Annotated in this window: 57 protein-coding genes and 1 pseudogene; 33 read left to right on the top strand and 25 right to left on the bottom strand. The window is 50.5% G+C overall.

What is annotated here, in order from left to right; translation table 11 throughout:
- Window positions 1-74: 74 nt before the first annotated feature.
- From Q5741_RS20005 to Q5741_RS19985, 5 genes and pseudogenes are all read left to right on the top strand, one after another.
- A pseudogene (locus Q5741_RS20005) lies at window positions 75-233 on the top strand (VOC family protein); the annotation flags it as partial.
- Between the two features lie 285 nt (window positions 234-518).
- Window positions 519-2210, top strand: a complete 1692-nt coding sequence (locus Q5741_RS20000) for a methyl-accepting chemotaxis protein (protein WP_305025878.1) — start codon at window positions 519-521, stop codon at window positions 2208-2210.
- A 27-nt stretch (window positions 2211-2237) separates the two neighbouring features.
- The gene (locus Q5741_RS19995; protein ID WP_305025877.1) at window positions 2238-3473 is read left to right on the top strand and encodes an extracellular solute-binding protein; all 1236 of its coding nucleotides are present in this window, start codon (window positions 2238-2240) and stop codon (window positions 3471-3473) included.
- Window positions 3474-3626: 153 nt separating this feature from the next.
- Window positions 3627-4268, top strand: a complete 642-nt coding sequence (locus tag Q5741_RS19990) for a hypothetical protein (protein WP_305025876.1) — start codon at window positions 3627-3629, stop codon at window positions 4266-4268.
- 7 nt (window positions 4269-4275) lie between these two features.
- Entirely contained in the window at window positions 4276-4782 is a 507-nt protein-coding gene (locus Q5741_RS19985; protein ID WP_305025875.1) for a P-loop NTPase family protein, read from the top strand.
- Here Q5741_RS19985 and Q5741_RS19980 read toward each other — a convergent pair.
- Window positions 4751-5464 (bottom strand): gamma-glutamyl-gamma-aminobutyrate hydrolase family protein, encoded by a 714-nt coding sequence (locus Q5741_RS19980; RefSeq protein ID WP_305025874.1) that lies wholly within the window; start codon window positions 5462-5464, stop codon window positions 4751-4753. The two genes, Q5741_RS19985 and Q5741_RS19980, sit on opposite strands and share 32 nt — an antisense overlap.
- A gap of 73 nt (window positions 5465-5537) precedes the next feature.
- Window positions 5538-5756, bottom strand: a complete 219-nt coding sequence (locus tag Q5741_RS19975; RefSeq protein WP_305025873.1) for a hypothetical protein — start codon at window positions 5754-5756, stop codon at window positions 5538-5540.
- Between the two features lie 210 nt (window positions 5757-5966).
- Between Q5741_RS19975 and Q5741_RS19970 the strand changes: the two genes are divergently transcribed.
- On the top strand, window positions 5967-6275 hold the full coding sequence (locus Q5741_RS19970) for a YtxH domain-containing protein (RefSeq protein WP_305025872.1): 309 nt from the start codon (window positions 5967-5969) through the stop codon (window positions 6273-6275).
- Window positions 6276-6344: 69 nt separating this feature from the next.
- On the opposite strand, the gene Q5741_RS19965 is transcribed toward Q5741_RS19970, so the two are convergent.
- On the bottom strand, window positions 6345-7097 hold the full coding sequence (locus Q5741_RS19965; RefSeq protein ID WP_305025871.1) for a GNAT family N-acetyltransferase: 753 nt from the start codon (window positions 7095-7097) through the stop codon (window positions 6345-6347).
- A gap of 202 nt (window positions 7098-7299) precedes the next feature.
- Here Q5741_RS19965 and Q5741_RS19960 point away from each other — a divergent pair, with 202 nt between their 5' ends.
- Together Q5741_RS19960 and Q5741_RS19955 are read left to right on the top strand one after the other, a co-directional pair.
- Window positions 7300-8196 (top strand): SDR family oxidoreductase, encoded by an 897-nt coding sequence (locus Q5741_RS19960; RefSeq protein WP_305025870.1) that lies wholly within the window; start codon window positions 7300-7302, stop codon window positions 8194-8196.
- A 122-nt stretch (window positions 8197-8318) separates the two neighbouring features.
- Window positions 8319-8852, top strand: coding sequence for a hypothetical protein (locus tag Q5741_RS19955; RefSeq protein WP_305025869.1), 534 nt, complete (start codon window positions 8319-8321; stop codon window positions 8850-8852).
- A gap of 46 nt (window positions 8853-8898) precedes the next feature.
- Here the strand turns inward: Q5741_RS19955 and Q5741_RS19950 are convergent, their stop codons facing one another.
- Window positions 8899-9066 carry a ClpP family protease gene (locus Q5741_RS19950; protein WP_305025868.1) on the bottom strand — a complete coding sequence of 56 codons (168 nt, stop codon included), beginning with the start codon at window positions 9064-9066 and terminating at the stop codon, window positions 8899-8901.
- Between the two features lie 45 nt (window positions 9067-9111).
- On the opposite strand from Q5741_RS19950, the gene Q5741_RS19945 reads away from it, so the two are divergent.
- The 4 genes from Q5741_RS19945 to Q5741_RS19930 all read left to right on the top strand — a co-directional run bounded on the left by Q5741_RS19945 (window position 9112) and on the right by Q5741_RS19930 (window position 11368).
- Complete coding sequence (locus Q5741_RS19945; RefSeq protein ID WP_305025867.1) at window positions 9112-9633, top strand: DUF402 domain-containing protein; 522 nt, start codon at window positions 9112-9114, stop codon at window positions 9631-9633.
- Window positions 9597-9992: a DUF3221 domain-containing protein gene (locus Q5741_RS19940; protein WP_305025866.1), complete on the top strand. Its 396-nt coding sequence runs from the start codon at window positions 9597-9599 to the stop codon at window positions 9990-9992. The genes Q5741_RS19945 and Q5741_RS19940 overlap by 37 nt, the downstream gene beginning before the upstream one ends.
- Before the next feature lie 17 nt (window positions 9993-10009).
- The gene (locus Q5741_RS19935; RefSeq protein WP_305025865.1) at window positions 10010-10564 is read left to right on the top strand and encodes a dihydrofolate reductase family protein; all 555 of its coding nucleotides are present in this window, start codon (window positions 10010-10012) and stop codon (window positions 10562-10564) included.
- 195 nt (window positions 10565-10759) lie between these two features.
- The gene (locus tag Q5741_RS19930) at window positions 10760-11368 is read left to right on the top strand and encodes an esterase/lipase family protein (RefSeq protein ID WP_407074394.1); all 609 of its coding nucleotides are present in this window, start codon (window positions 10760-10762) and stop codon (window positions 11366-11368) included.
- Between the two features lie 54 nt (window positions 11369-11422).
- Here the strand turns inward: Q5741_RS19930 and Q5741_RS19925 are convergent, their stop codons facing one another.
- Window positions 11423-11839: a carboxymuconolactone decarboxylase family protein gene (locus tag Q5741_RS19925; RefSeq protein WP_305025863.1), complete on the bottom strand. Its 417-nt coding sequence runs from the start codon at window positions 11837-11839 to the stop codon at window positions 11423-11425.
- A gap of 108 nt (window positions 11840-11947) precedes the next feature.
- Here Q5741_RS19925 and Q5741_RS19920 point away from each other — a divergent pair, with 108 nt between their 5' ends.
- Together Q5741_RS19920 and Q5741_RS19915 are read left to right on the top strand one after the other, a co-directional pair.
- The gene (locus Q5741_RS19920; RefSeq protein ID WP_305025862.1) at window positions 11948-12334 is read left to right on the top strand and encodes a MerR family transcriptional regulator; all 387 of its coding nucleotides are present in this window, start codon (window positions 11948-11950) and stop codon (window positions 12332-12334) included.
- Between the two features lie 203 nt (window positions 12335-12537).
- Complete coding sequence (locus Q5741_RS19915; RefSeq protein ID WP_305025861.1) at window positions 12538-13110, top strand: GNAT family N-acetyltransferase; 573 nt, start codon at window positions 12538-12540, stop codon at window positions 13108-13110.
- A 72-nt stretch (window positions 13111-13182) separates the two neighbouring features.
- On the opposite strand, the gene Q5741_RS19910 is transcribed toward Q5741_RS19915, so the two are convergent.
- Window positions 13183-17625: an S-layer homology domain-containing protein gene (locus tag Q5741_RS19910; RefSeq protein WP_305025860.1), complete on the bottom strand. Its 4443-nt coding sequence runs from the start codon at window positions 17623-17625 to the stop codon at window positions 13183-13185.
- Window positions 17626-17773: 148 nt separating this feature from the next.
- On the opposite strand from Q5741_RS19910, the gene Q5741_RS19905 reads away from it, so the two are divergent.
- Window positions 17774-18001: a hypothetical protein gene (locus Q5741_RS19905; RefSeq protein WP_305025859.1), complete on the top strand. Its 228-nt coding sequence runs from the start codon at window positions 17774-17776 to the stop codon at window positions 17999-18001.
- Here the strand turns inward: Q5741_RS19905 and Q5741_RS19900 are convergent, their stop codons facing one another.
- From Q5741_RS19900 to Q5741_RS19890, 3 genes are all read right to left on the bottom strand, one after another.
- Window positions 18002-18460 (bottom strand): GNAT family N-acetyltransferase, encoded by a 459-nt coding sequence (locus Q5741_RS19900; RefSeq protein ID WP_305025858.1) that lies wholly within the window; start codon window positions 18458-18460, stop codon window positions 18002-18004.
- 11 nt (window positions 18461-18471) lie between these two features.
- Window positions 18472-19062 (bottom strand): phage tail protein, encoded by a 591-nt coding sequence (locus Q5741_RS19895; RefSeq protein WP_305025857.1) that lies wholly within the window; start codon window positions 19060-19062, stop codon window positions 18472-18474.
- A gap of 176 nt (window positions 19063-19238) precedes the next feature.
- Window positions 19239-19652, bottom strand: coding sequence for a YjdF family protein (locus tag Q5741_RS19890; protein WP_305025856.1), 414 nt, complete (start codon window positions 19650-19652; stop codon window positions 19239-19241).
- A gap of 239 nt (window positions 19653-19891) precedes the next feature.
- On the opposite strand from Q5741_RS19890, the gene Q5741_RS19885 reads away from it, so the two are divergent.
- Genes Q5741_RS19885 through Q5741_RS19865 form a run of 5 tightly spaced genes read left to right on the top strand, consistent with a single transcriptional unit; the run spans window position 19892 to window position 22673 of the window.
- Window positions 19892-20761 (top strand): aminoglycoside 6-adenylyltransferase, encoded by an 870-nt coding sequence (locus tag Q5741_RS19885; RefSeq protein ID WP_305025855.1) that lies wholly within the window; start codon window positions 19892-19894, stop codon window positions 20759-20761.
- 57 nt (window positions 20762-20818) lie between these two features.
- A complete protein-coding gene (locus tag Q5741_RS19880) occupies window positions 20819-21766 on the top strand; it encodes a copper amine oxidase N-terminal domain-containing protein (protein WP_305025854.1) in 948 nt (315 codons plus the stop codon).
- 21 nt (window positions 21767-21787) lie between these two features.
- Window positions 21788-21928, top strand: coding sequence for a hypothetical protein (locus Q5741_RS19875; protein ID WP_305025853.1), 141 nt, complete (start codon window positions 21788-21790; stop codon window positions 21926-21928).
- Window positions 21900-22175, top strand: coding sequence for a hypothetical protein (locus tag Q5741_RS19870; protein WP_305025852.1), 276 nt, complete (start codon window positions 21900-21902; stop codon window positions 22173-22175). The genes Q5741_RS19875 and Q5741_RS19870 overlap by 29 nt, the downstream gene beginning before the upstream one ends.
- A 42-nt stretch (window positions 22176-22217) precedes the next feature.
- On the top strand, window positions 22218-22673 hold the full coding sequence (locus Q5741_RS19865; RefSeq protein ID WP_305025851.1) for an NUDIX hydrolase: 456 nt from the start codon (window positions 22218-22220) through the stop codon (window positions 22671-22673).
- A gap of 125 nt (window positions 22674-22798) precedes the next feature.
- Here Q5741_RS19865 and Q5741_RS19860 read toward each other — a convergent pair whose 3' ends face one another.
- From Q5741_RS19860 to Q5741_RS19825, 8 genes are all read right to left on the bottom strand, one after another.
- Complete coding sequence (locus Q5741_RS19860) at window positions 22799-24517, bottom strand: adenine deaminase (RefSeq protein ID WP_305025850.1); 1719 nt, start codon at window positions 24515-24517, stop codon at window positions 22799-22801.
- A 67-nt stretch (window positions 24518-24584) separates the two neighbouring features.
- Window positions 24585-25646, bottom strand: a complete 1062-nt coding sequence (locus tag Q5741_RS19855; RefSeq protein WP_305025849.1) for an ABC transporter ATP-binding protein — start codon at window positions 25644-25646, stop codon at window positions 24585-24587.
- A 24-nt stretch (window positions 25647-25670) separates the two neighbouring features.
- The gene (locus tag Q5741_RS19850) at window positions 25671-26459 is read right to left on the bottom strand and encodes an ABC transporter permease (RefSeq protein WP_305025848.1); all 789 of its coding nucleotides are present in this window, start codon (window positions 26457-26459) and stop codon (window positions 25671-25673) included.
- A gap of 4 nt (window positions 26460-26463) precedes the next feature.
- On the bottom strand, window positions 26464-27285 hold the full coding sequence (locus Q5741_RS19845) for an ABC transporter permease (protein WP_305025847.1): 822 nt from the start codon (window positions 27283-27285) through the stop codon (window positions 26464-26466).
- 68 nt (window positions 27286-27353) lie between these two features.
- Entirely contained in the window at window positions 27354-28283 is a 930-nt protein-coding gene (locus Q5741_RS19840) for a nucleoside hydrolase (protein ID WP_305025846.1), read from the bottom strand.
- Between the two features lie 48 nt (window positions 28284-28331).
- The gene (locus Q5741_RS19835) at window positions 28332-29417 is read right to left on the bottom strand and encodes an ABC transporter substrate-binding protein (RefSeq protein ID WP_305025845.1); all 1086 of its coding nucleotides are present in this window, start codon (window positions 29415-29417) and stop codon (window positions 28332-28334) included.
- A 173-nt stretch (window positions 29418-29590) separates the two neighbouring features.
- Window positions 29591-29941 (bottom strand): Na-translocating system protein MpsC family protein, encoded by a 351-nt coding sequence (locus tag Q5741_RS19830; RefSeq protein WP_305025844.1) that lies wholly within the window; start codon window positions 29939-29941, stop codon window positions 29591-29593.
- Between the two features lie 284 nt (window positions 29942-30225).
- Entirely contained in the window at window positions 30226-31119 is an 894-nt protein-coding gene (locus Q5741_RS19825) for an aldo/keto reductase (protein WP_305025843.1), read from the bottom strand.
- Window positions 31120-31395: 276 nt separating this feature from the next.
- Here Q5741_RS19825 and Q5741_RS19820 point away from each other — a divergent pair, with 276 nt between their 5' ends.
- The 5 genes from Q5741_RS19820 (at window position 31396) to Q5741_RS19800 (ending at window position 36592) form a co-directional block, all read left to right on the top strand.
- Window positions 31396-32130: a sensor histidine kinase gene (locus Q5741_RS19820; RefSeq protein WP_305025842.1), complete on the top strand. Its 735-nt coding sequence runs from the start codon at window positions 31396-31398 to the stop codon at window positions 32128-32130.
- Window positions 32127-32828, top strand: coding sequence for a response regulator transcription factor (locus Q5741_RS19815; protein WP_305025841.1), 702 nt, complete (start codon window positions 32127-32129; stop codon window positions 32826-32828). Before Q5741_RS19820 ends, Q5741_RS19815 begins: the two co-directional genes overlap by 4 nt.
- Entirely contained in the window at window positions 32828-34165 is a 1338-nt protein-coding gene (locus tag Q5741_RS19810) for a hypothetical protein (RefSeq protein ID WP_305025840.1), read from the top strand. The genes Q5741_RS19815 and Q5741_RS19810 overlap by 1 nt, the downstream gene beginning before the upstream one ends.
- Before the next feature lie 97 nt (window positions 34166-34262).
- Window positions 34263-35189 carry an acetamidase/formamidase family protein gene (locus Q5741_RS19805; RefSeq protein WP_305025839.1) on the top strand — a complete coding sequence of 309 codons (927 nt, stop codon included), beginning with the start codon at window positions 34263-34265 and terminating at the stop codon, window positions 35187-35189.
- Between the two features lie 14 nt (window positions 35190-35203).
- Window positions 35204-36592 carry an APC family permease gene (locus tag Q5741_RS19800; RefSeq protein ID WP_305025838.1) on the top strand — a complete coding sequence of 463 codons (1389 nt, stop codon included), beginning with the start codon at window positions 35204-35206 and terminating at the stop codon, window positions 36590-36592.
- Between the two features lie 94 nt (window positions 36593-36686).
- On the opposite strand, the gene Q5741_RS19795 is transcribed toward Q5741_RS19800, so the two are convergent.
- Window positions 36687-37403, bottom strand: coding sequence for a DsbA family oxidoreductase (locus Q5741_RS19795; RefSeq protein ID WP_305025837.1), 717 nt, complete (start codon window positions 37401-37403; stop codon window positions 36687-36689).
- Window positions 37404-37614: 211 nt separating this feature from the next.
- On the opposite strand from Q5741_RS19795, the gene Q5741_RS19790 reads away from it, so the two are divergent.
- The gene (locus Q5741_RS19790; protein WP_305025836.1) at window positions 37615-38370 is read left to right on the top strand and encodes a ZIP family metal transporter; all 756 of its coding nucleotides are present in this window, start codon (window positions 37615-37617) and stop codon (window positions 38368-38370) included.
- Between the two features lie 80 nt (window positions 38371-38450).
- Here the strand turns inward: Q5741_RS19790 and add are convergent, their stop codons facing one another.
- Both add and Q5741_RS19780 read right to left on the bottom strand, forming a co-directional pair.
- Window positions 38451-39500: an adenosine deaminase gene (gene add / locus Q5741_RS19785; RefSeq protein ID WP_305025835.1), complete on the bottom strand. Its 1050-nt coding sequence runs from the start codon at window positions 39498-39500 to the stop codon at window positions 38451-38453.
- Window positions 39501-39824: 324 nt separating this feature from the next.
- The gene (locus Q5741_RS19780) at window positions 39825-40568 is read right to left on the bottom strand and encodes an HAD family hydrolase (RefSeq protein WP_305025834.1); all 744 of its coding nucleotides are present in this window, start codon (window positions 40566-40568) and stop codon (window positions 39825-39827) included.
- A 349-nt stretch (window positions 40569-40917) separates the two neighbouring features.
- On the opposite strand from Q5741_RS19780, the gene Q5741_RS19775 reads away from it, so the two are divergent.
- From Q5741_RS19775 to Q5741_RS19760, 4 genes are all read left to right on the top strand, one after another.
- Window positions 40918-41793, top strand: coding sequence for a hypothetical protein (locus tag Q5741_RS19775; RefSeq protein WP_305025833.1), 876 nt, complete (start codon window positions 40918-40920; stop codon window positions 41791-41793).
- Window positions 41794-41868: 75 nt separating this feature from the next.
- Window positions 41869-42618: a threonine/serine exporter family protein gene (locus Q5741_RS19770; RefSeq protein ID WP_305025883.1), complete on the top strand. Its 750-nt coding sequence runs from the start codon at window positions 41869-41871 to the stop codon at window positions 42616-42618.
- A 68-nt stretch (window positions 42619-42686) separates the two neighbouring features.
- Window positions 42687-43133, top strand: coding sequence for a threonine/serine exporter family protein (locus Q5741_RS19765; RefSeq protein WP_305025882.1), 447 nt, complete (start codon window positions 42687-42689; stop codon window positions 43131-43133).
- A gap of 231 nt (window positions 43134-43364) precedes the next feature.
- Window positions 43365-44231: an FG-GAP repeat domain-containing protein gene (locus tag Q5741_RS19760; protein WP_305025832.1), complete on the top strand. Its 867-nt coding sequence runs from the start codon at window positions 43365-43367 to the stop codon at window positions 44229-44231.
- Window positions 44232-44259: 28 nt separating this feature from the next.
- On the opposite strand, the gene Q5741_RS19755 is transcribed toward Q5741_RS19760, so the two are convergent.
- Both Q5741_RS19755 and Q5741_RS19750 read right to left on the bottom strand, forming a co-directional pair.
- On the bottom strand, window positions 44260-44772 hold the full coding sequence (locus Q5741_RS19755; RefSeq protein WP_407074392.1) for a GNAT family N-acetyltransferase: 513 nt from the start codon (window positions 44770-44772) through the stop codon (window positions 44260-44262).
- 107 nt (window positions 44773-44879) lie between these two features.
- The gene (locus Q5741_RS19750) at window positions 44880-45014 is read right to left on the bottom strand and encodes a hypothetical protein (protein WP_305025830.1); all 135 of its coding nucleotides are present in this window, start codon (window positions 45012-45014) and stop codon (window positions 44880-44882) included.
- 183 nt (window positions 45015-45197) lie between these two features.
- Here Q5741_RS19750 and Q5741_RS19745 point away from each other — a divergent pair, with 183 nt between their 5' ends.
- Both Q5741_RS19745 and Q5741_RS19740 read left to right on the top strand, forming a co-directional pair.
- Window positions 45198-45920, top strand: coding sequence for an MBL fold metallo-hydrolase (locus Q5741_RS19745; RefSeq protein ID WP_305025829.1), 723 nt, complete (start codon window positions 45198-45200; stop codon window positions 45918-45920).
- 118 nt (window positions 45921-46038) lie between these two features.
- Window positions 46039-47133: a M24 family metallopeptidase gene (locus Q5741_RS19740; RefSeq protein WP_305025828.1), complete on the top strand. Its 1095-nt coding sequence runs from the start codon at window positions 46039-46041 to the stop codon at window positions 47131-47133.
- A gap of 39 nt (window positions 47134-47172) precedes the next feature.
- On the opposite strand, the gene Q5741_RS19735 is transcribed toward Q5741_RS19740, so the two are convergent.
- Window positions 47173-47886: a queuosine precursor transporter gene (locus tag Q5741_RS19735; RefSeq protein ID WP_305025881.1), complete on the bottom strand. Its 714-nt coding sequence runs from the start codon at window positions 47884-47886 to the stop codon at window positions 47173-47175.
- 196 nt (window positions 47887-48082) lie between these two features.
- Entirely contained in the window at window positions 48083-49444 is a 1362-nt protein-coding gene (locus Q5741_RS19730; protein ID WP_305025880.1) for an L-cystine transporter, read from the bottom strand.
- Window positions 49445-49941: 497 nt separating this feature from the next.
- Here Q5741_RS19730 and Q5741_RS19725 point away from each other — a divergent pair, with 497 nt between their 5' ends.
- Window positions 49942-51783, top strand: a complete 1842-nt coding sequence (locus Q5741_RS19725) for a methyl-accepting chemotaxis protein (protein ID WP_345784175.1) — start codon at window positions 49942-49944, stop codon at window positions 51781-51783.
- Between the two features lie 137 nt (window positions 51784-51920).
- Here Q5741_RS19725 and Q5741_RS19720 read toward each other — a convergent pair.
- On the bottom strand, window positions 51921-52121 hold a 201-nt coding region (locus Q5741_RS19720; RefSeq protein WP_305023320.1), incomplete at its 5' end, for an IS3 family transposase.

Raw genomic sequence — 52121 nt, 5'->3', positions numbered from 1 at the left:
CGTCTTTGACTCATGTTTGCTACTCCATTCGTTTTTCTCAAATCTTACCATAATATTTAGTTTTCAGACACATCCTAGAAGAGATTGAGAAATTCTACAACAGTCTGCTGACAGATCATCGCGTCAAGGTCATTGTACCGCTGGCCGGCAACGTGTTCAGCAAAGCTTATGGAATTGTTGAAGACCCGTTTGGTGTGCAGCTTCAACTGATGTACGATGAGCGATTGAAGTAAGTAACCGTCCGAAATTCAAGCACATCTGCAAGACAGGCCGCTTCCCTGAGGAGCGGTCTGCTTGTGATGAGCTTATCTGGAACAAATCATTTTATAGAAATAGTTCTAAGGTAATGAACTCGTTCTTCCTTTATCGTGAAGTTTACGATTAATATGTCGAAAAAAGCAATATTTTGTATGTTATATTAGTCTCTTTCATACAACATATAGGAATCAATACCTAATTCAGGATATGATAACTTAAAATTTTCCAATAGATATGAAGACATTCAGGGGGGACACTTTTTGAGATTTCATTTATCACTTCGCATGAAAATTCTATTCAGTTTCTTATCCATCATTTTGCTGTTTGTGGCGACCGTTGTCTCCACAACGGTGATGAACCGGCAGATCATCCAGAAAACGAGCCTTATTATGGAGTCACAGCAGCGTATGAGCGTCATTCAAAGACTGAATCTGTACGCGCGAATGACCGATGATGACGGTGCCGCTTATATGCTGGCTTCGCCGGGCACCCGGGATTCTTACAGAACGCGCTACGATGCAGACATCAAGTTTGTCGAGACGGAGCTTTCCAATCTTAAAGCAATGACTGCAAATGCACAGGATCTTCAACAGATTGCTAAATTTACTGAACGGTGGCGCAGCAGTCTGGAGAACAAACAGGCCATTATGGATGCCCTTCTCACGGATTTCAGCAATGCCCAAAACAACTATACCAGGGATTCGTATGATCCCATCGCCTTCTCCCTGCTTTCTTTAGTAAAAGGAGAGGAAGCTAAAATGGAAGCTTACAGGCAGGATATCAAGAATACCAATCAGCTCGTTCAATATTTGAGCTATGGTCTTGCTGCGGCAGCTATCATTCTCTCTCTCGGCATTGCATTCATGCTGTCCCAGTATATGATCCGCCGCATCAGCCAGTTGAAAAACAGCGCCGAATCTGTTGCACAAGGAGATCTAAACCTTGCTGAGCTTAAATTCAAGGGGAATGATGAGCTATCCAAGCTCTCGGACGCATTCAACAGTATGACCTCCTCACTGCGGGATATTATCGGAAACGCCGAAGAAGTGTCCATTCATACTGCAGCCTCTTCCGTTCAATTGAAATCCAGTGCGGAACAGACCGGACAAGCCACTTTACATATCTCTGATGCCATGCAGCAAATTACAGAAGGGATTGAGCAGCAGGTACAGCATTTGATGGAGAATGCCAGCACCATGGAAGAACTGTCCAGCAAGGTTACCCATATCGCAGAGCATGGACAGTCGGTATTGGGTTCTGTCAGCACTACCTCTGCCACTGCCTTGCAAGGTAAAGAAGAATTAAGCCGTGCTATACAGCAGATCCGCATCATCGAGGGAAGCAACAGCGGACTTACCCAAGTGATCCTCGGGTTGAATGACCAGATTGACCAAATTTCAAGTGCAGTCCGCCTCATTACGGAGATCAGTTCGCAGACAGACCTGCTTGCTTTGAATGCCAGCATTGAAGCTGCCCGGGCAGGCGAACAAGGTCGGGGGTTCTCGGTCGTGGCCCAAGAAGTACGCAAGCTCGCCGAACAGTCCAAAACATCAGCCGATCAGATATCCCGGCTGGTGTCAGGTATCCAGCAGGTAGCGGAGAAAGCTGTGGATGAAATGAATCAGGGAACGATCGAAATTCAGAAAGGCATTCAACTTGTCGATCTGGCAGGAGTGTCCTTTGAAGGGATATTGGAGCTCATTCGCCAGGCTGAACGTGATGTGGAAGAAGTCAGCCAGGAAGCAATGCTGATTCTGGACGATTCCGTCCGCGTGAATTCAGGAATGGACGCGGTCACCCGGATTGCGAAACAGAACGCGGCCAATACCCAAACGATATCTGCCTCTACACAGGAGCAGCTAGCCTCCATGGAGGAAATTACTGCCTCTTCCGGTTCGCTCTCCGAATTGGCCGGCACCCTGAAGACATTGATTGGCAAATTCAAATTATAATACCGGATAGAAAGGAATGCTCAGCACATGAAGGCACTCAAAGTTTTAATTATTGCGGCAGTAATGGGGTTGACGGCCTGCTCCAGCTCTGCCGGATCTGACAGCCCTGTCACCCTGAAGGTATGGACAACGACTGTTGATCAGGCAACTACGGTATTAAAGGAACGAATTAAACGGTTTGAAAGTGAACATCCGAATATCAAGGTCCAAGTCGAAGAGCTGTCGATGGGAGCGGCCTCCAGCCAATTCAAAACCTCCATGCTGGGCAGCGATGCCCCGGATCTGTTCCGGTCAGACAATGCGTGGGTATCCGAACTTGGAGAACTGGGTCTCCTCCATCCTCTCGATGACTATATTACCGAGTCGGACCGGAAGGATTTTATCGACTCTGCCATTCAATCTGTAGAACATAATCATCAGTTAATGGGTTTGCCTATAGTTATGGAGGCTCCCGCCCTGCTGTATAACAAAAAAATGCTGCAGTCCGCAGGGTTGAACAGCCCGCCCGCTACGATGAATGAGCTGCTCGAAGATGCCAAAAAATTAACCGATGAGAATCACTATGGAATCTACCTGTCCAATGACTCTTATATTGCTCAATCCTACTTATGGGCTTTTGGTGGAGGAACGGTAACGAATGACAAAGAAATCCGGATTACTTCCCCGGAATCCAAAGCTGCCATTGAATTCATGCTTACATTAAAAAAAGAACAGGTAATTCAGCCCTATTCGGATTACCAGGACGGTTATGAGAAAATGATGAATGATTTCAAGGAAGGTAGAGCAGCTATGACTATTAATGGTCCGTGGGCCGTTAACGATATCCTGAGCGGACAAGCGTTTAAGGATCCCGCAAACCTGGGGATCACCGCTGTACCGAAGGGACCCGGAGGCCAGGGCTCTCCTGCAGGCGGCCACAGCTGGGTCATGGGCAAATACTCCCAGCATCCCGAAGAAGCTTATGAACTCGCCCATTTTCTGACAGACACCAGCACGCAGCTCGAGCTTACCAAGCAGTTGAAAACCCTGCCGACAAGAAAAAGCACGTATGAAAATGCAGAGCTTCAGTCTGACCTGGTCGTACAGGGCTTCAAAACCCAGCTTGAAGCGGCAAAATCACGTCCATTGTTCCCCGAGGAGGGTCAGCTTTACAGCGATTTCACCGGTAATCTAAGCGACATTCTGCTCGGCAGCCAGTCCATAGATGAAGGTCTGAACAACATCCAGAATGCATGGAAGACTTTGCTGAACATCAAAGATTAACCCCTCGCCGCATGCGAGACACTGAAAGCCCCTTAAGTTAGACAGGAAGAAGTCCGATGAATCCTGCTAATGAAGGGGCTTTTCTATTTTTTCATTTTACAAATTATCCCTTCTGATATAGCATTTCATTATAACTTAAGAGGAGGGTACTGGATGACGACAGTAGGTATATTAGGAGTTGTTCACGATGATGAACTCAGGCAAAAATACGGGCTGTCCCTGAATGTAATTGAAGAGCTGATTCTTGAATTTGAACCCGATGTTATCTGCGGAGAAGTGCTCCCAGCAAGCTGGGCGAAATATCAGGAGGACCCGGCGGTGCGGGGATATTGGGGAGAGCCAGCCAGTGAATATTGGGAGCTGATTTTCCCTTTATGCGAGGAGAGGCAGATCGAATTTGTACCGATAGACTGGGTGGAGCTGGATGTCTGGCTGGATTTTGACCCGTTCTTAAATTATGAAGAAGAACAACAGCAGCAGCTCAATAACGAATTGGAGCAATGGTTCGAGAAGCAGCTGACAGCCTGCCGTTCAGGTCTGCTGCCTTTCAACTCCGCCGATTTTGACAAGGTAACGACGCAAAAATATGAATGGCTGGAACAGATGAACCCCCGTGCTCAAATCCTTCGGTGGGAATGCAGGCATCTGATCATGATTCAGCGAATTCGCAATGCCATCAGACAGCATAAGGGGAAACGGGTATTGTGTATCGTTGGTGCGGATCATAATCATGTTTTGTACAAAGAACTGTCCGGAGAACAGGACCTTCATGTTGTGTATCCTCTCCGGACCTAAACAGATTATGAACAAAGTTTTGATTATTGGCATCGTAGCGAGCGGCAAAACCACTTTAGCCCAACATTTATCACTGAGCACAGGCATCCCCTGGTTTGAATTGGATTCCATCGTACATCATCAGATCGAATCGATCCGGATTAAACGTACCGCAGACGAGCAGGCAGAAGTAATCTCACACATTGACCGGCAGGGTGCCTGGATTATGGAAGGCACGGACCGGGCCTCCTATCAATTTCTGTATGATATGGCAGACATCATCATTTTTTTGGATCCGCTTTTGTGGAAGCGGAAACTTCGAATTTTCACACGTTATCTCAAGCAAAAGCTTGGCATAGAACCTTGTCATTATAAACCTGATTTGAAGATGCTGCGATTGATGTACCAATGGACCAGAGACTTTGAACAAAACAGACCGGCTTTTGAATACAAGCTGCGATCCTACGGCCTTAAGGTGATTCGACTTACAGATAACAGACCGTCTAGGTCTGACAAGCTTCTACGAAGGCCTTGAACAGCTTCATGCTGCTGTCATCGGATGTATAACTAAGCTCAGGGTGCCACTGCACAGCCACCATAAACTTGTGATCCGGCATCACTACCGCCTCAACCAGTCCGTCCTCTGCGAGTGCCGCAGCAAGCAATTGGCTGGATAATTTCCGGATCCCCTGATGGTGCAGGCTGTTGACGGACAAGGAATCCTTTTGCACAATCTGATGCAGCAGTGATCCTTCCTCTATGTATACCTCATGCACGGGCTCGCTGTAAGACGCATGCTGCCGGTGTATAACCTTATGTTCGCTGTAGCGCTGACTGGGAAGATCCTGGTACAGGGTCCCTCCTAACAGCGCATTAAACAGCTGCAGTCCACGACAGATGCCGAACACCGGTAGCCCCACCTCCCTCACCCGCTCAAACAATAACTTCTCCATAAGGTCCCGTTCACCGCATATTTCACCGCACGCCTCTGTTTTCACTTCACCATAAATATGAGGATCAAGATCCTGCCCACCCGTGAACAGAAATCCGTCCAATAGGTCTGTCATGGAATGGATGGCATCAGCATTCGAGGTTAACGGCACCATGAACGGAATTCCTCCCGCCTGCTCAATGGCCTTCATATAACCCGGAAGCATCCAGTAGCTGTCCTTATCCTTATCATATAAAGGCAGGACGCCTATTCTTGGTTTACTCAATGTTCTATTCCCCCATCTGCAGCAAGCTGGCTAAAGTTTCTTTTCTTGCATTATACAATAATAAAAAGACTGCCTATCTCTCAAGGGAAAGCCGTAGCGCTCTACTTATACGCAGAAAGCCATTGACGCAGAAGCCGACGATCTGCAGTGCTCTGTAATCTGTATCTATACTCCGGTAATTTTTGTACACCGTACCGCCGAGCCACTCCTGCTTCCGGAAGCCTTTGCTAAAATAATCATCCACGACCCCATTCGTTCTCGTCCCGGACGGCTGCAGGGTAGACGTAATCACCGGATGCTCTACCGAGATCCGGTATACGTCATTTCTCCGCCTCCTGTATCCTTGCCTTAATTAACGAAACACCTTGTAATCGATTTCTCTCATCGCTATATTTCCTTTCTCGTCATTGAGAATTGCGCTTGACCTCGAAATAATTGGGTAATTATAAATTACATTCTTACTTACTACGAACTATATCGATAATGAAAGGGGTTTGAACACATGGATACGCAATCGAGGAATTCTCTTATTTATGGTGCAGTAGCCGGAGCGATCATCGGAGGTGCTGTCGGTATTCTTCTCTCCCCGCAGCAGCGGCCAAAAGTGATGGCCAAAATTGAAGACACTGCTGATTTTATTAAAGAGGCCGGTAACGTTCTTAATGAACAAGGGATGATGCTGGCTGACAAAAGCCAGGAAGTGGCAGGTGTAATCAAGGATTCGATCAGCGTCGCCAAAGACATCAAGGACGAGACACAAACCGCGGCGCAGGGTGTGAAATCCGAAATTTCAAATTTCAAACAGTCCTGATATCTTCATAAGCCCGCCTGAACATAAAGAGAGCTTCCGCTCTCTTTTTTGGCGTTTTATTGCAGGTAATTATCGATTAGAACCGATCTCTTTCACCCTGTACCAATAATTGTAGCTATGTTCGTATCCCAGCTTTTCATACAGCCTGAGCGCCGGCTTGTTATGGTCAATGACCGCCAAGTAACTGGCTTCGGCGCCGCGGGCTTTTCCCCAGTGCAGCAGATGAAGTATCATCTGTTCTGCCAATCCCTGATTCCGGTACTTCGGGTCCGTGACGATGTCGTACAGGCCGATATATCCCCGTTCGCAGACCCCCAACCCGCAGGCCACCACCTTATCTTCGTGATACAGTGAAATAAATCCTTTTGCAAGGATAATGCCGTTCAACATAGAGATCATCGTTGCCCTGTGCTGCTCCTTGACTTCATTGATCCGGATCAATGCCTCAAGCCACTCTTCCGTCAACTGTTCCTGGATCGTGTAAGCGGTCCAATAAGGACGACGCAGGGCATCAAGAGTCATTGTCTGCACCTGGGTAACATCCTCAACCCTATAATCCTGCCCTTCCAACAGCTGATCAAGATCTGCCGGCTTCACGAACGGCGTTATTTTGAAAATGGTCCGCTGACCGCATGCTGTATAGAATTGCTCACATGTCTTAATTTTCTCTTCCACATCCACGGTTGATCCGAAGATCGGACTAATGGAGTTGGCACGTTTGGTGTAGCCGTTAGCTAGACGCAGCATCCAGCCATCTGTCATAAGAGTTGACAGCGACGGCCAGTGGTTTAATGAGAGCTCCTCAAGATGATACTTCAGCATTTCATCCCTCCTCAATAATGAATTATAATACAAATTTATGAATTTAAATACAGACTCACATCCTATCTCTTACTCTTTCAATCCAGCCTTCTTTGTTTAAGTTGGCGCTATGACGGTTACATACTTGTGAGTTCGCATGAACATTTTGCAGACTGTATTTAAAAGTTAGGTACTAAAAAATAGTATTCAAGGAGGAACCATCATGGCAGACCAATATACTCTGCAAGACCCAAGCACCCAGTACCCCAAGGCTGGACCAGAATTTCAGCAGCAGCAGGAAGGACCTGGACTTCAGAAGGACATGACTCCTGTACCGGATTCCGGTGAGGAATTGTATCGTGGTACCGGCCGCCTGACAGGCCGCAAAGCAATTGTAACCGGTGCGGACAGCGGGATCGGACGCGCAGTGGCCATTGCTTTTGCCCGTGAAGGCGCTGACGTCCTCCTCTCTTATATGCCGGAGGAAGAAGAAGATGCGAAGCAGGTTGTGAAGCTGGTGGAAGAAGCCGGACGTAAAGCCGTTGCGATCCCTGGTGACATCAAGGACAAGCAGTATTGTGAACAGCTCGTATCCGCAGCAGTGCAGGAGTTTGGCGGCCTGGATATTCTGGCCAACGTAGCCGGCAAGCAGCAGTATGTCGAAGACATTGCTGACTTGACGGACGAACAGTTCGACGAGACGTTCAAGACGAATGTGTATTCCATGTTCTGGCTGAGCAAAGCTGCGCTGAAGCATATGAAGCCAGGCAGCAGCATCATTAATACGACATCGATTCAGGCCTACAGCCCTGCACCGATTCTGCTGGACTATGCAACTACCAAGTCCGCGATTAACACGTTCACGAAAGCCCTGGCTCAGCAGGTTGGCAGCAAGGGAATTCGTGTTAATGCGGTGGCACCGGGACCGGTATGGACTCCGCTGCAGATCGTAGGCGGACAGCCGGAAGACGCGCTGAAGGAGTTCGGCAACCAGACACCACTGGGCCGTCCAGGTCAGCCGATCGAGATGGCACCGGCCTATGTATTCCTGGCAAGCCAGGAATCAAGCTATGTCAGCGGTGAGACGCTGAATGCCAACGGCGGTATGCCAACACCATAAGCATTCGCTCACAAAGGGCACCTTTCCGGAATGGAAGGGTGCTTTTTTTGTGCCCACCCCTGGCAATCGTTTAAACTGGTTTTGACGCAAAAAGGTTTACTTAGATAAAAGAGGTGATTGGCTTGAAAAGTGAGGTTCTTTATGAGGAGTTCCTCCGTATTACTGCAGAACTCCAACAGCAGTTGAAGATAACGCCTGTCCTGTACGGATCCCTGGGACTGGAGCGGGCAACCGAAATGTGGTTTGCTCCGCAGGATATCGATATTCTTGTGCCTGAACGGTATATCCGGGAAGATTGGACTATGCTGCAGGAGGTAATGGAAGGAGTAGGTTATGTCTTAACCGATCTGCATGAACACAAGTTTAAGAAAAGCGACCTGTCTGAGTCTGAGAAAAGCAGCTTATCCCAACATGATTATTATGAGGTCGGGTTTGCCTACGAAGAGGATCTTCTTCCTTTTGCCGGTATCTCCCCTGAGGAATTGAAGGTCATTGCAGATGGCCCTGCACCCTATCGCCTTTTGTCCGCCCAGCAGTATCTGGAGGTATACAACCGCTCCTCGCAGGACAGCTATCGAAGAGACAAAAATAATGATAAAGATTTGGATAAGATCGAACGGATACAAAGCTGGATTCATGAAAATAACCATAACTAAAAAATTCCGGACAGGATGATCCTGTCCGGGATTTTTGGGATAGGGTTCAGCACTTTGATATAATCTTGTCGATCAGGCCGTAAGCCACGGCTTCAGCTGCATCCAGGAAATAATCGCGGTCCGAATCCTTATCGATCCGCTTCAGAGTCTGACCGGTATGGTCGGCCAGCAGCTGGTTTAGACGCTGGCGATGCTGCAGCCGCCTTTCATCCATGCTAGACTCAGGAAACAGCACTTTTTTACAAAGGGGATCTAATCAATGAAGCCATTAATCCATATTTCTGCTCTGAAATATCCGAATCATGCTCATTATGACTGGCAGGGAACCCTGCTGGAGCAGACCGAGGACTTTATCATCGTGTGGTGTGAGGCTGGCCGTCCGCTGGCCCATCATACGAAGCAAAAGGTATTCACTATTGAACATGCTTCTCTGGAATTCTTTTTCCTCAAGGAGTGGTTTACCGCTGCCATTGAATTCAAGCAGGGACAAAACACATCCTACTATTGTAACATCGCTATGCCATCCGTCCTGGACGGAGACCGGCTTTCCTTTGTGGATCTGGATCTCGACCTGCTTCGCTCCCCGCAGGGGGAATGGATGGTCGTGGATGAAGATGAATTCGTAGAGAACAGTGTGAAGTATGACTATCCGGAAGCGTTGAAGGAACAGGCCGTTCAGGCCTTACAGCGGCTGCAGGCGCGTGCCGAAAAGAAAACCTTCCCTTTCGATGAGGCTGCCCTGAAATGGGCTTCTCCCTTCCTGCCTTGTTCTCACTCATAACCAAAGAAAACATCGGAGCAGCTATTCGATTTTTATGTTACTGCAACCATTTGCTGCTGAATGATGTCAATAGGATCAAGAGACCGGCTGTGCAACATGACCGTACCAACCTCTATTTGAAAGGGGTGCTACATTGGATCCGACAACGAATAGGATATGCCCTCGTGCTGCTGGCCGATACCAGCAAAGAAAAATTAATCGAGTTAGCGGTGCAGCAAAAGGACAGCTCCTACTATCTTACCGATAAGCAAACTTATGAATCTCTAAAGGAAGGACAGAAGGTCAGGATTACCACCACGAATGAACAAATGGACTCCCTTCCTCCGATCCGTATTGCCAAAAATATCGAGATTTTATAATGGAGGCGGTCAAGCTGATGAATCAGCAGCGTAATGTTGTCTTTTATGGGGCGATGAGTCTGGATGGTTATATTGCACGGAAGAATCATTCCCTGGACTGGCTGATTGGGACAGAAGGTGAGGAAGAGAGCGGTTATGCCGAATTCTATGATACCGTAGATACTCTTCTGATGGGCCGTACCACCTATGAGCAGATTCAGGTGCTCTCGCCGGAGGCTTTTCCGTATGAAGGTAAAACCTGTTATGTATTCTCCCGGACTACGACCGGATCCGATGAACATGTCACCTTCGTGGACGAAGACGCTGAGGTCCTGGTCGGTCGGCTGAAGCAGCAGCCGGGACAGCGCATTTGGGTCGTCGGCGGTGGTGCGCTTCTGCGGCCTCTGATCCAGAAGCAGCTTATCGATGAATGGATCGTCCAGATTGCACCCGTGATCCTGGGTCAGGGCATTCCGCTGTTCATTCCCGGCGAGCAGGAGAATCAGCTAAAGCTGCTGGATGTACGGCGTTTCGGTCAGTTTGCAGAATTGCATTATGAACGGCGTTCAGAAATCATTTCAAAAAATCAATAGCGATCAGGAGGCGGCCGCCAAGCCGCTTCTTTGCTTTCTCGGAGATTAATATATAGATATTTGCACATTCGAGGAAATTCCTCCCCTCTTGAATGGGTACAGAGTCTCTGTAATAAATATGAAATTAGTACCTTATTTTGTCATTTATTACGTTTTATGATTGAACTTGTCAATCCATGATGAACAGGAGGAATAATGATGAAAAAAAAGAATTGGCGTCTTTTCCTGGCGGGTACCTTCATTGCGGCACTCCTTGTGCTTATTATCAGCCCCCCGTCCAAAGCTCAGGCAGCAGCTTCGCATACCCCGGTCGTATTTGTACACGGGCTGGGAGGATCAGACAGTAATTTTCTGTATATTCAAAGCTATCTCCGCTCTCAAGGCTGGTCCAGCGACGAGATGTTCGCTATCGATCTTCCAAGCAAGCAGGGGGATCAACGGCTGAATTCAGCGGCAATTGCAAGCCTGGTAGACCAGGTCATCCAGAATACAGGCAGCTCCAAAGTGAATATTGTTGCCCACAGCATGGGCGGTGCTAACAGTCTGTATTACATATTGAACCGGAATGGAGGAGACAAGGTCGGTAAACTGATTACACTAGGCGGCGCGAACCGGCTCACTACCAGCACCGCTCCAGAAGGTGTTCAGGTGATTTCGATTTATTCCACCAGCGATACCATTGTGTCACCCTATCTGTCCATACTTAACGGAGCCCATAACATTCGAGTTACCGGTGTGTCCCACATTGGCCTGATCTTCAACTCGGGCGTGAACCGTCTGATTAGCGAAACACTTGCAGAGTAGGCGCTGCCGCAGAGAAGAGCCTTTCCAGAGGAATGGCTCTTCTTCATTTTGTCCCTATACTAAATTTCGTTCTTCAAATACCCGTTTGGCTGTCTGTATCGCATTCAGTACTCTCGGAAAACCCGTATACGGTGCACAATGCATAATAGCTTCTACAATCTCTCGGGTCGACAGCCCTACATTAAGCGCAGCATTCAGATGAACGGTCAACTGGGGCTCGCATCCTCCCTGGGTTGTCAATGAAGACAGGGTTACCAGCTGTCGCTGCTGCAGGCTTAATCCTTCCCGCGAATAGATGTCCCCAAAAGCAAACTCAATCACATATCTCCCCAAATCCGGAGCAACTTCCTGAAGGGATTGAATCACCCGCTCGCCCGCCTCTCCGTCGATCTTTTTCAGTTGTTCCCAGCCCCGTTCATAGCGCTCTGTCTGCGGGTCAACGGATTTACTTTTGTTCTCTTTTACGTTCATGTTCTAACCTCCCAAAGTATTGTTTCATATTTTTCTATTAGCTCATTACGTATGTTACACCTTAGAGCGCGCTCTAAAGCAAGCCTGCCGTATGCTATAATCTGGAATATGAAGAATACTTATAGCATTCAGCAAGTAACCCAAATAACCGGGCTGTCCACCCACACCCTTCGTTATTACGAGAAAATAGGCTTGCTTTCCGGTATCCACCGCAATGAGCAGGGATATCGGCTATCTACCGAACAGGACCTGTCATGGATTGACTTTTTGCTGCGGCTGCGTGAGACCGGAATGCCTATTCATGGCATGATCCGCTTCTCCGAACTGCGGAGTCTGGGTGATGCAACCGTCACGGAACGCAGGCAGATGCTGGAGCATCATGAAGCGATCATCGAGCAGCAAATCCGCAAGCTTAGAGAGAACAAGAGGAGGATCCGGGATAAAATTCATTTTTATCAAAATCTGGAGGAAAGGATGAACGAAGCAGGGCTTTAAAGCTTTGCCTGCGCCCCCGCTCTGCTGCCCGCCCTCGTAGAAGGAGCCCTCAAAGGCCATGATGTAAATGACCTGGTAAAAAAGCTGGGACTGTTCGAGTAGGATGACTTTATCTGCGTTATCCAATCATTTGGCAGTCAGCACATGCACGATGAGGTAAGATTAATAGAGCCTTTACTATATTGATAATGAGAGGAATGCCTATGCAGATCAATCAAGCATTTGGGAAATTTCCCGATCTGGCCTCAGAGCAGCTGCTGCTTCGTCAGATCACGGCCGAGCATCTGGATGATGTCTACCGGATTTACAGTGATGATACCGTATTTGAATACTGCGGAATTATTCCGAAGCATAACCAGGCAACAGTAAAGTCGATGATCGGACATTTTGAACGGGATTATCTTAAAAAGACGAGGATTAAATGGGGAATCTTTACCCAGGATGAGCCTGACCGACTGGTCGGCATCGCTGAAGCCATGGAGTGGAACAGTAAAGTGAATATGGTAACGATTGGGTATTTTCTCGCAAGGGATCACTGGGGCCGTGGCATTGCTACGGAAGCTGTGCAAGTCTTGGTGAAGTACCTGTTCGAAGTCGTAGAGGTGAACCGCATTCAGGCCGAGGTCATGCCAGCCAATGAAGCATCCAAGCAGGTACTGCTGAAGAACGGATTTATCCGGGAAGGACTTCTTCGCCAAGCCTCTGTCTGGTCGGGCAAGGGCATTGTCGATCTGGAGATTTATGGTCTGCTGCGTGCGGACGTACAGGAAGCTTAATGTCTATTCCGATAAAAAGAGGGATGAGCTGCAGTTAGAACTGCAGCTCATCCCCTTTTTGTATTGTTTACGTTAGATCAGCCCTGATTTCTGTAAAAGACGCTGAATCAGCACGGCAACCTCTGCACGTGTGATGTTATCTTTTGGCGCTAGTTTCCCCTCATTTCGACCGGATACCAAGCCTCCTTGCAGGCTGTTCACCAGACCGCTCTTCGCCCATGCTGATACCTGCTCTGCATCAGTGAAAGCATTCAACAAGAGCTTGGTGTCAACGGTGGAAAGCTTCGATGAAAGACCTGTCACTTCCATGGCTTGGGCGATCATCTTCATAGCTTGTTCACGAGTGATTTTGTCATTGGGACGGAATGTTCCATCTTCAAATCCCTGGATAAGATGATATTGATATGCCGTTTCCACTGCCCCAGCATACCAGCTTGAAGATGAAATATCTGCAAACGATGTGGAGCCGCTCTCCAGCTTGACACCCAAACCACGAACCATAATGGCTGCAAATTCCGCACGCGTTATATCCTGATCAGGCATAAATATACCCTCAGTCGTGCCCGTCACGATCATACGTGAGCCCATATCGTTTACCGCGCTTTTGGCCCAATGCGTCTCTACATCTTCAAATTCCAGCGGGTGCCATACAACGGTATACGTACTGTTCGTCAAACTATTGATCTGGGCAAAGTACTTCCCATTCTCCAGAATGACCTTGGTCGGCACATGACGGACCGTTCCGTCTGGTTCAACAACGACACCGGTTGTAATTTTACCAGGATCTACACCATCCGGAATGACGATGTTTCTCTGCACATACACGTTAAACTTGGAGACATCGATGCTCTGATCCCTGTACGTTCCAGTGACCTTAAAGTTTAATGGTGAAGCCATCATCGAAAACCCACCTTGCGAAGCCGCAGTTTCTGCGATTTTCAAGGTATCCGCCGTTGGAGCGGAAATTTCGATTTTCACTTTAATATCCTGTAGATTTACATTTTTGCCTAATTGCGAGGAAACGGCTTCGATGTTGATCTGCTGTGCAGGTAATGTATAGATCGCACTATCAGTCTTGATCTGAACAACGGCCTGCTTTTCCTCCATGTTTTTGATCGATTGTCCGTTGAGCTCACCAATGAGAATATCTGAGTTGGTCTTCACCGGAATGGTGATAACTGCATGTTCTCCTTCTGCTGCTAACTTGTCTTCCAACTTGACCGGATCAACAGAAATGGTCGTCATGGTCTGGTCCTTAAGTTTACCTGTAGTCGACGTTCCTGCATACTCAACCTTCCCGTTGACAAGAACCTCAACCCCTTTCTCAGGTGCTGCAGAGTTTCCTGGCGCTGCAGGTACTGCAGGTACTACAGGCTGAGCAGGAGAACTGCTGCCACCACCCCCACTTCCACCGGAGACAGGCGTGTTCACCACTTGGACCAGCGCATTAGACAAGCTGCCTGCAAAGCGGCCGTCACCTTGGTATACAGCAGTGATTGTATGACTTCCTGCTGCCAGCGCGCTCGTTAAGTGTACCGCTGTCCCAGCTGCGTTTAGTGGGGCGGTGCCTAATGTCGTGTTCCCATCCTTGAAGGTAATTGAACCGGTTGGTGTTCGGTCTTGCGTAAGAGCTGTAACGGCTGTTACAACTGCTGTTAATGTGACTGCTTGACCTTGTACAGAAGGGTTTAAACTGCTTTTCAGTGTAATCAAGCTGTCCAGCACATTTACGGATACCTTTGCCGCACTGCTAGTCGTTGGAGCTGTCTTTTGTCCGGTTGCATTGCTGTTGGTGTTGGTTACGACCACGTAGTAATAGGTCGTGACCGCTGCCATGGTTGGAGCCTGATACGAAGCGTTTGTTGCTCCCGGAATCAAGGTACCGCCGCTCGTGCTGTTTGTTGTATTGCTGTACCATTGGTAGCTCAAAGTGCCGTTATCTCTCACACTTGCCGCAACTTCCAGGGTAGCAGCGTCTTCAATGTTGACGGTCTTATCCGCTGGCTGGGTGGTGATGCTCGGTGCTTCTGCGTTCGTTAACGCATTCACCACCACCTTTGCCACGCGGCTTGTTGTTGAAGCTGACTGTTCTCCGGTTGCGCTGCTGTTTGTGTTCATTACGACAACGTAGTAGTAGGTCGTGACCGCTGCCATGGTTGGAGCCTGATACGAAGCGTTTGTTGCTCCCGGAATCAAGGTACCGCCGCTCGTGCTGTTCAATGAATTGCTGTACCACTGGTAGCTCAGCTCGCCGCCATCTATTACACCTGCCGCAACTTCCAGGATAGCAACGTCTCCAATGTTGACGGTCTTATCCGCTGGCTGGATGGAGATGCTCGGTGCTTCTGCGTTCGTTAACGCGTTCGCCACGACCTTCGCCACGCGGCTTGTTGTTGAAGCTGACTGTTCTCCGGTTGCGCTGCTGTTCGTGTTGGTTACGACCACGTAGTAATAGGTCGTACCCGCTGTACCCGTTGGTGCTGTGTACGAAGCGTTTGTTGCTCCCGGAATCAAGGTACCGCCGCTCGTGCTGTTCATTGAATTGCTGTACCATTGGTAGCTCAGAGTTCCGCCGTCGGTCACATTTGCCGCTACATTCAGTGTGGCGGAACCACCCATATTCACCGTTTTGTCCGCTGGCTGGGTGGTGATGCCTGGGGCTTCCGCGTTGGTTAACGCGTTCACCACGACCTTCGCCACGCGGCTTGTTGTTGAAGCTGACTGTTCTCCGGTTGCGCTGCTGTTCGTGTTGGTTACAACCACATAGTAATAGGTCGTACCTGCTGTACCGGTTGGTGCTGTGTACGATGCACCTGTCCCACCTGGAATCAAGGTACCGCCGCTTGTGCTGTTCGTCGTAGTACTGTACCACTGGTAGCTCAGAGTTCCGCCGTCGGTCACACTTGCCGCAACTTCCAGGGTAGCAGCGTCTCCAATGTTGACGGTCTTATCCGCTGGCTGGATGGAGATGCTCGGTGCTTCTGCGTTCGTTAACGCGTTCACCACGACCTTCGCCACGCGGCTTGTTGTTGAGTCTGACTGTTCTCCGGTTGCGCTGCTGTTCGTGTTGGTTACGACCACGTAGTAGTAGGTCGTACTCGCTGCACCAGTTGGTGGCGCATACGATGAAGCTGTCGCACCCAGAATCAAGGTGCCACCGCTTGTGCTGTTCGTCGTGCTGCTGTACCACTGGTAGCTCAGAGTTCCGCCGTCGGTCACATTTGCCGCTACGTTCAACGGAGCAGGCTCATTCACATTCACCGTTTTGTCCACGGGCTGGGTGGTGATGCTTGGGGCTTCCGCGTTGGTTAACGCGTTCACCACCACCTTCGCCACGCGGCTTGTTGTTGAAGCTGACTGTTCTCCGGTTGCGCTGCTGTTCGTGTTCGTCACGACAACGTAGTAATAGGTCGCGCCTGCTGCACCGGTTGGTGCTGTGTATGATACACCTGTCGCACCCGGAATCAAGGTACCGCCGCTTGTGCTGTTCGTCGTGCTGCTGTACCACTGGTAGCTCAGAGTTCCGCCGTCGGTCACATTTGCCGCTACGTTCAGCGGAGCAGGCTCATTCACATTCACCGCTTTGTCCGCGGGCTGCGTGGAGATGCTTGGAGCTTCCGCGTTGGTTAACGCGTTCACCACGACCTTCGCCACGCGGCTTGTCGTTGATTCTGACTGTTCTCCGGTTGCGCTGCTGTTCGTGTTGGTTACGACGACATAGTAGTAGGTCGTACCCGCTGTACCGGTTGGTGCTGTGTACGAAGCGTTTGTTGCTCCCGGAATCAAGGTACCGCCGCTTGTGCTGTTCGTCGTATTACTGTACCACTGGTAGCTCAGAGTTCCGCTGTCGGTCACATTTGCCGCTACGTTCAACGGAGCAGGCTCATTCACATTCACCGTTTTGTCCGCGGGCTGGGTGGTGATGCTTGGGGCTTCCGCGTTGGTTAACGCGTTCACCACGACCTTCGCCACGCGGCTTGTCACTGAAGCTGTCTGTTGCCCGGTTGTACTACTGTTCGTGTTGGTTACGACAACATAGTAGTAGGTCGTACCTGCTGTACCCGTTGGTGCTGTATACGAAGCATTCGTTTCACCTGGAATCAAGGTACCGCCGCTTGTGCTGTTCGTCGTATTACTGTACCACTGGTAGCTCAGAGTTCCGCTGTCGGTCACATTTGCCGCTACGTTCAGCGGAGCAGGCTCATTCACATTCACCGTTTGATCTGCTGGCTGGGTGGAGATGATTGGTGCTTCAGCGTCCACAGGCGAAGCCGCAGTCACCGGGGTCGACACCGTCAGATCATCAATACCCAGTTTTATTGTAGTAGTTGCGATTATTCGGAGCTCGTCAATGTTCTGCCATGCGGTGCTATCGGAGAAATCTACAGTCTGAAAAGAACCATTAACAGGGTTAATAGGCAACTCTGCTCCGGGGACCGGACTTCCTCCCAAATATCCAATGACTTTGTATGGATTGGCCGTACTATTAATCTCTGTTACTTTCAATGATAACAACTTAAAAGCTCCACTTTTCGATTCAACTCTGCCATATTCGTACGGCCCTTTACCAGCAGTACCGATATAATACATATAATTAGTACCGAGATTGTTTTTCACTTGAGTTCTAGGCGGTGTTGAAGGAGGGGTGCTTTCTGTATTAACCATGCTGAAAACCCAGTCATTAATGTTCTGGGAAACTACAGCTGTCGACTGTGCTGCTGTACTCTCAAAATTCTCATTATTAGGTGTCGTCGCGGCATACGCCATGCCCGGTTGCAACAGAGTCATCATCGGAGTTACCAAAAATAAAACCATTCCCAACAACGCTAGCCACGTCATCCCTTTATGTAAAGGTGACTTTGGTTTGTTCATTCTCTTCTCCCCAATCTAATCAGGGAGTCCATTCCATTTCGTAACAAACTCCCTTATCTTCTACAATCTTAAAACCTAGATTCTCATACCATCTGCGAGCGGAAACATTATGCCAGGCCGCCTGCAATCTCACTGCTTTATAATTATCCTTTGCTTCTTGCAAAATGTCCCCCAGCAATTTCGTTCCGATCCCCCGGTTTCGATACGCAGGACACAATGCTATGGCGAGTACCCGGTATCCATTTGGGCCACGATGTACATTCAGTCTCCCTATCGGCTGTCCTTCATCAAAAATCACACCCACATCCGCATCCGGATAATGGGTCTGCACAAAGTGCCGCTCGGCCAGAAACTGCTGCTGAACGAGCTGAACTTTCAATTCATCCGGAAATGGCACATGCTGCAGATCCGGAGTGCACTCAGAGTAAAGCTTCAATAACGTAGCTTCATCCATTTCCTTGGCCGACCGGAGCACCATATTGCTTAACATTATGGACGCTGTGGATAAATACCGTTGACACAAATAATATAGTTAATAACCTGATAAGGCTGCATGTTGTTGAATGCTTGTCCCGCACCTGTAGTTCCTGTATTGCCGCTGACGCTGGCAGTTGTAGACATTGCAGCTGTCATCATCGTTGGAGCGCTCGTATTGTAAATATTGGCTACGTCCCCGGATGAATCTTTAGCTACAGACAGCGTCGTATTCGCAGCAGGCGTGTTCGTCGTCGGCGCACTTGTATTCGCAGGTGCCCCTACATTGATATTGGCTGTTCCGGCAAAAGTATGATTATGAACAGGAAGCTGATTTGCTGTCAGCGTTGTGTTCTCTGTACCGCCGACAGTACCTATAACGTAGTTGGTGGTTATATTCGGCTGCTGACCTTGACCGACCGGCACTCTTGCGCGCAGGTCCGGAAGATTGAAGTACGTTGTGGCATCTCCGCCATATGTGACACCGATTAGGGAATATAGAGCCTGATACTGTTGTATCTTCAGTTGTCGACCATCACACGGCAGCCAGTCCACAGGCGCCCAGTTTAATGCCCAAGGCAAAATCGTTCCAGTAAATGCTTCCATTTCTCAACATCTCCTCATCAAATGATTTGCCTCACAACCATATCAAATGCCTCTGAACCAATTCTGAACAATTTGAGTTAAATCCAAATAAAGATAACTAGATTTCATATAAATTAGCCTGCACAACCAAAAAGGCAGCCTTCATAACGAAGACTGCCTTCCTGGTTGTACCGTTCTTATTTACCACGATGTTTGGCTTTGGCTTTCTGCAAGCGGAGCTCGCGCTTCCGTTCCTTGTAGGCCTCCCGCTGTTCCCTGAACGTGGTCTGCTTCTCCTTCTTCCGATGAGCATACTCCAGCTTCAAAGCCTCCTGAGCCAATGAAGTGATTCCCATCTGCTCAAGTTCACGGGCCACCTGCCTGGCCAGACGTTTGGGATTGATCCTGCGGTGCATCTCAGATCCAGCGGAATCTACATGCTCTGACATGTTATCCATGACCTCGCCGAGTCGAAAAGCAATGAAATCCAGAATCTCCTGATCCCTGGGTTCACTCCCGAATAAAAATCGCCCCGCTCTCAGCCTGCCTTGGTCTTCAATCTCTACAATTCCTACCCAATATTGCCCATCATGATATACAGTTAATTTCATAGGTACAGCCCCCTCTTGTTATACAAGCGGCGATGGACATCCCGAGGGGGAAGGCTACGAACATGGAGCATCCATGCATCCGGACTACCAACCGGATTGTGATTTTACGCTGCTTTTGATACGATGATTCACCATCACTTTATCATTTCTTCAGCTTCTCATCCACTTGGACTTTCCAATGGCTGTCTTTCTCTTTTACACTAGATAGATACAAATTTCCAACAGGAGGGCCGCCGACTATGCGTTCCGAACAAGAAATGATGAACCTGATTATATCCGTGGCCCAGCAGGATCAACGCATCCGGGCTGCAGCCATGAACGGATCACGTACGAATGTCCGGGCACCCCGCGACCCTTTCCAGGACTACGATATCGTTTACCTTGTCACGGATGTGAGATCCTTCGTCCGGACACCGACTTGGATTGATGTATTCGGGGAGCGAGTTATCCTGCAGACACCGGAAGATTCAGTGATTTTTCCCGCAGACGGCAGCAGCCGCTATCCGTATCTGATGCTGTTCCAGGATGGCAACCGGGTTGACCTGACCCTTCTTCCAATTACTGAACGTGAGACCTACTGCCGGGAAGACCGGCTTACCGTTATTCTGTTAGACAAAGACGGCATTATGCCGCAGCTGCCATCTCCATCAGATCTGGATTACCAGGTACAGCGTCCCTCCGCCAAAGCCTTTGCTGATTGCTGTAATGAATTCTGGTGGGTATCTACCTATGTGGCCAAAGGGCTGTGGCGGCAGGAAATATTATACGCTATGGATTCACTTCGCTATGTGCGTGACATGCTGATTCGAATGATGGAATGGCGGGTTGGCGTAGAACAGCATTTTAATGTCAGTACAGGGAAAGCGGGAAAATACCTGAAGCAGTATCTTACCGAGAACGACTGGCATGACCTGCTTGCCAGCTATCCCCCAGCCGAAGAAGAAACGATATGGGAATCACTTATTACGATGGCCGGTCTGTTCCGCAGAACCTCCTTATGGGTAGGAGAACAGCTTGGGTTTGATTACAACTTGGATGAAGACAACCAGGTCACCGGGTATTTGCGGCACATCCGGCAGCTCCCTCGCGATGCAAAGGAGATCTTTTAAACTTATATGGAACAAAATGGTGCCTGCTGACGTCTTGTTAGCGAGGAGATGATACGAATGATCACCAAACGCCTGATAACGATCATTGCCGCGATGAGTCTCAGCCTTACAACGGTAAATGCCGCAGCGCAGGCCGATACCCAAACGCCCATCCAGATGAATATTCTGGGTAAGCCCGTCTCATCCGAAGCCCGTCCTTTCGTGGAGCACGGAACGACCTGGGTTCCGCTCAATCCGACAGTCCAAGCGCTTGGCGGTACCGTAATTTGGGATGCGCCTACCCGTACAGCCCGCCTCCAGCTGTGGTCTCACAATGCAGGGTTCACCGTTGGACGAAATACAGTGCTCTATGAAAGGAATGGGAACAAGCAGGTCATGAAGCTGGCGGCTCCGATTCCCATGAAGAACAACCGGGTATACATACCGCTCCGGGTTCTCACCCAATGGTACGGCTATACTGTGCAGGAAGAGGGCTATAGCCTGTCCATCCAATCCCCTCTCTCCTCTAACGAAGCGCTGCTGCTGCAAGGCGATTTGGCGAAGGCCCGTCAGTGGGTCATGTCCAAGGGGCTGAAGTATGCCCATTTCGCACACAAGCCGCTGCCTTATCAGAAGGAGATGGAAGGATCTGAGACCATTTATCTGTTTCCCACAGGCCGGGCCGCCCCGTTTTTCCTGATCTCCGATGGCACCGCTACCTTTTATGAATGGAAAAATGGCTTCATAATTGCAACCTGGCAGGGTTTTGTCCCTGTGGGCAGTAAGGACACACTGCATCTTTTCCTGGATGGACACATCGTTGATGCAACCGGCGTGCAGCCGTCCTTCAAGGCGTATTTTTACTATCGCATCGGGGAGCTCGTGACCAGCAGACATGTTACAGCAGGACACGTTGATACTACTGGTAATGTGAAAATACTGGGGGATAAGTGGTCGGTCAACGGCGAGGTCTCAAGCCAAACCGGTTCCTTCACGCTTAAGCTGCCAGATGAAGCCAGACTTTGATCGACAGGAGGACTCTATTCCATGAAAAAATGGTTCACAACCGGAATTCTGACGGCAGCGCTGTTCTCCCTGCTGCTTCCTGTCTGGATCACACCGGCGGCAGCTGCAGCTGCTGAAGACAACGCAGACTTTTATGAATATCCGGGAATTCGCAAGGGCTAATATTCATATCCAGGACGCTTGTACACCGGTCTCTTATACTCTGGTTACCAAAAAAGAAAAAAACGCCTATAGGACGTCGCTGACCATCATCGCCAGGAACCGCACAGGTGCCGTTATTCCGGCTGGCGAAGTATATATCCGTCCCATCTATCTGTACGACGGTGCGGTATCCTATGAACGCAAGCCCTTGAAGTATATTTCATTAGAAACCATGACAGGTCAGGATCTGACCATTGATCTGCCTTAACGCAGTGTAAATTGCTTATTTTACTAGAAGGAGACACAGCCAATGACCCAGCCCACCTTCATACTCGTAGCAAGTGTCAGCGTGATGCAAGACCAGCAGGTTCTGATAATTCAGGAGAACAAGCCGGGCGCCGAGGGCAAGTGGAACTTTCCCTCCGGCCGTCTGGAGCAGGGCGAAGATATTGTAAAGGCCGCCAGGCGTGAAGCCAGGGAAGAGACCGGTCTGGAAGTGGAGATCACCGCTACAACCGGAGTGTACAATTTTATTAGCGATACCGGTCAGCAGGTGATTCTGTTTCACTTCCTCGGGAATGTCACGGGAGGCATGCTGGATCTTGCTGAAGAAGAGATTGTAGACAGCCGCTGGATACATAGAGATGATCTTCAGCAGCTTCAAGATAAAGAGCTTCGAAACCCTGGCGTGATCCGGCAAATTGCTGGTCGATTGACCGATGACACTCGTTATCCATTGGAGATTTTTAATACTCAGCTGATATAGCAGGGAAATAGACTTATGCACAGCAAACAATCACTAATGCTCAGGGCTCAGAGCCCCACCAAATATACGTTTGTTAAAACAACAGAAATCCTTCTTATAGAAGGATTTCTGTTGTAATGATAGAATTATTCCTCCGCTCCCACAATCAGCGGTACAAGCTTTCCAGCATTCACGTCCACGTACCCCAAATCCGTAATTTTCAATGCCGGACTGACCGCCAGCGAGTGCGTGCTGATCGACATGATCGGGTTATAGTGCACGTACCCGAGATGGTGCATCGCTGCACGAAGCTCCTTCACCTTGGATGCCACCTCCTCCAGCGGCTCCTCCGTCAGAATTCCGCCGACAGGCAGCTCCAGATGGCTTAACACCTTGCCATCCTCCACTACACAGAAACCACCTTGTGATGCAATAACCGTGTTAGCTGCAAGAGCCATATCCGCATGATTGCGGCCCACCACCAGCAGATTATGATTGTCATGCGAATAGGTCGTCGCAATGGCACCACGTTTAATCGTGTCGCCGCCGATCAGGCCGCGCGCCTGATTTCCGTTCACACCATACCGCTCAAACACGGCAATCTGCCCGAATTCACTGCTTTCCCATTCCAGCCGGCCTTCGGACACTTCAACTTTTGCCTGATGCTCCTCCACGAATGTAGAGCCATCCTTGACCATCATCACCCGGCAGGTATGTGTTCCGTTCTCAACCTCTGTCCGGATCAGGAAATCCTCCTCACGTAATGAACCCAGTTTCACGCTCTCGTAGAAATGCTCCGGGAACGCCTTTGGCGCGGCAGGCTGAATGTATTCCTCCGACCGGTCGAACTGCTTCACACCGCTCTTGTATACCTGGCTGATGTGCAGACTCTCCAGATCAGACAGCAGCACGAAGTCGGCGATTTTGCCAGGCGCTATGCTGCCGCGGTCGCTCATCTTCATCCGCTGTGCCGGTGTATAGGTCGCGGCATAGACAGCCGCCTCCGGGCTCATTCCCATCGTGATCGCCTTGCGGACGATATGATCCAGATGTCCATTCGCGATAAACGTATCCGGCATAACGTCATCGGTCACGAAGCAAAAACGTTCAGCCACATCATGGTGCATCAGATAATCCATGACTTCCGGGATCATGGACTTCTCTTGAATCTCAATGAACATACCTGCCGCAATCCTTGCCTTCAGACCTTCCACGCTCTGATGGGTATGATCCGAGTCAATACCGGCTGCGATCAGCTGATGAAGATCAAGCCCCATCAGCTTGGGCGTATGCCCCTCGATAATGAGCTGCGGGTAATGCTTGCGGATATGCCGCAAAATCTGATTGGTCTTGCAGTCCGGGTCGCGAATGACGTCTACGTAGTTCATTATTTCCCCTAGACAGATCATCTCACCGGTGGCAAGCAGCTGATCCATATCTTCAATCTCAATGGAACCGCCCGTCGTCTCCATGGGGGTAGCTGGCACCGAGCTTGGAATGGAATAGAACATATCGGCCGCGCACGCCCGGCTCGCCTTCATCATTTCCAGCACACCCTCAACCCCAAATACATTCGCCATTTCATGCGGTTCCGGTACAATCGAAGTGACGCCGCTGCGGATCAGACCAAAAGAGAACGAAGCCGGTGTGACCATCGAGCTCTCAATATGGAGGTGAATGTCGATCAGGCCGGGAATCATATATTGTCCTTGACCGTCCAGCGTCTCGCCGGCTGTGAAGGCATCCGCCTCCTCCTGCCCGATATACAGAAAACGTCCTTCCAGCACGGCCACATGACCGTCTTCAAACCTCTTGTAATAGCTGTTATACACCTTGACATTGCGTATCAATAAGTCTGCATTCATTCGTTGTCTCTCCTGTCTTCAGCGAAAAAACAGCATCCTGCTGCAGTGCTCGTGCTGTTCCATCCTGCTAGTCCACAAGCACAATTTTGTCCGGCGGGAAAATCAGACTTACCCGCTGGCCGCTGTGGAACGGCGTATCCATCTCCTGGTTGGCGGTAAACGTTCCATAAGCGGTCTCTACGACATACTGATAGCTGCGGCCGAGATAGGTCGTCACCTTGATGATGCCTGGCACGGCGTTAATGGACTCGGAATCCTCCTTGTCGAGAACGATCAGATCATCGGGACGGATAGCTCCCTTCAGGGCGGTGGTGCTGCTGGTTCCCGGGTTATGCATGACGGCAAATTCCTGTCCGCCGCCCAGACTCAGCTGAGTCATACTCTGCCGTTCGGTACGTTCCGTAAAATTCAGGAAGTTATGAAATCCGATAAAGCGGGCTACAAATTCGGTTGATGGATATTTAAAAATAGCTTCCGGTGCATCCAGCTGTTCAATGCTTCCTTTGTTCATGACGGCAACACGATCCGAAATAGAGAAGCATTCTTCCTGATCATGGGATACATACAGCGTCGTGATCCCCAGCTCCTGCTGGATACGGCGGATCTCCACACGCATATCCACCCGCAGGTTCGCATCCAGGTTGCTGAGCGGTTCGTCGAACAGCAGCAGATCCGGCTCGATGACGAGCGCGCGCGCAATAGCCACCCGTTGGCGCTGACCGCCGGAGAGCTCCTGCGGCAGACGCTTCTCGAATCCGCCCAGGCTGACTGTCTCCAGAATCCGCATCACCCGCTGGCGAACCTCGCTATCCTTCATCTTGCGCATGCGCAGGCCAAAGGCCACGTTGTCGTAGACCGATAAATGCGGGAATAGGGCATAGCTCTGGAATACAATCCCGAAGTTGCGTTTGTTAACCGGGCGGCGTGTATAATCCTGATCTCCAAACAGGAATTTCCCCTGATTCGCTTCCAGGAAGCCGGCGATGAGGCGCAGCGTTGTTGTTTTGCCGCAGCCGCTCGGTCCGAGCAGGGACAGCAGCTGGCCTTTTTCAAGCGTAAGATCGAAATCCTTCAATATATTCTGGCTGCCGTAGGCGACCGAGATATTCTCCAACGTTAATAGTGCCACGTTGCGGCACCCCCTTCATCCAGACTATTTTTTCGTAAAATATGCCAGTCCCATGAATCGCTCGATCAGGAACATCAGCAGGCCGGTCAGGACCATAAGCAGTACCGATATCGCCGCAATGGTCGGGTCAAAGTTGTTCTCTACGTAAGTCAGCATCTGAATCGGCAGTGTACTGACACCCGGCGAGGTCATGTAGACCGAGATGTCCACATTGTTAAAGGACTCCAGGAATGCGATCAGCACGGAAGCGATAATGCCTGACTTGATATTGGGCAGCACAACCTTGAAGAAAGCCTCCAGCCGGCCCGCCCCCAGCGACATGGCCGCTTCTTCTACCGCAAAGTCAAAGCTGCTCAGGCTCGAGGCAATGACCCGGATAATAAACGGCATCATAATGACGGTATGGCCGATCAGCAGTCCCGCATACATCGGAAGATGATAGACCGCAATGAGATATTTCATCAGGGTAAAGCCCAGGACAATCCCCGGGATCAGCAGCGGTGACAGGAAGATCGCATTCAGCGTATCCTTAAGCCGAAACTGTGCGCGGCTGAGCGCATAAGCGGCTGGCACCCCAAGCAGGAGCGCCAGGATGTTGCCCAGCACAGAGATCCCGATGGAGGTCCAGAATGTCCTCATAAACCCTTTCACTTCAAAAATTTGTTCATACCAGCGCAAGGAGAATCCCTGCGGCGGGAATTTCAGCACACGTCCCGGCTCGAACGAGGTCAGGGAAATAATCAGCAGCGGTCCGAGCAGGAAGATGAAGACCAGCAGGCTGAACAGACCCAGACCGATTTGTTTGTCTTTCATCTCACTACCCCTTTGGATTCAGTTTATTGGCCGTTTTGTTCATAGCCGCTACGACGATAAAGGTGATCACGATCATGATCGTAGCGATGACCGATGCCATGAACCAGTCATTCAAGGTCATTGCGTTCTGATACAGGAACGTCGAGATCACACGCTGCTTGCCGCCAAGCAGGGCCGGAGTCGTATACGCTGTCAGACTTCCTACGAATACGAGCACGCCCCCGATGACAAGACCCGGTACAGCCAGCGGGAAAATGATCCGGCGGAATGCCGACCACTTGGAAGCCCCGAGGCTCTGCGCTGCGCGGAACAGGTCACCGTCAATGTTCTCCAGTACACCCACCAGCGAGATGATCATCATTGGGAGGAACAAGTGTGTCAGTCCAATGACGATGGATACCGGCGTATATAGCAGGTCCAGCGGTTTGTCAGATAATCCCATCCCCACAATCGCATTGTTTACCAGACCCTTGCGGCCAAGAATGATCATCCAGCTGAAGGAGCGGACAACAGGACTTGTCAGCAGCGGAAAAATAGCAAGCGCCAGCAGAATCCCTTTGCGGCGCGCCTTCAACCGTGAGATATAGTAGGCGGTTGGAAAGCCCAGCACAACGCACAGGAGCGTAGTGATGACGCTGACCTCCAGCGTTGTAAGCAGGATTTTGAGAAAATAAGGGTCGCCGAGGAAATGCGTATAGCCTTCCAGTGTGACAGACCCATCATGGTAGAAGGTTGAGCCGATCGTCAGCACAATCGGAATGACCATAAAGACGGTCAGGAAAAGCAAGCCTGGCACCAGCAGGGCATACAGTACCGATTTCTTCATTTCGTTACTCCTGTCCTTCCCTCTTCGGTCCCGCCCGGAGGCGGGATCAGAGGATTTCTTGGAATGGTTCAGCGATTCAAGGTCTCAATAAACAGGTTCATAAAAGCTTGCGAGTCCACCGTCTCCGCCACCAGCACATTCGGCTGCAGGCCAAGCCGGTTCTGGATATCGCATACCGTCTGGCCGTCACATAGACGGCTGCCGGTCTCGACATCCATAGAATAGGATTGTGTTTCAACAAGCTGAGGCTCTATGGCCACGGCGACAGCAAGCGGGTCATGCATCGCACAGGCTCGCACCCCGTTCACAAATTCATACCGGTCAATATAGGCGGCTGTACTATCCGCGACATATTGACGCAGCAACGGATCGGTCAGCTGGCGGATATGGTCCTCGGTCAGCAGCGCCTTCCGGGTTACGTCCAGGCCGATCTGCGTCAGCTTTGGAAAGCCGGCTTCAAGGACCAGCCTTGCGGCTTCCGGATCTGCGTAGATGTTGTATTCCGCTACGGGTGTAACGTTGCCCGGTCCGCGGACAACGCCGCCCATGAAGATCACCTCTTCCACATACTGCGGCAGCTCGGGAAACTTCTGCAGAGCCAGTGCGAGATTTGTCAGCGGACCTGTCATAATCAGCGTCAGTTCGCCAGGCGTCATCAGCGCGGTAGCCAATATATAATCCGGAGCGAAGCCCTCTTCCGGCTTCTTGGCAGGAATCAGATCAGACAGCGCACCGCCCAATCCGTCCTGGCCGTGCACACGATGCTCGTGAAATTTCTTGCGCAGCAGCGGCGCGGTTGCCCCTGCATATACCGGGATATGACGGGCGCCGGCGAGCTCCAGAATTTTGCAGGTGTTCAGGGTCGCCTGCTGCTGGGACACATTGCCGCAGACAGTGGTGATCCCGACAACGTCCAGCTGCCGGCTTTTGACGGCGAGCAGGATGCCGAGTGCATCATCAATACCGGTATCCACATCGAGCAGTACTCGTTTTGCCATGGTCTGCCGTCTCCTTTATCTGTAGATTAATATTAAGTTCGATTGGGATCAGTTGGCGATTTCTTTATTCCAGCGATCTGTCCAAGCTGCCATCTGGTCGTTGACCATTTTCATATCCAGCTTGTTCAGCTTCGATACAACGTCGGCACCGTACGTAACACCTTGAGCTTCATCATCAGACAAAATGACTTTGGCGTTCACCGGGGAATCGACTTTGGCTTTGGCGGATTTCTCCTGCACTTCCTTGCTCAGCTGCCAGTCGATAAATTTCTCGGCGAGCTCCTTATGCTTTGAACCTTTGACAACATTCAGGGTGTTCATGACCGCGTAGCCTCCTTCAGAAGGAACCACGAATTTGGCATCCGGCACTGCATCCTTCAGATCCTTGAAGTACATCTCCATAATAGGACCGCCGGCAATCTCTTCCTGGGAGAACATGTTGACGAACTCGGAGGTCTGCGTATAGAATTTCACCACGTTGCCGCTAAGTTCGGACAGCTTTTTGAACGCTGCATCTTCATTAAAAGTACTGCTGCCGGCCACCCGGGATGCCGCATCCAGCACCATCGGTCCGGCTGTAGCTGTAATGTTAGGAATGGTCAGGTTGTTCTTGAAATCTGCACCCCACAGATCCCCCCAGGAGGTTACGTCCTTCTTCACCAGAGCCGGGTTATAAGCAATACCGAGCTGCCCTACTGTATAGGCCGGACCATAGTCCTCACCAAGCGGAGCTTTGGCAATATCATAGATATCTTCAACATTAGGAATTTTAGAGCGGTCGATCTTCTCAAACAGGCCTTCATTGATCGCCTGCTGCGCATAGTAGTCGGACAGATACACGACGTCCACATCGGAAGTACCCTGACGGATTTTGTTCAGGCGTTCTGCGTTATTGCCGGTATCCAGCACAATTTTCACATTATTGGCTTTCTCGAATGGGGCGAATACTTCCGAGTTGAAGAATTCCTCCGAGAACCCCCAGGTAGAAATGACGAGCTTCTCCTGCGAACCGGAACTGCTGCTGCCGCTGCTCGCTGTGCTTCCTGAAGTGCTGTCCCCGCTGCCGCATCCTGCCAGCAATACGGATGTCAATGCTGCTACTGCCATGCCACTCAACCATTTTTTCGCTTTCATCCTCTAAACCCCTCCAGAAAAGTAATATAATAAAAACAAAAAAGAAAAGCATTCTTGTTATAGACAAGAACACTTTTCTCTGTAAACAAAGAAAATAGATTACCCGCTGCTTCTCAAGGACTCCCCGTCAGATAGATCCGAAAGGAATGCTCCCAATATGAAGTTATCATCGACTAGCCTGCTAGAATCACATTCGTAATCGCATACTGTGTCGGGGAGTCATAATCCCGCAGCACAGCTTCAATCGGAAGATCCATGAGTTCCTCGAGCTTCTCCCTGAACTTCTTCTTATATAGAAGAGACATGCGGAAATCCACTTCCAGCTTCAAGCCGGGGGCTTCCCCTTCCAGGGCATCCGATCGAGGTGAACGGCGATGCTTGGCATAAAAGGTGACGATGTTCTGATCAATACTTACTCTCAGGAGAGTCGTACCGAACCCGAACAGTTCCTTGGAGATCTCATTATAAATCTGGCACATCTTCTTCTTGGTTTCGTTGCTATCAAGACTGTTTAGCCGTGTCATGATCTCTCACCCTCATGTCAGGATTACCGTACATTCAACCCGGTAACAAGTCCTATTATAGACAAATGTATAACATTCGACAACCCCAAAACCAAATTTATTCGTTTTTTTACTAAAAATACGAACATTCCTAACAATAATACATCCAATTTACACGGATTCATGGCTGTTTCCTGATTCTATGGTCCCTGTTCAACTGCCTGCCTATGCAAAAAAGCCGCCAGTGTCCTGGCGGCTTTCATCTCATGTTATTAATATAGGGAAGCCCAACACTCGGGAGGCGATTACGTCTGCCCGACCCAATCCTCACCGGCAATCTCATGCCAGCGGCTCCGAATCTGGCGGAACACATCCTCAGTCAGCATACCGCCTTGCAGAAGTTCAGCATTCTGCTGCCAGCGGTTCGGTTTGGTTGTACCGACAATGGCGGTATCGACGCCCGGTACACTCAAGGTGAATTTCAGTGCAGATTCTACCGCCTTCGACACATCTCCGGCCAGAAAATCATAGTTCAGCTCACGCAACCGGTTCCAGTAAACGAAGGGATAAGCCGTCTCATCCATTGTATCAAATGTCCAAGCCGCATTCGCAATCGGCCGTTTGGCCGTTATGCCCATCCCCCGCTTGCGCGCTTCGGGAATCGTCTGCTCCAGTACCTCTTGGTCGGCAATATTCACTGATGTCTCCAGACTGTCGAATACACCGGTCTGTACCGCATAAAGTGCATCATTCCGGTCACCGCTGTAGCCGATAAAACGGGTCTTGCCCGCCTCCTTCGCCCGCTGCAGTACCTCAATGACAGCCCCTTGACGCAGGACCTCTTCAGAGCAGCTGTGGAGATGTATCATATCGACATAATCGGTTTTCAATCGCTTCAAGCTCCGCTCAATCGTCTGCTCCAGCAGGACTGGATCCCAGTCCGCATAATCCAGACCTGAAGCATGCCCACACTTGGTGAACAGATAGTAGCTGTCTCGCCGCTGCGACAGAACGCTGCCGATCAGCTCCTCACTGTCTCCGTAACACTCGGCCGTATCAATGACATTTAATCCGGCATCCAGTGCACTATGCAGCAGACGGTCTACGTCCTCACGGGATACTCCGCTGCCTATCTCCGAGCCGCCGAAGCCAAGTACACTCACTTCCATTCCGGTCTGTCCATAACTTCTCTTCTCCATACTTCCAATCCCTCCTCGATCCTTGTTAGGTCATGCCAAGTCCCTGTTTGCTAAAACATTCAACATGGTTATTTACCCTTCCTGCCGTTTTTTAAAAGCGTTTACAAAAATCATCGTGCCGAGCTTTTCTCTAGACCACTCAATCAGGACGATAGTCTCTGCTTCTTCCATCGCTTGTTCGATCGTGAATTTTCGTTGTAAGGTAACGCTTTAACGTGATACGATAATATATTAATGCTTGCCTTAACACAAATGAATACAGGGGTTGAACCATTCATGATGACGATGATGATCTTTGCAGGCATTGTGATTCCCATTATAGCTGCGGCCATTCTGCTGATGCTGCGCATCCTGGATAACGAGCTGGATGTGCTGGAGCTGGAGAACGTCAAAGTCAGACTGGAGAAAGAGCTTCAGCAGAGCGAGTATAACCAGCTCAGCGAGAAGATTCAGCCTCATTTTCTGTTCAACTCCCTGAACGCCTTTATGTCTCTCAGCCGGCTTGGCCGGCATCAGGATATGATCCAGGGTATGGAACAGTTCTCGATGTTCCTGCGCTACCGCTACCAGGAGCGGGGGAATCTGGTTCCTTTTCGTTCAGAGCTTGAGCATACTCGCCATTACCTGGCCATCCAGCAGCTGCGTTTTGGCCCGCGTCTTCATATCTCCTATGATCTCGATCCAATAGCAATCGGCAGTCTGATTCCGCCGTTCACTCTGCAGACGCTGGTAGAGAACGCGTTCAAGCATGGGCTGGAGCAGACGCCTGGCGACAAACACTGCCGGATTACACTGCTCCGTGAGAGCAACTGGGTCACGCTTAAGGTTATCGACAACGGCGGCGGGGCGATTGCCCCGAACCATGCAGGCGGTATCGGATTATCCAACTTGCGGCGGCGGTTTGCTCTGCTGTTCGATCTAACTTCCTCCCTGACACTGGAGAAGAATGCCGAAGGAGCCACAGAGGCTGCAGTCAGCTGGCCTTATGTACCGGAAGGGGATATCCAATGAATGTATTAATTGTAGACGATGAATATCTGGAAGTGGAACAGATGGAATTTCTGCTGCGGCGGGAATATCCGATGTGGAAATTTTACCGCGGCGAAGATGCTGCGAGTGCACTGAAAATTGTAAACCAGGCGAATATCCAGCTCGCTTTCATCGATATCCGAATGCCGGGCTGTGATGGTCTGGAGCTGTCAGCACAGTGCAAGCAGAAGCAGCCCGAAATGGAGGTCGTTATCGTCTCGGCTCACCATGATTTTCAGTATGCACGGCGTGCGATACAGGTAGATGCGCTGGACTTCCTGCCTAAGCCGTTTACAGAACAGGAACTCCAGCTCGCCTTGAAACGGTTTATGAAGAAACAGCATTATACTCCGGGCCGAAGTACACACGTCCAATATGCGATGGAACGCATCCGGCTTGGTTATGCGGATAAGTTGAGCCTGCAGGATATTGCTGCAGAGATTCCGGTGACCCCCTCCTACCTGAGCCGCTGCTTTTCTGAAGAAATTGGTGAAACGTTCCAGGACTATCTGCTGTCTTACCGGATCCATCAAGCCAGAAAGCTGCTGGTCGAACAGCCTGGTCTTAGCATGACGGTAATTTCTGAACAGGTCGGGTTATCCAGCCAGCATCATTTCAGCAAAGCCTTTAAGCGGATTGTAGGCATTACACCGACCAAATACCGGGAGCGCGAGCTGTAATGGACTGGTATATGATCCTGCTGTTCGGTGTTGGACTTCTGATCTTTCATATGCATCTGCTCGCCGAGCACCGATCCATTCCGGATTTTCTGAATGACGGTCTGGGTTGCCGTATGCCTCAAAACGTAGTCTTTCTGCTGTTCTCCCTGACCGGCGGCCTGACCTTTCTTCTTCCCCTCTTCCTTACGGTGCAGTATGGCTATGCTGCTGAATCCGCAGCGGCAGTCGCAGGAGCAGCGGTGCTGATAGCTCTCGGGTTCAGGGGCAGATTCCATCTGTTGATGGTTAAGACCGCCGGCAGTGAGGAAGACCTGCTGGAACAGCGCTTCACCTCCGTTGGCCGCCGTGCGGGTGGTCTGACGCTGCTCTTGCTGGGCAGTGAAGGGCTTGTGCTCAACATTGGCTTCATGGCCTTGTTCCTGCACCTTATGCTGAAGGTCAGTCCGGTCTGGAGTGTGTTCTGCATGCTGAGCTTCTGCGTTATATTTGCGGTGATCGGCGGGGCAAAAGGATTCTGGCAGATGGGGCTATGGTTATTTGCGGCAGCCTTTGTAATTCTGACACTGCTGCCGCTCTCCGTATACACTTTTGAAGGAATTGCTCCTATCAGTGAGCGGCTAGAGTCTGCAGCGCTTCATTCAGGAGGAGCAGACTGGAAGCTCTATGCCGGCAGCGCCGTTTTCATGGTATTTATCGTGGGCAGGCTGCTGAGCGGCATGCTGATCCACAGACCGCTTGGCAGAGCCAAGCCTGAACGGGCAGCCGTGATCTACAGTCTGGCGGCGCTGTGCTGGAGTGCAGTACCGCTCGCGGCTGGCGCCATGCTGATCTATCTGCTCTCTTCAGCTGACGCTCCAAGCGAGGCCGCCCCCATCTCCTGGAGCCTGATCAGCGCCTCCCTCTCGGCTCATCTCCATGTACCGCTGACCTATGCAGTAACCGGCTGGCTCCTCTGCTCATGTCTGCTCGGCGCAGGGATGTCGCTGCAGGGTATGGTGAGTCTGCTTCCGCGTTCCCTCTATTCCGGAAGTAAGGTGCATTCACTCTATCTTGCTGGTGTTCTCTTCTGCCTGCCGCTCTGGCCAGCCTCCCTGTTCTCCGGCTCCTATCTCGAAGCGGCCGGCCTGCTCTACCTTCAGCTGTATCTTGCAGGAACGATGCCGTTGGTGCGCCTTCTGCACAGTCCGGCACGCCGAGGGGTCAGTTGGTCCGTCACAATCTGGGTTCCAGCACTAATCGGCTGGATAGCTGCGCTTTGGAGCGACTGGTTGTACGGATCGATCATAAATGTTATTTTATCTTACATTATTGTGTTAGTTGCAATCCGTAAAACGTAATTTTGTTAACATGAATGCAAAAACAGTCCATATAAAGACAAATACAATCCCCCTGCCCGCTTTATAATGAGTAAAAAATATCGGAGGGGGATTCATCATGACTAATGGCTTGAAAGTTGAGAAGGAGCATTTTATCTACGCATTCGATAAGAACACAGAGCCCGCTGTGCAGGTATCGCCCGGAAGCCGGCTTGTGATCGAAACCTATGACTGCTTCCAAAATCAGATTCAGCATGCTGATACGACCTACAGCACGATTGACTGGAACCGTATCAATCCCGCAACAGGTCCTGTTTATGTGGAAAGTGCGGAGCCCGGGGATATTCTGAAGGTGACGATCGAGCAGATTGACCTTGGGCCACAGGGCGTGATGGCAACGGGCCCTCAGCTCGGCATTATGGGACATCGTCTGAATGAATTTGAAGTCAAAATCATCCCTGTCCAGAACGGTAAAGCCCTGTTCAACGACAAGCTGCAGCTGGACCTGAATCCGATGATCGGCGTTATCGGCGTGGCACCGGAACAGGAGCCTGTATCCTGCGGCACGCCAGGTTCACATGGCGGCAACATGGATACAACTCTCGTAACGACGGGCGCGGTTCTGTATTTCCCTGTATATCAGCCCGGCGCGCTGTTCGCTCTCGGCGATCTGCATGCGGCCATGGGCGATGGTGAGGTTGGTGTATCCGGTATCGAAATTCCGGCTGAAGTAACCGTCACACTTGATGTCATTAAGGGACAATCCATTCCTTATCCTTTCCTCGAAAATAAAGATGGTCTTGCTGTCCTCGTCTCCAAGGAAACCTTGGACGAAGCTGCCAAATCAGCAGTAGAGATCATGGCAGATACACTTCTCCCTCATACAGATCTGTCCCTAGGCGAATTAACAATGCTGTTCAGCGCGGTCGGACAGTCACAAATATCTCAAATTGTAGACCCGCTGATGACGGCACGTTTCTTCGTCCCCCGTCAGGTACTGGACGCATACAACATTCAACTTTTTAACGGCAGCCTGGCTGAATAGGAGGAGATGGACTGATGAACGAACAAAAAACAACACCTGCTTCGTCCACAAACAGCGGAAATCTGGAGCAGTTCGGTTATAAGCAGGAATTAAGCCGTTCCCTTTCCTTTTGGGATCTGCTGATCTACGGATTGATCTTTATGGTCCCAATTGCTCCCTTCGGCATTTACGGCCAGGTGGCCCAAGGCTCGCACGGAATGGTGGCCCTGGCCTACCTCATCGGGATGGTGGCCATGATATTCACCGCACTCAGTTATGCACGCATGTCTGAGGCCTTTCCCATTGCCGGCTCCGTCTATTCCTATGCCCAGCGCGGAATTAATGAATATGTCGGCTTCTTCGCAGGCTGGGTAATCCTGCTCGATTACATTCTGATCCCATCCCTGATGTACCTGGTCAGCTCGGCAGCCCTCGGTGACGTGCTGCCTGATGTACCTATCTATGTATGGCTGCTGATCTTTATCGTAGTCAACACGCTGATTAATATGCTGGGCATTGAATTTACCAGCAAGGCAAACAAAATTATACTTGCGCTCGAATTAATTGTACTGGCTGTATTTATCATTACGGCGATTATCGCTTTGGTGAAAGGCGTGAATGGAGCGGAGTTCACCTTTAAGCCGCTGTATGACAAAAACCATTTCAGTCTTAATGTCGTTATGGGTGCCGTATCCATTGCCGTTCTCAGCTTCCTGGGCTTTGATGCCATCTCCACCCTTGCAGAGGAATCCAAAGGCGGCAAGAAATCAGTTGGGCGCGCTGTCATCTTCTCCCTCCTCGTGGTTGGCATCATGTTTATTATCCAGACGTGGCTGGCTGCGCTGATCTGGCCGGACTACACCACCTTTGAGAACGCAGACACTGCATTCTATCAGATTGCCGAGATCGCTGGCGGCCCTTGGCTCAAATGGACAACGATTGTAGCAACAGCCGTAGCCTGGGGACTTGCAGACGCACTGGTTGCACAGGCAGCCATCTCGCGAATTTTGTACAGTATGGGCCGTGACAAGAAGCTTCCTTCCGTTCTATCGAAGGTTCATGCCAAGTACAAAACACCTTATGTCAGCATTTTGCTGGTGGCGGTAATTTCCATTATTGTTACATTCGGTTTTGCTTCCCATCTGAGCACCCTGGCTTCTCTGGTGAATTTCGGTGCCCTTACAGCATTCCTTTTCCTGCATATTGCGGTTGTGAACTACTTCCTGCGTAAGCAGAAGAGCAAGGATTATATCAATCACCTGCTGTTCCCGATCATCGGATTTGTAGTCATCGGTTATGTCTGGCTGAATCTGGACGCCGCCTCCAAGAAGGTGGGACTGGTCTGGATGGCAATCGGAATTCTGTATATGATCTACCTGAAGCTGACGAAGAAAGGCTCTTCTCTCAGCGATGATTTGATGTAATTAGTATGCTTTAATGAAGAAAATCCCCTCCGCGGGAGCGAGGAAGGACATCGGATGATGTTCCACTCGCCCCAAGAGGGGATTTTTATTTTACTTATATTGTGCACGAATCGTCGGTACATTCACCGCCTTGTGCACTCCCGTTCGTTTTAATCACGGGCAGAGGCTGAACGGTTTGATTCTCCTCCCACACCTTGTTCAATACCTCAAGAAACAGGCTGGAAGGCTGAGCACCGGATACGGCATATTTATTATCGAACACGAAGAACGGTACACCGGTCAGTCCCAGCTGAACCCCCTGCTCGATATCCTGATGAACATCCTGGGCATACTTGTCGCTGCTCAGCACCTGTTCCACTTCTTCCACACTTAATCCAAGTTCCTCAGCCACCGCAGTCAGCACGGAATGTTCACCAATGTTAACTCCATCTATAAAATAGGCCTTCAACAGACGTTCCGCCGCTTCATCGCCCTTGCCCTGGGACGCAGCATAATGAGCCAGCCGATGGGCGTCGAGCGTATTCGTTGGTTTAACCCGATCAAAATCATAATGCAGACCCAGCTCAGCCGCCTGACCGGTAACCTGATCGTTCATGGCTTTCGCCTGGGCGCGGGGCATTCCGTATTTGGCAGCCAGCATATCATGGATATCCCCCGAAGGATGAACCGAAGCCTGCGGGTCCAACTGGAAGCTGCGGAATACAGTTCGGACCCCATCTGCGTGAGCAAACTGTTCCAATGCCTCTTCAAAACGGCGTTTACCGATGTAACAAAACGGACAAGCAAAATCTGACCAGATATCTATTTTCATGTTCTATCTCCTCCTGCTCATTTAACTGATGCTCCTGAATCTCTTTATTTTAAAATAACCTGTATCCACAAAAATTACAAGTTGCGTGTAAGTAAACGTTGTTAGACGCCTTTCCTTTTCAAGCTCTTTCATATCATGAATTGTGGGTAAATGGATAATAACCAAAAAAGAGAGGTTACGTTCTGCAGCCTCATGAGAGGAGAGAGGGCCTATGTGGTCTGCATTGATGTGGGGCGGCATTTCCGGTTCAGCCGTCCTGCTGGGAGCTCTAATTGCTGGATGGTTCGAAATCAAGAAAGCCATTATTGCTGCCATTATGGCCTTCGGTACCGGCATTTTGATGGGTGCTGCTGCCTACGAGCTGCTGGGAGACGCTGTCGAAGACGGGGGACTACTGCCGACCGCCATTGGTTTCCTGCTGGGGGCAATCGTATTCACAGGCTTCGATTGGATGATTGCCAGAAAGGGCGGCAAAAACAGAAAACGTTCCGGCGGGCAAGATGACAAGGCATCAGGGAAAAGCTCGGGGGACAGCGGCAGCGGCCTTGGCATATTTATCGGCACAGTTATGGATGCCATTCCCGAATCGGTCATGATCGGCGCCAGTCTGCTGGCCGGGGGATCTGTCAGCTGGCTTCTGGTTATATCTATCTTCGTCAGTAACATTCCTGAAGGCTTATCCAGTACGGTAGGTCTCAAACAGGGCGGGTATTCCCGGCGTACCATCTTCCTGATGTGGGGTATTGTGCTTGCGATATCGGCTCTGGCCTCCATGGCAGGTTATACGCTGCTGGAGCATGCACCTGAACCATTGATGGCCGGCATCGGAGCCTTTGCAGGCGGAGGTATCATTGCGATGATCGCTTCGACGATGATGCCTGAAGCTTATGAGGAAGGCGGTCCCTGGGTTGGATTGATTACTGCTCTTGGCCTGTTCACCTCCCTTGTACTAAGCTCATTGTCCTGAATTTGTTTTACGCACAGAAGGGAAGCTGCCCGGGGCAGCTTCCCTCTTTCATTATTTTAGATTCCGGTACGGTCCCGGCCTTACACCTGCAGGGCACCCAATTGGGCAAAACGCGACTCAAACCTTTCCTTCATCCGCCTCTTGACCGCAGGCTCCAGAAAAGCAGCATCCACTCCATTAAGGATCAGTTGTCCAATCTCCTTCAGCCTGAAACCGAATTTATCCATCAGGATGCTGTACTCCTCGTGAATAGAGGTATTAGATACGGTCAGATTATCTGTATTCACCGTCAGCTTCAGACCTGCATCAAAATACTCGCGGATCGGATACACATTCCAGTCCGCTACAGCGCGTGTCTGGTAGTTGCTGATCGGGCACATCTCCAGCACAATCCCCTGATCGTGCACCATATGGAACACCTGCTTATCCTCACGCAGGCGTACACCATGCCCGATACGGGTGGCTCCCAGCCGTGTAATGGCTTCACGGATGTTCTCGGGACCTGCCGCTTCCCCGGCATGAATCGTAACTGCCAGGCCAAGCGCCTGTGCACGCTCGAACACCTCCCGGTGCAGCTCTGCCGGATATTCTGCTTCCGGCCCCGCCAGATCAACAGCCGCCAGTCCTTTACCTTTGTATGCCGCTGCAGCTTCGATTACTTCCAGATTGTCACGGATGGAGTGATGACGCAGACAGATCGCGATTGCCCGCGAGGTTACACCGTAAACCTGCTCACCCCGCTGCAGTCCTTGTAATACATGCCCGATCGCATCATAGCAGGACAACCCTTCACCTCTGTGCAGCTGTGGACCAAACCGCACCTCAATATATTCACAGTTATCTGCCGCCGCCTGCTCCACCAGCTCGAAGGCAACCCGCTCCAGCGCTTCTCCCGTGTGAAGAAAGCCTGCCACGAAGTCAAACTTGGACAAGTACTCCACCAGACTTCCGCAGCGCCCGCTGACTTTCATGTGGGGGATCAGCCCATCCGCATCCACTGCGGGAAGCTTGATGCCGCGCTGACGAGCGAGATCCAGAATCGTAGCTGTTTTCACACTGCCATCCAGATGCAAATGAAGATCCAGCTTGGGCATTTTACGCAAAATTTCCTTTTGTTTATCCTGCAGCATAAGATTCCCTCCCGCTCCCAATTGGATTACGCTGACGCGCAGCCCAGAATTTGTTTCCGTTTAACTACTTACAAGCAATTGATGTCCGATAAACTTACATATAGATCCGATGTTATGCTTATCCACTGCTATTAACGATGTTTTTTACAAATATTCCATCTATAATAGCACATCTGCGTCATAAAAAAATACATATTTATAACATATCCATGCTGATAAATAAATTCCATAGGCGGAATCCCCTGGAATCACTCTTTATATAACACGCACATAACATGGATTGAGCGAATGAACTTCCTAATAACGTATATCCTTTTTTCTTCCTTAGATAAGGGATAACTCTCCAAGAACCTCCCTTAACTCTTCAAAGCTTGCAACCGTCCGCAGCGGCATACGATCCGACTCTTGAGCCACAGCGCGGTAATTATACCAGATCATATTCCATCCGGCTGCGATTGCGCCTACAACATCATTACGCCAAGAATCTCCTATATAGACACACTCTTCCGGGGAAGTTCCTGTCTGCTGATTGACATAGTGAAAAATCCCGGGCGAAGGTTTGGCGATCCCTACACTGCCCGAAATGAAAATTCTGTCGGCCGGCACGACCTTGTCCAGGCCCAGCGTCTGGATTTTGCGGAATTGATGCTTTTGCTCTCCGTTCGTGATTAATCCCACCTGCATACCGCCATCCTGCAGCTGCTTCATCAATTCTACAGCCCCCGTGAAGGGTGCGATTTCTTTTTGTCTTGCCTCATACCTCGCTTGAAGCTCCTCCGCCTGACCCTGACTCAGCTCCAGACCAAATCGACGCATCGCAAGGATGTATCGTCGGGTACGCATGGCCGACAGCTCCTCTTCACCCGGGTTCCGGTCCGAAAGCTTTGCCTCATCTGACAGCACATCACTATAATGCCGTATCTGGTGGAAAGCCTGTTCATAGTCGAAGGTTTCCGGCAGTTCCAGCACTTCCCGGAGTGCCAGTCTGGTTGGTTCCAGCAGATCATACATCGTGTCATCCACATCAAAAAAAACGGCCGTCAGCCGCTGTTCCGCTTGTTCTTTCATCTTCTGCCTCTTCTCCTGTTCCTTGTCTGCGGTTTCAACCTGATCTCATCGTGTCCAATATACATGTGATTGAGCTTTTCAACTATTATAGCCTTCTCTTATCTTCTGTGCATCCACCCTCACTTGCGAAGAGCTGCCAACATATGATAGACGTAGAGTACAGGGCTGCAGGTAATAGCTGACCTAAGCTCCGCCATCCAATTACTATCAAACTCCGGAATGGTGACGAAATTGTTAACAACTTTTGTAAAATAATAAACGTTTAATAGATAAGCATTAGCAGATTCTACTGGTATATTCCAAAATGACAAATAAACGACTGATCAAGCCCATATAAGGAGAGACTTTTATGAAGATACAGACCCTTAGCCGCAGTGCTGCCCTACCCTACCGACGGGCCGCCGCGAACCAAAAAACCGCTTCGTTACCCACCATGCCTCCAATCATCAAGGAGCTGATCCGATTCGAGGACGAACTGGAAATGGAACGGCATTCCCTTGGCTTTGATCTGGGGCTTGTCATGGAACGCGGCTCCGGCACCCGGTACATGCCTACGCCGCCAGATGTTATTCCATTCGCACATGCAGGGAGAGACGGCATTCATTACGGCTTCCTGACCGATTTCGGCATGACACGCAGCCTGGAGGAAGCCCCGATTGTAGCAGTTGCTCCCATGTCGGTGAACAGCGTCTGGCTCGTTGCGCGCAGTATTAGGGAGTTTTTGAATGTACTGTACAGCTGCCCCGAGCTGCTGACACGATTTGATGGAACAGCCGAGAGCTACCAGCTGCATGCTATAACGGAAGGGGACCCCCGCCAAGAACGGGTCCGGGAGCGATTCCGGGAGCGCTTTAACATTACGCCGGTGACGGATCCGTGCGAGTATATGACCCGCTTAATGGAGGATCGCCGCCGTCAGGTGGCCGTTCCTACGCTGAACGGGCTGGGTGTACGTTCACTCAGTGATACCAGAGACATCTGCCATACGTGCTACACGGTGCCCGAGCAGATCGACTGGCAGCTGAATGGACCAGCTGTACAGCTCTTTTTTGCCAGCGCAACTCCGGAAGCGAAGCTGGCATTTGTCCGCGATATTCAGAGCAACCACCTGCTGACAGACGACGGACTCCGTACCTTCGTTGACGGGGAGCTGCGCACATTCGGGTTTGCCGAAGTAGCAGACCGGCTGAATGAATCGTATTACATTCCGTATATCGAAGCCTGATGTCTTTGTGATACAATAATCCGAACAGAATGCGCTTGACATAGGCAAGCATATAGGAAAGGTAGCTTGAATTTCATGTTGTCGATTCCCACATACCAAATTATTGAACTGTGCCTGCTTGCCGGCAAAATCATGCTGCAGAGCGGTGCCGAGACCTACCGCGTTGAAGATACGATGACCCGGATTGCCGATGCGCTGGGGCTGGAGCACTCTCACAGCTATGTAACGCCAACCGGGATTATCTTCTCCATTGACGGAACGGAACCCGCCAAACTGATCCGGATCATGGAACGCACCACGGATCTGCGTAAGGTTACCGAGGTGAATGCCATTTCCCGCTCGATCAGCAGCGGAGAGATGACGGCTGAGGAGGCACGCATCCGGCTGAAGGAGCTGGAGCATATCTCGTTAGCTTATCCGGTCCCCGTGCAGATTGCAGCCGCGGCTATTGCCAGCGGCTCCTTTCTCATCATGTTCAGAGGCAGCTGGCCTGACTTCATTCCGGCGCTGATCAGCGGCGGGCTTGGCTTCTCGGCAGTGTATTATTTCCACCGTCTGGTCCAGGTCAAATTCTTCGCCGAATTCTCCGCAGCTTTTGTTGTCGGACTTGCTGCACTGCTGTTCGTTACGCTTGGCTGGGGGCACGAACTGGACAAGATTATCATCGGTTCTGTCATGCCGCTAGTACCGGGGCTTCTCATTACCAACGCTGTCCGCGATCTGATGGCCGGCCATCTTGTCTCAGGCATGTCCAAAGGAGCTGAAGCCTTTCTAACGGCGTTCGCCATCGGAGCCGGAATTGCTGTCGTTCTGTCCTTCCTGTAAGTGACAGGCATCCTACCGGAACTACTGTCACGGATTGAATACAAGGAGGCAAACAGGTGCTATTCCAGATGCTCGAACAATTAATAACAAGCTTTATAGCCGCCGCCGCTTTTGTCATTATCTTCAATGCACCGCGCCGGACGCTGCTGCAGTGTGGTCTGGTCGGGATGATCAGCTGGTTTGTGTACTTTATGCTGGTGGATCGTTATGATGCCCTGGCAGCGTCCCTTGCTGCCACCTTTATCGTCGGCATCGTCTGCCAGGCCTTTGCCAGGCTGTACAAAATGCCGGTTATCATCTTCAGTGTCGCGGGCATTATTCCGCTTGTTCCCGGCGGTATGGCTTATGACGCAATGCGCAATTTCGTGGAGCATGATTATAACAACGCTATGGAACTGGCAGCAGAAGCGATGATGATCTCCGGCTCCATTGCTGTAGGTCTGGTCCTCTCGGAGGTTCTTAACCAGATGATCCGCCGGGCAGGCATACGAACCCAGTCCGGCACCAAATCATGACCGGATTTCAGCATATAAAAGGGCTGTTCCCAAGCCAAGCAGCAGCGGGAACAGCCCTTTTCGTATTTCAGCAGTATGATTGTCGTAGGAAAGCGGTAGCGATTGGCGTATGGTTCGAATATTTCTGCTCTCCGATTGTCATTTGCCTAGGCACATGCCCCGAAGGATCTTCATATGATGCACAAGTTCAGTCTTCATCGTGAAAAGATCGAATAAGGAGAGATGACGTTTATGCTTCATTTGAACGGTCGTACACCGCAGCCTTACAGCCAGACCTTTATCCCCCGCGGGACTGGGACTCCCTTCAGCCCGCCGCCTGCAGCGGCAGGAGGAGCTGCCAAACCAGCCTTTCCACCTGCCGGCACCATAATTACCAGTGTGTGGAGCGATGTAACCGGAGACGGTATACCTGATCTGGTCTATCTGATTGGCACCCCGCCGGATCAGAATAGTCCATTCCTGACTAACATCACGCTCGCCATGCGGAACGGGTCCAGCCAACAGACGACGTATGTTCCACTGGCCACCAATTCAGGGTATAATCCCACATTGTTTGCCGGTGATTTTGTTGGTGACGGCGTTGCGGATATTCTCATCCGAATCGATTCCGGCGGTTCGGGGGCTTTTACGTACGATTATATCTACTCCTTCTATGGCGGCACTCCGCTGCTGATCTTCGACTACGAGCTCTACAATATGTCCCAGTCCTTCAAGGTCCGGTATCTCGATCACTATCGTCTTGAGGTGACAAGCCGGCAGCCGGCCCAGGTCTATCTACTGGATATCTCGCTGCGCGGAAAGGATTATCTGTCCGAAATTTACAACCCCAATGGCACGCTTAAAAAGCCGCTGGAAGGCGATATCGCCCCGCTCAGCGGCCTGTACCCGGTCGATCTGGAACGCGATGGAGTCTACGAGCTTCAAGCCTATCACGGGATTATCGGCCAGTACAACGCCGACCGCTTCGGCTATATCGTCAATACGCTGAAACTCAGTAATAACGGCTGGCAGATTATCCAGCAGTGGGCCTCCATTTTCGGAGCAGACCCCGCTCACATTCAGCCGGCAGGCTCCAGCATGCCCGCAAACCGAATCTGATCCAATCCGGCTGCTGCCGGCAGCCGGCTCAAGGCTCAAGACGTTTGCCGACGATGGCCAGATCCCGCTCAATTCCATCAAGCTCTGCAATCCGCGGGTAATATCCCCACTGCTCAAAGCCGAACTTGCGCAGCAGCGACAGACTCGGATCATTGTGTCCGAAGACAAAACCCAGCAAGGTTCGAACTCCCAGGCGAGGGCATTGATCCAGTACATACTGTACCAGGATACTGCCTACACCCCGGCCGCGGAACTGCTCATTCACGTAGATGCTCAGCTCCACCGTACCATTATATGCAGGTCTACCATAGAAGGATTGAAGGCTGGCCCAGCCGGCAATCTGCTCTCCCTCCCGGAGAACCCAGAGCGGCCGGCGGTCCGGCGTATGCTCTTCGAACCAGGGAATCCGGCTCTCCACACTGACCGGCTCCAGGTCTGCTGTAGCCATTCGTCCAGGTATTGTGGAATTATAGATTTCAACAATCGCCGGCAAATCTTCAAAACGTGCAATATCAATGCTGAATTGTGTGCTCATACCCATTCCCCCGCGTTCTGAGTAAATAACTTCTCTGATAGCAATGTGCTAACGTTATCTTTGTTCTGGCAGTACCTTTACTATTCTACCGGACAATGCAGAAGACAGCTATATCAGAATTTCAGCTTCTCTGCGCCTGCTTTCACTCGAAGTAACAGTCTGCCTGGTGGAAGCACAAGCTTCGGCTGCCCGCCGGCCCGCCGTGCAATGCCCAACAAGCAATGGCCTGTAATGGTCTGACCTGGCAAATTCCAATTATGTCCATCAGCTTCCGGAGAATATGCTGCCTTATCGCAAGGGGTTCCGCGTATAAACAGACGAATTTTGCGATTTATGTCCATACAGGCATATAATAAAAAATAGAATTGTTTAAAAATGAATGACCCATTTCTGATTTCGCGGGAGGTGTATCCGGATTTTTCCGGAGAACAATGAACATTGGCCAACATATCCATATTCTTAAAGTCCCGATGGGACCAGATCATTATATTCATCCTGTAGTCATTGAAGATCCTGATGGTCTAACACTTGTAGATACAGGCATGCTTGGCGAAGCTTCATTCTTGGAGGAAGCTATGACGAAGGCAGGACTTGATCTGTCCCGTCTGAAGCGTATTCTGATTACTCACCAGGATATCGATCACATCGGTAATGTCACGGTACTGGCGGATCAATTCCCTGAGGTTGAAATTTTCGTCCATCGAGATGACGTCGCTGCCGTTACCGGGCTTGAACCATCTATCAAATTTACGCCGGAGCGCATTTCCAAAATGCCGCAGCCGATGCAGGATACTGCCAATCAATTTATCTCAAAGCTCAGTCATCTGCATATTGCCCGTGTACTTGAAGATGGAGACCGTCTTCCTTATGGCGGCGGGCTTGAAGTTATTCATACACCAGGACATACACCAGGTCACATTTCCCTATACTTCCCATCCCAACGCTTGGTACTGGCTGCAGATGCAATGCGTGTTATTGATGGTGAGCTTGTCGGCCCTGCCGAAGCCCTTACACCTGACATGAACCTGGCCATCGAGAGCCTGACTAAACTGGCTGCCCTGCCAGTTGAACAGATCCTTTGCTATCACGGGGGTTTGTACAGCCGGGAACCACAGGCGCGAATCGCTGCACTGGCAGGACAAGCCTCAGAATAATTCCGTTTCCTGACTGCACTCATCATCATCCCAAAGTCATGGCACAGGTGTTCAAATGAAGCTGTCTCTTGTATGATTTATACGAATGCCAGCCTGAGTAGAGAGGATTGAATTACCTATGAATACGAATCTGCAAAAGCTGTCCGCCTCCCTGTCCGAGAACCGGTGGGACGGGCTGCTGATTACGGATCCCCAGCATGTTTATTACCTGACCGGCTTTGCCAGCGAACCTCATGAACGCTTCCTGGGCCTGCTGCTTGTACAAGGTGAGGACCCGGTTCTGATTGTACCGGCGCTGGATGCTGAAGCCGCCCATGCGGCATCTCCGGGCCTCCGCCTTGTGCCGCATCGCGATACCGATAACCCTTACTCGCTGCTGGGTGAACAGCTGCATGGGCTTCAGGCGCCTCAGCGTTTTGCCCTAGAGAAGGAGCATGTCTCCCTTGCCCGCTATGAGCAGATCAGCGCCGTGATCGGTGCGGTGGCTTATGATGACGCGGGCCCGGTCCTGCGCGATATGCGTGTACGCAAAACTCCAGAAGAAATCCAGCGCTTGAAGCATGCGGTCCGACTCGTTGAAGAAGTGCTTCGGCATGGCCTGACCCATGTCAAGGAAGGTGTGACCGAAGTTGAGCTCGTTGCCGAGCTGGAGTACCAGATGAAAAAGCTTGGTGCAGACGGACCTTCCTTCGATACAATGGCCCTCTTCGGCGAGAAAACGGCGCTGCCGCACGGTACCCCAGGAGCACGCAAACTGCAGTACGGCGATCTTGTTATGTTCGATCTCGGTGTCTATGCCGGAGGTTATGCATCCGATATTACACGCACCTTTGCCTATGGCAGCATAACACCTGAGCAGGAGAACATTTATCAAGCTGTTTTGGGTGCAAACCTGAAAGGAATTGAAGCCAGCCGTCCCGGTGTAACGTGCGCTTCTGTCGATCAGGCGGCAAGGTCGGTGATTGAGCAGGCCGGATACGGACCTGCCTTTAATCATCGTCTGGGCCACGGATTAGGCATGGGTATTCACGAATATCCGTCTCTTCACGGCAGTAACCAGGATCCGCTGATTGAAGGTATGGTATACACCATTGAGCCGGGTGTTTATGTGCCTGGCGTAGGCGGTGTACGTATTGAGGACGATGTTCTCGTTACTGCGAACGGTGTGGAAGTCCTGACCTCATTTCCAAAAGAACTGACTATCCTCGGTTAACATAGAGGCCCTATACGGCAGCACAAAAAAACCGGAGCGCTATGAAGCGGCTCCGGTTTTTGTCTCTTCCTGCTCTTCCTTGAATATAAAGCTGCGGCCGATATAGAGAATCGGAGTTCCCGCTGCGGTAAGAACAAATTTGAGCACATAAGTGGTCAGCAGAATTTCCAGCCATACCTGCCAGCTGTATTCTCCGCCAGTAAAAGCAATAGAACAGAAAATCAGCGTATCCACAAAAGAACTGACGAGCGTACTCCCGTTACCCCGGATCCACAGCTGCCCCCGTGTCGGGAAGAACCGGCGAATCCAGGAATACAGCTTCACATCCAGGAATTGGCTGATGACATAAGCCGTCAGACTCGCCAGAGCCAGACGCGGCATCAGGCCAAAGATGGTTTGCAGCGATTGCTGGGCAAAGTCGCTCTCTCCCGGTTCAAATGCAAGCGTCATCTGCATCAGGATCGTCGTCATGACCAGCGTGAAGAAGCCGAACCAGACAGCCTTGCGAGCTTCCTTCAGACCATAACGCTCATTCAGCAGATCGCTGGCCATATAGAGGCTGACATACATCGTATTGCCAAGGGTCATGGTAATGCCCAGCATCTCGATCGTCTTCGTGACCTCAATATTCGCAATGACGGTCGCGACGCCGATCCAGGCATACAGCCCTTTCTTCCCGAACAAGCGGAAGCATAACAGGAATAATCCGTAATTGACCAGGACGTAGAAAATGCCCCATTCCAGATTATTCATATAAAACTGATTAAGCATACAATCCTCCTAGTTTTGATATCGCGGGATGGTTACGAACCGCGGTCTTGTCCGCCTGCAGCGGCAAAACTTCATCTACTCTACCATAGAGCCGTGATTTTGAACAGACCTGCTGACTTCTTAACTTGGATGAAAAAAGCCAGGGCGGCCGCCCCGGCTTTTTTCGTTTGGCTGATCATCAGGCATGTGCAGCTGAATCCAGCTCAGTATTCATATCGTTGTATACTTTCGGATCATTATCCTTCATGACACGGCTGGTAATCAACCCTGCAGTCATGGAATCGTTCACGTTCAGTGCCGTACGGCCCATATCGATCAGCGGTTCAACGGAGATCAGCAGACCTACCAGGGCTACCGGCAGATTCATGGTCGACAGCACGATCAGAGAGGCAAACGTCGCTCCGCCGCCGACGCCTGCGACACCAAAGGAACTGATAACGACAACCAGGATCAACGTCAGGATGAAATCCCAGCTTGTAGGATCAATGCCTGCCGTCGGTGCGATCATTACCGCCAGCATCGCCGGGTAAATACCTGCGCAGCCATTCTGACCGATTGTGGCACCAAAGGAAGCCGACAGGTTCGCAATCCCTTCGGATACGCCCAACTTCTTCGTCTGGGTCTCCACGTTCAGAGGAATCGTCGCTGCACTGGAACGCGAAGTGAATGCAAATACCAGGGTAGGAATTACTTTCTTCACATAGGTCACCGGGTTGTAGCGGAAAATGCTGAGCAGAATCAAGTGAATGATGAACATCACGATCAGTGCCACATAGGAAGCCAACACGAACTTGATCAGCTTCAGAATCTCATCCGGATTGGTTGTAGAGACCACTTTTGTGATCAGGGCAAGAATTCCGTAAGGTGTCAGACGCAGCACCATCGTAACGATACGCATAACTACTGCATAAACAGCGTTAATCATATTACGGAAAGTTGCAGCCTGCTCCGGCTTCTTACGGTCAACACCCAGAACAGCCACCCCGATAAAGGCCGAGAAAATGACGACTGCCAGCGTCGAGGAACGACGTGCTCCTGTCATATCTTCGAACGGGTTGGTCGGAATAAACTCCAGAATCTGCTGCGGAATCGTTTTGTCCTCTACATCTGCGAGCCGCTCCTGCACCTTCGTCACCTGTGCCTGCTCACGGTCTCCTGCCTGAATCTCGATCGATTTCAGATCAAAACTCAAGCTTGTTACAATGCTGACGGTCGCTGCTATAGCTGTCGTAATTAACAGCACCGCAATAATGAGACCGGCCATTTTACCCAAATTTTTGCCGCCCTTCAGGTTCATAATCGCCGAGATGATCGACACCATGATCAGCGGGATAACGATCATCTGCAGGAGACCGACATAACCGTTACCGACCAGGTTGAACCAGTCCACGGACTTGGCCAGCACATCAGAGCCTGCTCCATAGATCAGCTGAAGAATTACGCCATATACGATACCAAAGCCCAGTGCCGTAAAAACGCGCTTTGTAAATGAAATATGTTTTTTCTGCATCCAAAACAGGACGCCAAGCAGTACCAGCATGACTGCTACGTTAATAATGGTAAGAAGATAATCCAACCCTCTCGCTCCTCTCGCTCTCCGCTTTTTTTCTAGGCAATGCTGAATTGCTTTTCCGCCGGAGAGTCTTATGAATATAAAATATGTCTAATGATTTATAACCCCGGGTTTAGAACATAAACAAAATTAATTCGGTAATTTAATAAAACCCATTAAACAGGTCAGAAATCACTTCTTTATTGTAAACGATTTATGTAAGTTTTCAAGAGAAAAAGAAAAAATATATAACATGCGTCTATTCAACCAGAGTTCTATTAGGTAAAATATACTAAACTACAGACTATCAGACCCATATTATTCTATACTTTTCTTGTTTTCTGTCCTAAAAATGGTATAAACTTCTTGTTTTCGGCGAATATAACATCTTCACGGACGGTGACATCATACTCAAGGCCTGTGCACGGCCGGTCAGTATGGGCAAAAAGTTAGTGGATTGGGCAAGACCAGAAAGGAGAATTATTATGTCACGGTTCATTCGCTCATTGGTGACCAAAACCAAGCAAATCCGTTGGCCCCGTTTTAACCGATTCAAGCAAATCAAAGGCACGCCAAAAAAGGGCTCCGACCGTGGTCGCAACCTGGTTGCCAGGGCAAAAGAACTTGATTGGGCCGGACTCTTACGTTTTAATGGTACCATCGGTGCCAAGATTCGGATTATGCTGCTGCTCAGCCTGCTTTTGTCTTCTATTTTATTCAGCATTTCTTTTTATCTGATATCCACGGATATTATTAAAAGTAATGTCCTCCCGCAGCTGGACAAGACCCTGTCTGCAAGTGCGCAGGACGTATTCCGCGATATGAACACATCCCGTGCTATTCAGAGCAAGGACAGTGAAGGTGCCAGAACTTCATTTCAATATTTCCTTCGGGATAAAATCAAGAAAAATAATGTTGAAACAGCCTATCTGCTTGAATATGACAATGATAAGGCAACGGTGGTTGTAAAAGCCGAGGGTTCCAGCGTCAAGGAAGGCGATTCCCTGGAGATTCAGCCTGCCATGAAGGAGGCCTTTGCTAACAAAACCAGTGTCAGCGGTGTCTATTCCGACCAGTATGGTGTGCACAAAACGGAGTACTTCAGCATTCCAGGCAGCAAGCTGCTTCTCGCTGTAAGTATGGACGTCAGCTTCATTCAGGAGAAAATAAGTCAGATCACCTGGATCTGTATCGGCATTACGGTGCTCGTCCTTGTCCTCAGCTGGGTTGTATCCATCTGGCTGGTCCGCCGTCTGACCAAACCGATCGATCAGCTGCTGGAACACAGCAGACAGGTATCCCGGGGCGATCTGACCCAGGAGCTCCAAATTAACGGACGTGATGAGATTGCACAGCTGGCTGTAAGCTTCCAGTTGATGACCGAGAATCTCAAAACGATGATCGGGCAGGTGCTTGCCTCCTCCAGCGAGGTCGTTCAAGGATCGGATGACTTGAGACAGCGCGTGGAAGCCATGAACGGCATGGTTGCCCGTTCCGTTGACCTGACAGACAGCATCGAGCAGGGCAGTACAGCGATTGCAACAAGCGCAGCCGAGAATTCCCGGGCTATGGAGGAAATTACGCAGGGTATCCAGCATATCGCGACATCAGCGTCCGAAGTAACGGAAATGATCGGCACCGCCGCTGACCAGGCCGTGAACGGCAACAAGCTGGCACAGGATGCGATGCAGCAGATGAATTATGTCGGACAGACTGCGGAAGAGTCCCTGTCCTACATCCGCACCATGAATGAACGGTCTCAGGCGATTGAACAGGTACTGTCTTCCATCTTCGAAATAACGAAACAGACCAATCTGCTGTCCCTGAATGCTTCCATTGAAGCTGCACGTGCAGGCGAACATGGGCGGGGATTTGCCGTCGTAGCCGGCGAGGTACGCAAGCTCGCCGAACAATCCAAGACCGCAGCCGAAGAAATCGCTACCTATCTCCACATTATCCAGGAGGATTCCAAGCGCTCCGTCGATGCCATGAGCCGGGTTAACCAGGAGATCCAATCCGGTACCGAGAAGGTACAGCAGGCAGGCGGGGCCTTTGACCACCTGGTTGAGGTCATTCAAAGCGTTAATCACACGATTCAGGCCGTATCTGCAGCTACCGAGGAAGCTTCGGCCGGTTCCGAAGAAGTCAGCGCATCCGTCGAAGAGACGGCCCAGATTACTTCGAAAGCCCAACAGACTATTGGACATATCGTACAGATTTCTGAAGATCAGCTGAACGATATGAAGGAGCATGCACAGACGGTCAACCATCTGAATCAGCAGGCCGCACTCTTGCAGGAAGCCGTTAGCAAATTCAAAATTGAATAGCTCTTGTTAAATCTAACATTTGTACTTAACCAGAAAGACAGCATGTGAAACATCCCAGACGGGTACAAGCTAATCAAAAAGCCGACTGCAGCTGAAGTTACCCCCGTCAAGTAGACAGATATAAAATAGCTCTGTGACTAAGCAGCCTTAGTTCGGTATTCCACCGGGCTAAGGTTGTTCAGCTTTTCCTGAAAACGTTCGTTGTTGTAAAAATGAATATAGCGTTCAACAGCTCCCACGAGTTGCTCCTCGGAGGTGAAGGTGTGGAGGTGGAGGCATTCCGACTTGAGATGCCCGAAGAAACTTTCGATGCAGGCGTTATCCCAGCAGTTTCCCTT

This window comes from Paenibacillus lacisoli, assembly GCF_030580655.1.
In the GTDB taxonomy this organism is placed as follows: Bacteria; Bacillota; Bacilli; order Paenibacillales; family Paenibacillaceae; genus Paenibacillus; species Paenibacillus lacisoli.
Note: the sequence above shows the minus strand (reverse complement) of the source record. Positions and strands in the feature narration are given on the sequence as shown.

Excerpts from the sequence above, each read along its gene's own strand:
- Q5741_RS19995 (WP_305025877.1), top strand. The coding sequence starts at position 2,238 with ATGAAGGCACTCAAAGTTTTAATTATTGCGGCAGTAATGGGGTTGACG.
- Q5741_RS19755 (WP_407074392.1), bottom strand. The coding sequence starts at position 44,772 with ATGGGTATGAGCACACAATTCAGCATTGATATTGCACGTTTTGAAGAT.
- Q5741_RS19965 (WP_305025871.1), bottom strand. The coding sequence starts at position 7,097 with ATGCTGAAGTATCATCTTGAGGAGCTCTCATTAAACCACTGGCCGTCG.
- Q5741_RS19830 (WP_305025844.1), bottom strand. The coding sequence starts at position 29,941 with ATGACACGGCTAAACAGTCTTGATAGCAACGAAACCAAGAAGAAGATG.
- Q5741_RS19835 (WP_305025845.1), bottom strand. The coding sequence starts at position 29,417 with ATGAAAGCGAAAAAATGGTTGAGTGGCATGGCAGTAGCAGCATTGACA.
- Q5741_RS19760 (WP_305025832.1), top strand. The coding sequence starts at position 43,365 with ATGCTTCATTTGAACGGTCGTACACCGCAGCCTTACAGCCAGACCTTT.
- Q5741_RS19990 (WP_305025876.1), top strand. The coding sequence starts at position 3,627 with ATGACGACAGTAGGTATATTAGGAGTTGTTCACGATGATGAACTCAGG.
- Q5741_RS19950 (WP_305025868.1), bottom strand. The coding sequence starts at position 9,066 with ATGGATGAAAGGCGGCTGCAGCATCGCCAGCGTCTAAACCAGCTGCTG.
- Q5741_RS19840 (WP_305025846.1), bottom strand. The coding sequence starts at position 28,283 with ATGGCAAAACGAGTACTGCTCGATGTGGATACCGGTATTGATGATGCA.
- Q5741_RS19730 (WP_305025880.1), bottom strand. The coding sequence starts at position 49,444 with ATGCTGGTACTGCTTGGCGTCCTGTTTTGGATGCAGAAAAAACATATT.
- Q5741_RS19905 (WP_305025859.1), top strand. The coding sequence starts at position 17,774 with ATGCTGAAAACCCAGTCATTAATGTTCTGGGAAACTACAGCTGTCGAC.
- Q5741_RS19770 (WP_305025883.1), top strand. The coding sequence starts at position 41,869 with ATGTTGTCGATTCCCACATACCAAATTATTGAACTGTGCCTGCTTGCC.
- Q5741_RS19735 (WP_305025881.1), bottom strand. The coding sequence starts at position 47,886 with ATGAATAATCTGGAATGGGGCATTTTCTACGTCCTGGTCAATTACGGA.
- Q5741_RS19960 (WP_305025870.1), top strand. The coding sequence starts at position 7,300 with ATGGCAGACCAATATACTCTGCAAGACCCAAGCACCCAGTACCCCAAG.
- Q5741_RS19745 (WP_305025829.1), top strand. The coding sequence starts at position 45,198 with ATGAACATTGGCCAACATATCCATATTCTTAAAGTCCCGATGGGACCA.
- Q5741_RS19765 (WP_305025882.1), top strand. The coding sequence starts at position 42,687 with ATGCTCGAACAATTAATAACAAGCTTTATAGCCGCCGCCGCTTTTGTC.
- Q5741_RS19895 (WP_305025857.1), bottom strand. The coding sequence starts at position 19,062 with ATGGAAGCATTTACTGGAACGATTTTGCCTTGGGCATTAAACTGGGCG.
- Q5741_RS19845 (WP_305025847.1), bottom strand. The coding sequence starts at position 27,285 with ATGAAGAAATCGGTACTGTATGCCCTGCTGGTGCCAGGCTTGCTTTTC.
- Q5741_RS19780 (WP_305025834.1), bottom strand. The coding sequence starts at position 40,568 with ATGAAAGAACAAGCGGAACAGCGGCTGACGGCCGTTTTTTTTGATGTG.
- Q5741_RS19945 (WP_305025867.1), top strand. The coding sequence starts at position 9,112 with ATGAAGCCATTAATCCATATTTCTGCTCTGAAATATCCGAATCATGCT.
- Q5741_RS19885 (WP_305025855.1), top strand. The coding sequence starts at position 19,892 with ATGCGTTCCGAACAAGAAATGATGAACCTGATTATATCCGTGGCCCAG.
- Q5741_RS19850 (WP_305025848.1), bottom strand. The coding sequence starts at position 26,459 with ATGAAAGACAAACAAATCGGTCTGGGTCTGTTCAGCCTGCTGGTCTTC.
- Q5741_RS19805 (WP_305025839.1), top strand. The coding sequence starts at position 34,263 with ATGACTAATGGCTTGAAAGTTGAGAAGGAGCATTTTATCTACGCATTC.
- Q5741_RS19740 (WP_305025828.1), top strand. The coding sequence starts at position 46,039 with ATGAATACGAATCTGCAAAAGCTGTCCGCCTCCCTGTCCGAGAACCGG.
- Q5741_RS19725 (WP_345784175.1), top strand. The coding sequence starts at position 49,942 with ATGTCACGGTTCATTCGCTCATTGGTGACCAAAACCAAGCAAATCCGT.
- Q5741_RS19875 (WP_305025853.1), top strand. The coding sequence starts at position 21,788 with ATGAAAAAATGGTTCACAACCGGAATTCTGACGGCAGCGCTGTTCTCC.
- Q5741_RS19890 (WP_305025856.1), bottom strand. The coding sequence starts at position 19,652 with ATGAAATTAACTGTATATCATGATGGGCAATATTGGGTAGGAATTGTA.
- Q5741_RS19865 (WP_305025851.1), top strand. The coding sequence starts at position 22,218 with ATGACCCAGCCCACCTTCATACTCGTAGCAAGTGTCAGCGTGATGCAA.
- Q5741_RS19935 (WP_305025865.1), top strand. The coding sequence starts at position 10,010 with ATGAATCAGCAGCGTAATGTTGTCTTTTATGGGGCGATGAGTCTGGAT.
- Q5741_RS19925 (WP_305025863.1), bottom strand. The coding sequence starts at position 11,839 with ATGAACGTAAAAGAGAACAAAAGTAAATCCGTTGACCCGCAGACAGAG.
- Q5741_RS19820 (WP_305025842.1), top strand. The coding sequence starts at position 31,396 with ATGATGACGATGATGATCTTTGCAGGCATTGTGATTCCCATTATAGCT.
- Q5741_RS19825 (WP_305025843.1), bottom strand. The coding sequence starts at position 31,119 with ATGGAGAAGAGAAGTTATGGACAGACCGGAATGGAAGTGAGTGTACTT.
- Q5741_RS19970 (WP_305025872.1), top strand. The coding sequence starts at position 5,967 with ATGGATACGCAATCGAGGAATTCTCTTATTTATGGTGCAGTAGCCGGA.
- Q5741_RS19870 (WP_305025852.1), top strand. The coding sequence starts at position 21,900 with ATGAATATCCGGGAATTCGCAAGGGCTAATATTCATATCCAGGACGCT.
- Q5741_RS19920 (WP_305025862.1), top strand. The coding sequence starts at position 11,948 with ATGAAGAATACTTATAGCATTCAGCAAGTAACCCAAATAACCGGGCTG.
- Q5741_RS19790 (WP_305025836.1), top strand. The coding sequence starts at position 37,615 with ATGTGGTCTGCATTGATGTGGGGCGGCATTTCCGGTTCAGCCGTCCTG.
- Q5741_RS19915 (WP_305025861.1), top strand. The coding sequence starts at position 12,538 with ATGCAGATCAATCAAGCATTTGGGAAATTTCCCGATCTGGCCTCAGAG.
- add (WP_305025835.1), bottom strand. The coding sequence starts at position 39,500 with ATGCTGCAGGATAAACAAAAGGAAATTTTGCGTAAAATGCCCAAGCTG.
- Q5741_RS19860 (WP_305025850.1), bottom strand. The coding sequence starts at position 24,517 with ATGAATGCAGACTTATTGATACGCAATGTCAAGGTGTATAACAGCTAT.
- Q5741_RS19940 (WP_305025866.1), top strand. The coding sequence starts at position 9,597 with ATGGGCTTCTCCCTTCCTGCCTTGTTCTCACTCATAACCAAAGAAAAC.
- Q5741_RS19800 (WP_305025838.1), top strand. The coding sequence starts at position 35,204 with ATGAACGAACAAAAAACAACACCTGCTTCGTCCACAAACAGCGGAAAT.
- Q5741_RS19900 (WP_305025858.1), bottom strand. The coding sequence starts at position 18,460 with ATGGTGCTCCGGTCGGCCAAGGAAATGGATGAAGCTACGTTATTGAAG.
- Q5741_RS19795 (WP_305025837.1), bottom strand. The coding sequence starts at position 37,403 with ATGAAAATAGATATCTGGTCAGATTTTGCTTGTCCGTTTTGTTACATC.
- Q5741_RS19930 (WP_407074394.1), top strand. The coding sequence starts at position 10,760 with ATGATGAAAAAAAAGAATTGGCGTCTTTTCCTGGCGGGTACCTTCATT.
- Q5741_RS19810 (WP_305025840.1), top strand. The coding sequence starts at position 32,828 with ATGGACTGGTATATGATCCTGCTGTTCGGTGTTGGACTTCTGATCTTT.
- Q5741_RS19815 (WP_305025841.1), top strand. The coding sequence starts at position 32,127 with ATGAATGTATTAATTGTAGACGATGAATATCTGGAAGTGGAACAGATG.
- Q5741_RS19985 (WP_305025875.1), top strand. The coding sequence starts at position 4,276 with ATGAACAAAGTTTTGATTATTGGCATCGTAGCGAGCGGCAAAACCACT.
- Q5741_RS19880 (WP_305025854.1), top strand. The coding sequence starts at position 20,819 with ATGATCACCAAACGCCTGATAACGATCATTGCCGCGATGAGTCTCAGC.
- Q5741_RS19775 (WP_305025833.1), top strand. The coding sequence starts at position 40,918 with ATGAAGATACAGACCCTTAGCCGCAGTGCTGCCCTACCCTACCGACGG.